Origin of the sequence: Photorhabdus africana (genome assembly GCF_035181445.1) — a bacterium.
Lineage (GTDB): Bacteria > Pseudomonadota > Gammaproteobacteria > Enterobacterales > Enterobacteriaceae > Photorhabdus > Photorhabdus laumondii.
This window is the reverse complement of record NZ_JAXBVE010000008.1, coordinates 115,343-160,005: the sequence shown is the minus strand read 5'-3', so window position 1 is coordinate 160,005 and position 44,663 is coordinate 115,343. Positions and strand designations below refer to the sequence as shown.

General features: G+C 42.1%; 45 protein-coding genes and 2 tRNA genes. 24 read left to right on the top strand and 23 right to left on the bottom strand.

The genetic code is table 11. From position 1 onward, the window contains the following. The coding region (locus tag SLS51_RS07145; RefSeq protein WP_323836830.1) for a Hok/Gef family protein at positions 1-120 on the bottom strand (120 nt) is incomplete at its 3' end. Positions 121-1,004: 884 nt separating this feature from the next. Between SLS51_RS07145 and sufA the strand changes: the two genes are divergently transcribed. The 7 genes from sufA (at position 1,005) to SLS51_RS07110 (ending at position 7,982) form a co-directional block, all read left to right on the top strand. Then, positions 1,005-1,373 carry a Fe-S cluster assembly scaffold SufA gene (gene sufA / locus SLS51_RS07140; RefSeq protein WP_011146844.1) on the top strand — a complete coding sequence of 123 codons (369 nt, stop codon included), beginning with the start codon at positions 1,005-1,007 and terminating at the stop codon, positions 1,371-1,373. A gap of 12 nt (positions 1,374-1,385) precedes the next feature. Further along, entirely contained in the window at positions 1,386-2,882 is a 1,497-nt protein-coding gene (gene sufB / locus SLS51_RS07135; protein ID WP_323836821.1) for a Fe-S cluster assembly protein SufB, read from the top strand. 56 nt (positions 2,883-2,938) lie between these two features. Next, positions 2,939-3,685, top strand: a complete 747-nt coding sequence (sufC, locus tag SLS51_RS07130) for a Fe-S cluster assembly ATPase SufC (protein WP_323836819.1) — start codon at positions 2,939-2,941, stop codon at positions 3,683-3,685. Beyond that, the gene (gene sufD / locus SLS51_RS07125; RefSeq protein ID WP_323836817.1) at positions 3,660-4,973 is read left to right on the top strand and encodes a Fe-S cluster assembly protein SufD; all 1,314 of its coding nucleotides are present in this window, start codon (positions 3,660-3,662) and stop codon (positions 4,971-4,973) included. Before sufC ends, sufD begins: the two co-directional genes overlap by 26 nt. Next, entirely contained in the window at positions 4,970-6,208 is a 1,239-nt protein-coding gene (gene sufS, locus SLS51_RS07120; RefSeq protein WP_323836815.1) for a cysteine desulfurase SufS, read from the top strand. The genes sufD and sufS overlap by 4 nt, the downstream gene beginning before the upstream one ends. Before the next feature lie 35 nt (positions 6,209-6,243). Beyond that, positions 6,244-6,660 (top strand): cysteine desulfuration protein SufE, encoded by a 417-nt coding sequence (gene sufE, locus SLS51_RS07115; RefSeq protein WP_323836813.1) that lies wholly within the window; start codon positions 6,244-6,246, stop codon positions 6,658-6,660. Between the two features lie 239 nt (positions 6,661-6,899). Next, on the top strand, positions 6,900-7,982 hold the full coding sequence (locus SLS51_RS07110) for a L,D-transpeptidase family protein (RefSeq protein WP_323836811.1): 1,083 nt from the start codon (positions 6,900-6,902) through the stop codon (positions 7,980-7,982). A 110-nt stretch (positions 7,983-8,092) separates the two neighbouring features. On the opposite strand, the gene SLS51_RS07105 is transcribed toward SLS51_RS07110, so the two are convergent. Next, positions 8,093-8,329 (bottom strand): major outer membrane lipoprotein, encoded by a 237-nt coding sequence (locus tag SLS51_RS07105; protein ID WP_036805405.1) that lies wholly within the window; start codon positions 8,327-8,329, stop codon positions 8,093-8,095. 441 nt (positions 8,330-8,770) lie between these two features. On the opposite strand from SLS51_RS07105, the gene SLS51_RS07100 reads away from it, so the two are divergent. Together SLS51_RS07100 and SLS51_RS07095 are read left to right on the top strand one after the other, a co-directional pair. After that, positions 8,771-9,622, top strand: coding sequence for an enoyl-CoA hydratase-related protein (locus SLS51_RS07100; RefSeq protein WP_323836808.1), 852 nt, complete (start codon positions 8,771-8,773; stop codon positions 9,620-9,622). A 250-nt stretch (positions 9,623-9,872) separates the two neighbouring features. Then, entirely contained in the window at positions 9,873-10,010 is a 138-nt protein-coding gene (locus tag SLS51_RS07095) for a hypothetical protein (RefSeq protein WP_323836806.1), read from the top strand. Between the two features lie 9 nt (positions 10,011-10,019). Here the strand turns inward: SLS51_RS07095 and pykF are convergent, their stop codons facing one another. From pykF to SLS51_RS07075, 4 genes are all read right to left on the bottom strand, one after another. Next, the gene (gene pykF, locus SLS51_RS07090) at positions 10,020-11,429 is read right to left on the bottom strand and encodes a pyruvate kinase PykF (RefSeq protein WP_323836804.1); all 1,410 of its coding nucleotides are present in this window, start codon (positions 11,427-11,429) and stop codon (positions 10,020-10,022) included. A 403-nt stretch (positions 11,430-11,832) separates the two neighbouring features. Beyond that, positions 11,833-11,909, bottom strand: a tRNA-Val gene (locus tag SLS51_RS07085). A gap of 48 nt (positions 11,910-11,957) precedes the next feature. Beyond that, positions 11,958-12,034: transfer RNA gene (locus SLS51_RS07080), tRNA-Val, on the bottom strand. A 170-nt stretch (positions 12,035-12,204) separates the two neighbouring features. Further along, positions 12,205-13,578, bottom strand: coding sequence for an MATE family efflux transporter (locus SLS51_RS07075; RefSeq protein WP_323836802.1), 1,374 nt, complete (start codon positions 13,576-13,578; stop codon positions 12,205-12,207). 226 nt (positions 13,579-13,804) lie between these two features. Between SLS51_RS07075 and SLS51_RS07070 the strand changes: the two genes are divergently transcribed. Continuing rightward, positions 13,805-14,482 (top strand): riboflavin synthase subunit alpha, encoded by a 678-nt coding sequence (locus SLS51_RS07070; RefSeq protein WP_323836800.1) that lies wholly within the window; start codon positions 13,805-13,807, stop codon positions 14,480-14,482. Positions 14,483-14,960: 478 nt separating this feature from the next. On the opposite strand, the gene cfa is transcribed toward SLS51_RS07070, so the two are convergent. Both cfa and punC read right to left on the bottom strand, forming a co-directional pair. Beyond that, positions 14,961-16,112 carry a cyclopropane fatty acyl phospholipid synthase gene (gene cfa / locus SLS51_RS07065; RefSeq protein ID WP_323836798.1) on the bottom strand — a complete coding sequence of 384 codons (1,152 nt, stop codon included), beginning with the start codon at positions 16,110-16,112 and terminating at the stop codon, positions 14,961-14,963. A gap of 421 nt (positions 16,113-16,533) precedes the next feature. Next, on the bottom strand, positions 16,534-17,730 hold the full coding sequence (punC, locus tag SLS51_RS07060) for a purine nucleoside transporter PunC (protein ID WP_323836796.1): 1,197 nt from the start codon (positions 17,728-17,730) through the stop codon (positions 16,534-16,536). Positions 17,731-18,002: 272 nt separating this feature from the next. On the opposite strand from punC, the gene punR reads away from it, so the two are divergent. Beyond that, positions 18,003-18,911 (top strand): DNA-binding transcriptional activator PunR, encoded by a 909-nt coding sequence (punR, locus tag SLS51_RS07055; RefSeq protein WP_323836794.1) that lies wholly within the window; start codon positions 18,003-18,005, stop codon positions 18,909-18,911. A gap of 6 nt (positions 18,912-18,917) precedes the next feature. On the opposite strand, the gene purR is transcribed toward punR, so the two are convergent. Continuing rightward, positions 18,918-19,943 (bottom strand): HTH-type transcriptional repressor PurR, encoded by a 1,026-nt coding sequence (purR, locus tag SLS51_RS07050; RefSeq protein WP_323836792.1) that lies wholly within the window; start codon positions 19,941-19,943, stop codon positions 18,918-18,920. A gap of 282 nt (positions 19,944-20,225) precedes the next feature. After that, positions 20,226-20,381, bottom strand: a complete 156-nt coding sequence (locus SLS51_RS07045) for a hypothetical protein (RefSeq protein ID WP_323836790.1) — start codon at positions 20,379-20,381, stop codon at positions 20,226-20,228. A gap of 155 nt (positions 20,382-20,536) precedes the next feature. Between SLS51_RS07045 and SLS51_RS07040 the strand changes: the two genes are divergently transcribed. Next, positions 20,537-20,884 carry a Grx4 family monothiol glutaredoxin gene (locus tag SLS51_RS07040; protein WP_323836788.1) on the top strand — a complete coding sequence of 116 codons (348 nt, stop codon included), beginning with the start codon at positions 20,537-20,539 and terminating at the stop codon, positions 20,882-20,884. A 226-nt stretch (positions 20,885-21,110) separates the two neighbouring features. On the opposite strand, the gene rnt is transcribed toward SLS51_RS07040, so the two are convergent. Both rnt and gloA read right to left on the bottom strand, forming a co-directional pair. Beyond that, positions 21,111-21,764 carry a ribonuclease T gene (gene rnt / locus SLS51_RS07035; protein WP_323836787.1) on the bottom strand — a complete coding sequence of 218 codons (654 nt, stop codon included), beginning with the start codon at positions 21,762-21,764 and terminating at the stop codon, positions 21,111-21,113. Continuing rightward, positions 21,764-22,177 carry a lactoylglutathione lyase gene (gene gloA, locus SLS51_RS07030; protein WP_323836785.1) on the bottom strand — a complete coding sequence of 138 codons (414 nt, stop codon included), beginning with the start codon at positions 22,175-22,177 and terminating at the stop codon, positions 21,764-21,766. Before gloA ends, rnt begins: the two co-directional genes overlap by 1 nt. A 172-nt stretch (positions 22,178-22,349) precedes the next feature. On the opposite strand from gloA, the gene SLS51_RS07025 reads away from it, so the two are divergent. Next, entirely contained in the window at positions 22,350-22,589 is a 240-nt protein-coding gene (locus SLS51_RS07025) for a DUF1289 domain-containing protein (protein WP_113025448.1), read from the top strand. A gap of 560 nt (positions 22,590-23,149) precedes the next feature. Further along, entirely contained in the window at positions 23,150-23,581 is a 432-nt protein-coding gene (gene slyA / locus SLS51_RS07020; RefSeq protein ID WP_112875782.1) for a transcriptional regulator SlyA, read from the top strand. An 84-nt stretch (positions 23,582-23,665) separates the two neighbouring features. On the opposite strand, the gene SLS51_RS07015 is transcribed toward slyA, so the two are convergent. Then, positions 23,666-24,136, bottom strand: a complete 471-nt coding sequence (locus tag SLS51_RS07015) for an outer membrane lipoprotein (RefSeq protein ID WP_011146821.1) — start codon at positions 24,134-24,136, stop codon at positions 23,666-23,668. A gap of 347 nt (positions 24,137-24,483) precedes the next feature. Between SLS51_RS07015 and anmK the strand changes: the two genes are divergently transcribed. From anmK to pdxY, 4 genes are all read left to right on the top strand, one after another. Continuing rightward, positions 24,484-25,596 carry an anhydro-N-acetylmuramic acid kinase gene (gene anmK, locus SLS51_RS07010; protein WP_323836828.1) on the top strand — a complete coding sequence of 371 codons (1,113 nt, stop codon included), beginning with the start codon at positions 24,484-24,486 and terminating at the stop codon, positions 25,594-25,596. A gap of 49 nt (positions 25,597-25,645) precedes the next feature. Further along, positions 25,646-26,299: a pyridoxamine 5'-phosphate oxidase gene (gene pdxH, locus SLS51_RS07005; protein ID WP_323836781.1), complete on the top strand. Its 654-nt coding sequence runs from the start codon at positions 25,646-25,648 to the stop codon at positions 26,297-26,299. Positions 26,300-26,419: 120 nt separating this feature from the next. Continuing rightward, positions 26,420-27,694: a tyrosine--tRNA ligase gene (gene tyrS / locus SLS51_RS07000; RefSeq protein WP_112875785.1), complete on the top strand. Its 1,275-nt coding sequence runs from the start codon at positions 26,420-26,422 to the stop codon at positions 27,692-27,694. Positions 27,695-27,892: 198 nt separating this feature from the next. Continuing rightward, entirely contained in the window at positions 27,893-28,756 is an 864-nt protein-coding gene (gene pdxY, locus SLS51_RS06995; protein ID WP_323836779.1) for a pyridoxal kinase PdxY, read from the top strand. Positions 28,757-28,808: 52 nt separating this feature from the next. On the opposite strand, the gene gstA is transcribed toward pdxY, so the two are convergent. The 10 genes from gstA to pspF all read right to left on the bottom strand — a co-directional run bounded on the left by gstA (position 28,809) and on the right by pspF (position 38,650). Further along, a complete protein-coding gene (gene gstA, locus SLS51_RS06990; RefSeq protein ID WP_323836777.1) occupies positions 28,809-29,414 on the bottom strand; it encodes a glutathione transferase GstA in 606 nt (201 codons plus the stop codon). Between the two features lie 502 nt (positions 29,415-29,916). Continuing rightward, on the bottom strand, positions 29,917-30,675 hold the full coding sequence (locus SLS51_RS06985) for a hypothetical protein (protein WP_323836775.1): 759 nt from the start codon (positions 30,673-30,675) through the stop codon (positions 29,917-29,919). A gap of 444 nt (positions 30,676-31,119) precedes the next feature. Then, positions 31,120-31,908, bottom strand: a complete 789-nt coding sequence (gene fabI / locus SLS51_RS06980) for an enoyl-ACP reductase FabI (RefSeq protein ID WP_323836773.1) — start codon at positions 31,906-31,908, stop codon at positions 31,120-31,122. Positions 31,909-32,082: 174 nt separating this feature from the next. After that, positions 32,083-32,892, bottom strand: a complete 810-nt coding sequence (gene sapF / locus SLS51_RS06975) for a putrescine export ABC transporter ATP-binding protein SapF (protein ID WP_323836771.1) — start codon at positions 32,890-32,892, stop codon at positions 32,083-32,085. Further along, the gene (gene sapD / locus SLS51_RS06970) at positions 32,893-33,885 is read right to left on the bottom strand and encodes a putrescine export ABC transporter ATP-binding protein SapD (RefSeq protein ID WP_323836769.1); all 993 of its coding nucleotides are present in this window, start codon (positions 33,883-33,885) and stop codon (positions 32,893-32,895) included. It lies immediately after the preceding gene. Then, positions 33,885-34,775 carry a putrescine export ABC transporter permease SapC gene (gene sapC, locus SLS51_RS06965; RefSeq protein ID WP_112875792.1) on the bottom strand — a complete coding sequence of 297 codons (891 nt, stop codon included), beginning with the start codon at positions 34,773-34,775 and terminating at the stop codon, positions 33,885-33,887. The genes sapD and sapC overlap by 1 nt, the downstream gene beginning before the upstream one ends. Then, positions 34,762-35,727, bottom strand: a complete 966-nt coding sequence (sapB, locus tag SLS51_RS06960; protein ID WP_323836766.1) for a putrescine export ABC transporter permease SapB — start codon at positions 35,725-35,727, stop codon at positions 34,762-34,764. The genes sapC and sapB overlap by 14 nt, the downstream gene beginning before the upstream one ends. After that, positions 35,724-37,388: an ABC transporter substrate-binding protein SapA gene (gene sapA, locus SLS51_RS06955; protein ID WP_323836764.1), complete on the bottom strand. Its 1,665-nt coding sequence runs from the start codon at positions 37,386-37,388 to the stop codon at positions 35,724-35,726. Before sapA ends, sapB begins: the two co-directional genes overlap by 4 nt. Positions 37,389-37,496: 108 nt before the next feature. Beyond that, positions 37,497-37,649: a hypothetical protein gene (locus SLS51_RS06950; RefSeq protein ID WP_323836762.1), complete on the bottom strand. Its 153-nt coding sequence runs from the start codon at positions 37,647-37,649 to the stop codon at positions 37,497-37,499. Then, complete coding sequence (gene pspF / locus SLS51_RS06945; protein ID WP_323836761.1) at positions 37,646-38,650, bottom strand: phage shock protein operon transcriptional activator; 1,005 nt, start codon at positions 38,648-38,650, stop codon at positions 37,646-37,648. The genes SLS51_RS06950 and pspF overlap by 4 nt, the downstream gene beginning before the upstream one ends. A 181-nt stretch (positions 38,651-38,831) precedes the next feature. Here pspF and pspA point away from each other — a divergent pair, with 181 nt between their 5' ends. The 6 genes from pspA (at position 38,832) to tyrR (ending at position 44,618) form a co-directional block, all read left to right on the top strand. Continuing rightward, positions 38,832-39,506: a phage shock protein PspA gene (pspA, locus tag SLS51_RS06940; RefSeq protein WP_323836759.1), complete on the top strand. Its 675-nt coding sequence runs from the start codon at positions 38,832-38,834 to the stop codon at positions 39,504-39,506. A gap of 50 nt (positions 39,507-39,556) precedes the next feature. Beyond that, positions 39,557-39,775 carry an envelope stress response membrane protein PspB gene (pspB, locus tag SLS51_RS06935; protein WP_011146806.1) on the top strand — a complete coding sequence of 73 codons (219 nt, stop codon included), beginning with the start codon at positions 39,557-39,559 and terminating at the stop codon, positions 39,773-39,775. After that, positions 39,775-40,128, top strand: a complete 354-nt coding sequence (pspC, locus tag SLS51_RS06930; RefSeq protein WP_323836756.1) for an envelope stress response membrane protein PspC — start codon at positions 39,775-39,777, stop codon at positions 40,126-40,128. Before pspB ends, pspC begins: the two co-directional genes overlap by 1 nt. A gap of 66 nt (positions 40,129-40,194) precedes the next feature. Beyond that, positions 40,195-41,592, top strand: coding sequence for a YcjX family GTP-binding protein (locus tag SLS51_RS06925; protein ID WP_323836754.1), 1,398 nt, complete (start codon positions 40,195-40,197; stop codon positions 41,590-41,592). Then, positions 41,589-42,653, top strand: coding sequence for a YcjF family protein (locus SLS51_RS06920; RefSeq protein ID WP_323836752.1), 1,065 nt, complete (start codon positions 41,589-41,591; stop codon positions 42,651-42,653). The genes SLS51_RS06925 and SLS51_RS06920 overlap by 4 nt, the downstream gene beginning before the upstream one ends. Positions 42,654-43,034: 381 nt before the next feature. After that, positions 43,035-44,618 carry a transcriptional regulator TyrR gene (gene tyrR / locus SLS51_RS06915; protein WP_323836750.1) on the top strand — a complete coding sequence of 528 codons (1,584 nt, stop codon included), beginning with the start codon at positions 43,035-43,037 and terminating at the stop codon, positions 44,616-44,618. Positions 44,619-44,663 lie beyond the last annotated feature (45 nt).

Below are 44,663 nucleotides of genomic sequence, written 5' to 3'. Positions count from 1 at the left end.
CTCTGTATTACCTCGTTTGATATGGAGTTTACAGATTGAACCCCTTGTTATCCACGTGAATATGAGTAATGTCACACAAATAATGATCAAACTAAATATTGCGATTTTTTGCGGCTTCATAGCCTTCTCTCCTTGCTTTTTATCAGGTAAGAGGCTAGCCTTACGTTGCTAGGCATAGGGGTAGCCTCATTTCGATTTATAGTCGGATGGGGCTTTTCTCTTTCTGCCTGGAACATAATGCTCAAGACAGAAAGTCTCAAGCACCCGGAGGCAGTATACGTTTATTCATATGAGATGCAAGATCTTGAAAACATTTATTATTGTCATGTAATACCTTCGAATTAAATTAACCAGCTAATAAAGCTATTAATAAAGAAAGGAAGGCGTGTTGAAAATGGAATATACCCGTCATCTTTCAAGCTGCCTCTTTGTTGGCTGTACTCACTCACCCCGGTCACATCGTTATCTATGCTTCCGGGGATTCGTTCCCTTGTCGTCGCGATGCAACTTGAAATCCATAGGGTATATATAGATAAAATAGTTTCTGAATGTGTTTAATTAATTGTCTCGATTAAATAGAAATGCTATTTCTATATATTATGATCATAATGACAATCTCTATTTTGCATCTTCGGCTAACTATGTCAATTTTATCTGGTTGGCTGCTATTTTCATACTGGGAAAGGAACTATTCTCCCGTATATCTGAAAGTTCACATCAAATAGTGTTTCTGATGAACTTTTTGTGCTTTTATTTTACGCTAATAAGTAAAATATAGCACAATTGATCAAACTAATAATTTATAGATAAAACAATAAATTAAAGATATACCTTCATGTGAAATGAACATAAATCATCGTATTTGTATAAAATTTGGGCTGATCAAGGTATATCCTCTTAAAACAAATGGTTGAAGTGATAAAGGTTATCATTACCATTATACGGGAGGAGAGCACTCCGATAACGGCGGCAAGAATAGCTATAGAATAAATGTGAGGTCAACTATGACAAACAGTGTTGAAACCTTTTCTCTGAATGAAACCGCATGGCAAGGAATCACCATCACCGCGAGAGCCGCAGCGCAGATCTTAAAGTTGATGCAGCAAAACCCACAAAGCAAAGGGTTATATCTGGGGGTTAAGCAGTCAGGATGTGCCGGCTTTGGCTATGTGTTTGAGATGGTTAACGATCCCGCGCCTGATGATCTGAGGTATGAAAATGAAGGTGCGTGTCTATATGTTCCTCTGAAGGCAATGCCATTTATTGATGGGACTGAAGTGGATTTTGTTCGTGAAGGTTTAAATCAGATATTTAAATTCAATAATCCAAAAGCACAACATGCCTGTGGGTGTGGTGAAAGCTTTGGTATATAAGTGTACCAATATATGTCTCAGAGCAATGTAGAAATCAGTGATGATGTGCAGACTTGGCTCAGCGATCATCGCTATAAAGAAGGTTTCTTTACTCAGGTAGCGACGGATGAACTAGCTAAAGGTTTGAGTGAAGATGTTGTGCGAGCCATTTCCGCAAAACGCAATGAGCCCGAATGGATGCTTGAATTTCGGCTAGAGGCTTATCGCCATTGGCTAGGAATGGAAGAACCCCATTGGTTGAAAGCGAATTATCCTAATCTTGATTACCAGGACTACAGTTACTATTCAGCACCTTCATGCGGTGCTTGTGGTGATAGTTGCAATTCACAATCTAGTGCTGTCCAAGGGACAGGGGCGGAGCAAGCTGATAGCTATTTAACCGCGGAAATTGAAGAAGCATTTGATAAGTTGGGTGTTCCTGTACGGGAAGGTAAAGCTGTTGCGGTAGATGCTATTTTTGACTCCGTTTCTGTTTCAACAACCTATCGGGATAAGTTAGCGAAAGAAGGGATTATTTTCTGCTCATTTAGTGAAGCAATACAGGAATATCCCGGATTGGTCCGTAAATACCTCGGCAGTGTGGTTGCAAGCCACGATAACTTTTTTGCCGCGTTGAATGCCGCAGTGGCTTCTGATGGTACTTTTGTTTATGTGCCAAAAGGTGTTCGATGCCCAATGGAACTGTCCACCTATTTCCGTATCAACGCGGCGAAAACGGGCCAATTTGAGCGTACTATCCTGATTGCTGATGAAGGCAGTTATGTCAGCTACATAGAAGGGTGCTCTGCACCGGTGCGTGATAGCTATCAGCTTCATGCTGCTGTTGTCGAAGTGATTATCCATAAAGATGCCGAAGTGAAATATTCCACTGTCCAGAACTGGTTTTCCGGTGGTGACAGTGCTGGGGGAATTCTCAACTTTGTCACTAAAAGGGCATTATGTGAAGGCGAAAATGCCAAAATGTCTTGGACTCAATCGGAAACCGGTTCCGCAATTACTTGGAAATATCCCAGTGTGATCTTGAAAGGAGATAACTCGATTGGCGAGTTTTTCTCCGTGGCTCTGACTAACGGTACTCAACAGGCAGATACCGGTACCAAGATGATCCACATTGGCCGTAATACTAAATCGACCATCATTTCAAAAGGCATTTCTGCTGGCCGTAGTCAGAACAGTTATCGTGGGTTGGTTAAAATATTGCCGGGAGCGGAAAACGCCCGTAACTATACCCAATGTGATTCCATGTTGATTGGTACCGAATGTGGCGCGCATACATTCCCTTATGTCGAAGTACAGAACAATACGGCGCAATTGGAGCATGAAGCGACAACCTCCCGCATTGGTGAAGATCAATTGTTCTATTGTTTGCAACGAGGCATTAGTGAAGATGATGCGATTTCTATGATTGTTAATGGGTTTTGTAAGGATGTGTTCTCTGAACTTCCCCTTGAATTTGCTGTTGAGGCACAGAAATTGCTGGCGATCAGCCTTGAACACAGTGTCGGATGAGTTTTCCCTGTTTCCCTTTTTATGACAAAACGTTAAGTCGTTCGAAGGCATGTAATATGTTAAGTATTAAAAACTTACGAGTCAGTGTTGAAGGTAATGAAATCCTGAAAGGATTAAATATTGAAGTTAAACCGGGTGAAATTCATGCCATTATGGGGCCGAATGGTTCCGGTAAAAGTACATTATCAGCAACGTTAGCTGGTCGTGAAGAGTATGAGATTGATGATGGTGAAATCACCTTTAAAGGAAAAAATTTACTTGGATTTGAGCCAGAAGAGCGAGCCGGCGAGGGGATTTTCCTGGCGTTTCAATATCCGGTAGAAATTCCGGGTGTCAGTAATCAATTTTTTCTGCAAACCGCGGTGAACGCGGTCCGCCAGTATCGCCATCAGGAGCCGCTGGATCGCTTTGATTTTGCCGATTTTATCGAAGAAAAAATTGAATTATTGGATATGCCACCGGATTTGCTGACACGTTCAGTTAATGTTGGTTTTTCCGGTGGTGAGAAAAAACGTAACGATATTCTGCAAATGGCCGCGCTGGAGCCGACACTTTGTATTCTGGATGAAACAGATTCAGGGCTGGATATTGATGCATTGAAAATTGTGGCTAATGGGGTGAATTCTCTACGTGATCCAAATCGTTCATTCATTATTGTGACTCATTACCAACGTATTTTGGATTATGTGAAACCTGATTTTGTGCATGTGCTTTATCAGGGAAGAATCATTAAATCCGGTGATTTCAGTCTGGCGAAAAAGTTGGAGGAGCAAGGTTATGGCTGGCTTATTGACCAACAGTGAAAGAACTGAAAAGGTGCGGCAAGTTGCAGAACGTAACCAGCAAGCATTAGCACGTTTTGCTGATTTGTATCATTGCCGTCATGGTGAGGATTCATCTCATGCCAGTTTACATTGGCAGAAAGCCATTAAAACCGGTTTTCCTCAATTCAGACATGAAGATTGGCGTTATACGCCGCTGGATAAATTATTAAATCGGCAATACAGCAGCAAAACTTGGGAATTAACAGTAGCACAATGCGAACAACTGGCGATTTCGATGGATTGTTGGCGTGTCGTTATGGTGGATGGTTGTTTTTCACCTTTACTGAGTTCTTGTGAATTTGGGCCATATCAGCTCAGTTTACTGGATAACAAAAGTGGGCTTCCGGCACCGATACAGGGTGAGATTTTTCTGCATTTGACAGAGAGTTTGGCCCAACAGCCTTTGGTTATTACGTTAAAGGCTGGGCAAGTGGCAGAAAAGCCCCTTTACCTGCTGAATATAACCAGTGGTCACTGTAGTGAAGCGTTGAATAGCAGTCATTACCGCTACCACATTGCCGTAGGCACGAATGCGAGTGCCAGCGTGATTGAACATTTCGTCAGTATTGATGGACAGCAACCTCATATGACAGGAGGCCGATTAACTGCGGAAGTGGGGGATAATGCTCATTTCACCCATATAAAACTGGGGGTTGAGAACAGTGCAAGCTATCACTTGGCTCATAACGATATTGTGATGGGTCGTGATGCTCAAGTAAAAAGCACCAGCTTTTTATTAGGTTCAGGGCTTGGCCGACACAATACCAGTATTAAGTTGAATGGCGAAGGGGCAAATCTGTTGTTGAACAGCTTACTATTGCCACAAGGAAAAGAGGTCGCTGATACGCGTACTTATTTGGAACATAATAAGGGTCATTGTGAAAGCCGCCAGTTGCACAAAACCATTGTGATGGATCAGAGCAAAGCGGTATTTAACGGCATGATTAAAGTGGCGCCTCATGCATTGAAAACTGACGGACAAATGACCAATAACAATTTGTTGTTAGGCAAACAGGCAGAAGTGGATACCAAACCCCAACTGGAAATTTACGCTGATGATGTGAAATGCAGTCATGGTGCGACCGTTGGTCGGATAGATGAAGAACAACTGTTTTATCTGCAATCACGTGGTATCAGCCGACGTGATGCAGAGCATATGATGGTATGTGCTTTTGCTGCTGAGCTGACTGAATCTATTGAAGATGAATTCTTGAAGACTGTGGTTATGAAACACATTAAGCACCGTTTAGCGAGAGTGGAAAGATGATTTTTTCTGTAAAAAAGGTGCGGCAAGATTTCCCGGTATTAACTCAACAGGTTAATGGGTATCCACTGGTTTATCTTGATAGTGCTGCTAGTGCTCAGAAGCCGGTTTCGGTTATTGAACGAGAAAGTGAATTTTGTTTGCACCAGTATGCGGCAGTTCACCGGGGAATTCATACCCTGAGCTCTGCGGCTACTCGAATGGTTGAAAATGTGCGCCATCAGATGGCGCAATTTATTCATGCTCAAAGTCATGAAGAGATTGTCTTCGTCAAAGGTACGACGGAAGGGATTAACCTGATTGCTAACAGTTATGGCCGCAATTTTATCAAGAATGGCGATAATATTGTTATTACTGAAATGGAACATCATGCCAATATTGTTCCGTGGTATATGCTGGCAGAACAGATTGGGTTTGAAATTAGAGTATGGCCATTGAATAAGAATGGCGAATTGGATCAAGTAGTCTTAGCCTCTTTGATTGATTCACGGACTAAATTACTCTCTTTTACTCATCTCTCTAATGTGCTTGGCACCGTGAATCCTGTACGTCAAATCATAAAACAGGCAAGAAAACTGGCTCATGAGCAGGGGAGTCGGTTACATATTCTAGTCGATGGTGCTCAGGCCATTATGCATAAGCAAGTTGATGTGCAGGATCTGGACTGCGATTTCTATGTTTTTTCCAGTCACAAATTATATGGCCCAACAGGCATTGGTGTGCTTTATGGGCGCAAATCCCTGCTGGATGCTATGCCACCTTGGGAAGGGGGTGGCGCGATGATAAAACAGGTCAGCCTGCAAAAGGGGATAACCTATGCGGAACCACCGTGGCGATTTGAGGCGGGAACCCCAAATATTACGGGAATTATTGGGCTTGGTGCTGCTGTCGATTATGTTACTTCACTTGGGCTGGACAAAATTCAGCAGCATGAACAGGTACTGATGGATTATGCAATGGCACGGCTGAAAGAGGTCAGCACCCTAAAATTGTATGGCCCTGAGCAACGTCAGGGGGTTATTGCTTTCAACCTTGGCCGACATCATGCTTATGATGTGGGAAGTTTCCTTGATCAATATGGAATAGCGATCCGTACCGGACATCATTGTGCCCTTCCTGTGATGGAACATTATCATGTTTCCAGTATGTGTAGGGCATCATTGGCGATTTATACTACGCAAGAAGATATTGATGCACTTGTTGTTGCATTGCAGCGAATAGAAAAGTTACTGGGTTGAGCTGGTATAGATTAAAAGAGTGTAAGGAAAAAGTCATGGCAAGTTTGCCCGACACAAATAAGTTATTACGTAATTTTTCCCGTTGTCAGAATTGGGAAGAAAGATATCTCTATATGATTGAACTGGGGGCGAAGTTGCCTCCTCTTACTGACGAACAACGCGAACCTGAGAACTTAATTGCAGGTTGCCAGAGCCAAGTGTGGATATTGCTGAGAATGGATCACCAAAACAAAGTGGAATTTATTGGTGACAGTGATGCTGCTATTGTTAAAGGCTTGGTTGCGATTGTCTTTATTCTGTTTCAAGATAAAACACCCCAGGAAATTCTGGATTTGGATGTGACTGAATATTTTGGAAAATTGTCTTTGGAGCAACATTTGACACCTTCACGCACGCAGGGGCTACATGCGATGATATGTGCCATCCGAAATAGGGCAAGTAAAATGGTTTGAATACCAGTCTTACGCGTTTCTTCAGCTACTGATAATATGTACGGCCAATAAGGCTTCAACTTTTTACACTTATACCCTATGGATTTCAAGATGGATCGCGGCGGCAAGGGAGCGAATCCCCGGGAGCATAGATAACTATGTGACCGGGGTGAGAGAGTGCAGCCAACAAAGAGGCAACTTGAAAGATGACGGGTATAAATTTATTCAATAACATTCAGAAGTCATTCCAGGAAGCAAGCATGAAACGAGTTTTAACGTTTATTGGCGTGTTATTGTTCAGTGGGCTAACTAACACAGTCAGTGCCACAGAATATACTTTGCCAGCGGCCAATAGTCGTTTAATTGGCGAAAATACGACATTGGTTGTACCCGATGATGGACGTTCTTTAGAGGCCATTGCTGCCGAATATAAAATTGGTTTACTGGCGATGCTGGAAGCTAATCCAGGTACCGACCCTTATTTGCCTGCTCAGGGTTCTGAACTGATTATTCCATCACAAATGTTGTTGCCTGATACACCGAGGCAGGGGATTGTGATTAACCTTGCAGAACTCAGACTCTACTATTTTCCTAAAGGAAAAAACAACGTCATCGTTTATCCCATTGGTATTGGGCAACTTGGTCGTAATACACCAGTGATGACAACATCTGTGAGTCAGCTAATTAAAGATCCAACTTGGACGCCGACTAAGAATATCCGTCAACATTATGCTGAACAGGGGGTTATCTTACCTGCGGTTGTTCCTGCTGGCCCGGAAAATCCAATGGGCGCATTTGCGTTGCGCTTAGCTGCCGGGCGTGGAGAATACTTGATCCACGGTACGAATGCTGATTTTGGTATCGGTATGCGGGTGAGTTCCGGTTGTATCCGTTTACGTCCTGATGATATTGAAGTGTTATTCAACGCCGTTCCCCGTGGAACACGAGTACAAATTATCAATGAGGCGGTTAAGTATTCGGTAGAACCAAATGGTAAGCGTTATATGGAAGTACATCAGCCATTGTCTAAAAAAGAGGATGATGATCCACAGACATTACCTATTGTCCGCTCAGCCGATTTGAACAAATTCATTGATAATAGCAAGACAGATAGGAATATTGTTGAACAAGCGATGGTACGTCGTTCTGGTATGCCGGTGCTGGTAAGTAAAGGCATAGAACCTGAAACACAACAGGACTTACCAGAAGAGAATCCAGAAGAGAATATAGTGCGGATGGAAGACGATGTTAAAGGTGCGGAACAGGCAGTGAATAATGATGTATCTGAATCGTTTAAATTACCGCCGTTATATCAGCCTGGGCCAATCTATCGGGAAAATTAATATTTTATTTGCGGACAAGGACGTCCGCTAATATTTATCGGCAGAATCTGGTGATAAAAAAATGGCGCACAGATGGACTGTGCGCCATTTTTGTACATAATTACAAAAAATTATTTTTTGTAGGAACGAACTTGATTATCCAGACGCTGATTCGCACGAGCTGCATCGTCTTTAGCGGCTTGAATGTCAGTACGTACTGCGTTCACGTCATTGCTCAGTTGATCAACTTTTGCATTCAGAGTCTGAATATCAGAAGTCAGTTGGTCAACCTTAGCAGTGCTTGAACAACCAGCCAACAGAGTAGAAGCTAGAACTACTGCACCCAGTACAATTTTAGTACGATTCATTATAATACCCTCTAGATTTAAGTTAATCTCCAAGTAGCCATGTAAGTATTACACAAAGTTTTTTAGAAAGAGAATAAATTTTTATCATGAAAACCAATTATTTCAATTTTTCTCTTTAGTGAGCGGATAATTTTCATCTAAATGTAAAAAAACAAAACCGTTGAGTAACATTTTAATCAAAAAAAGCCTATTCCATGAGGGAATGATATTCTTCGAAATAATTTTAGTTAAAAATTCTTATAAATAAAAAATACAACATCCAGGTCATCTTGCATCTATTGAACCATCGGGACATCTCTTTTAATGAAGCCATTTTTTATACATAAATTTAGGGTTTCTCTTAAAACAAATTTGTTAACTGAATCTTATTGTAGATGAATAACTTGACAATGTTCAGGTTGAATTCTAGGCTCAAATTCAAACTGGTAAGAGGAGTTTGTTATGTTAGCTGATCAATCTAACGAATATTTTAACATCAGCATTGACAACGGAGTTGCTCATTTACAACTCAGTCGTCCCGAAAAAGCAAATAGTTTGGCGCTTGGGTTTTGGAAACGGTTTCCTGAAACAGTAGAGCAACTCAGTCGTTCAGGTGAAGTGCGGGCAATGGTGATTTCTGCACAGGGAAACACATTTTGTGGTGGGCTTGACTTGCAAATCTTTTCCTCTAGCAAAGAGGCTAATACGGCTAATCCTAATGAACGGGAATCGATGCAGTTCAGCTTATTGCAAATGCAGGAGGCGATAAGTGTATTGGAACGTGCACGATTCCCTGTTATTGCCGCAGTACAAGGCGCTTGTCTTGGTGCGGGTTTTGACTTAATTGCTGCATGCGATTTTTGTTTTGCTGCTGAAAATGCGAAGTTTCGTATAGAAGAAACCAATATTGGTATGATGGCTGACTTAGGTATTCTTCAACGTTTGCGACATTTGATCCCTGGTGGTATGGCTCGCTATCTTGCTCTGACTGGGGATATGTTGAGTGCGGTTCAGGCTCATGATTTGGGGCTGGTGGTAAAGGTGTTCCCTTCTACGGAAACACTAATTGAAGGCGCTCTCGCGACTGCCCGGCGTATTGCGGATCGGCCACCAATTGCTATTAACGGGGTTAAACGGGCCATGCTTTACAGCCGTGATCATGGTGTCTACGAATCATTGCAACAAATAGCCCTGTTGCAAGCTTCGATTTTTAGCCGTCAAGATATCCTGTGCTCGATTCAAGCGAAAGCGACCGGAACAAAAAGTGAGTTCCAAAATTTAAGTGAAGTCGGTAAAGCTTTCGATGAGCCATGATTAAGATAAAGATGTTGATGAGATGTAAAGAGGGTTCTCCACAAATGATGTAGTGCTGGAAAATGTTATCATTGTTGAGAGTTAAGCCATTTTCTGACCGCGAGAAAACAGAGAATGGCATGATTATTAATATTAACTAGTATATACCCTGTGGATTTCGAGATGCATCGCGACGGCAAGGGAGTGAATCCCCGGGAGCATAGATAACGATGTGATCGGGGTGAGCGAGTGTCGCCAATAAAGAGGCAACTTGAAAGATAACGGAAAAGAAATCTGCGAGTATGATGATTGGGAAAATAATTTGGTATTACTGAATATGGGCGGAGAAAACCAGATATTCAATATCCTGAAACACCGCCATATTTGCGATGTTTCAGAAGTAAAATGACCTATTAAATTACAGTACGTGAACAGACGACGTGTTGGTTGTGCCGCTTGGAACTAGGGCGCCAGATACCATAACCACGATTTCACCTTTCTTCGCCAGGCCACTTGCTAACGCTGCTTCTTTACCAATGCGGTAGAAATCGTCGGTAGAGGCGATTTCTTTAACAATTTGGGTAGAAACACCCTTAACAAGCAGTAATTGGCGGGCAGTCACTTCATTAGTCGTTAATGCCAGAATGGGGGCGCCAGGGAAATACTTACGAATGGACTTGGCAGACTTACCGCCATAGGTTGCGACTACAATCAGAGGGGCTTCCAGTTTTTCTGCTGTTTCAACGGCACCACGACATACCGCTTCGGTCACGCGCAGGTTACGGCAATTGGCGGCTTCGATACGGCTTGGCATAACGCGGTCTGTACGCTCACAAATCGTTGCCATGATAGTCACTGCTTCTATTGGATATTTGCCTTTTGCACTTTCACCAGAAAGCATAACTGCATCAGTACCATCCAAAATAGCGTTAGCGACGTCACCGGCTTCTGCACGGGTAGGGCGCGGGTTTTTAATCATGGAATCGAGCATTTGAGTTGCAGTGATAACAACTTTGCGAGCGATATTACATTTTTGAATCATCATCTTCTGGGCGAAAATCACTTCTTCAACCGGAATTTCAACGCCAAGGTCACCACGAGCAACCATGATCCCGTCAGAAACTTCCAGAATTTCATCAAAATTGTTCAAACCTTCCTGATTTTCAATCTTAGAGATGATTTGAATATTTTCACCGCCATGCGCTTTCAGATGTTCACGGATTTCCAGAACATCGGAGCGTTTGCGAATAAAAGAAGCGGCGACGAAATCAACACCTTGTTGGCAGCCAAAGATCAAATCTTGCTTATCTTTTTCAGCCAAGGCAGGCAGGCTGATGGAAATACCCGGCAGGTTAACACCTTTATTTTCTCCCAAGTCACCGTTATTCAAAACTTGGCAAATGACCTCTGACTTAGTGACCTCTTTAACTATCATGCCGATCAAGCCGTCATCAACTAGCACGGTATTACCGGGAGCCAGATCCTCGGGGAAACCACGGTAAGTGACAGCAACACGGTTTTTATTACCGATAACGGAAGTGTCAGTAGTAAAAGTGAAGGTCTGACCTGCGGTTAGAGAGACATCATTACCACCTTCCAGCTTCATAGTTCGAATTTCAGGGCCTTTAGTATCCAGCAAAATAGCGGCTTGTTTACCTGTCTTAGTCATAACTGAACGGATATTTTGAATACGCTGGCCGTGCTCTTCATAGTCCCCGTGTGAAAAGTTGAGGCGCATAACATTCATGCCGACATTCAACAGTTCGGCTAGTTTTTCTTCGGATTCTGTTTTTGGTCCGATAGTACAAACAATTTTGGTTTTTTTCATGACAATCTATCTACAGGTTTTAATTGGATAAAATAGTGAATCGCCAACTTTATGGTTTGCGCAGATACCATGTGGTGTTGAACGTTGCGCAACATCATTAAGGACAAGTGGCGGGGAAGACATGCGGTGCTTTTTCAGTGTTCGGAAAATCAATAAGCTGAAACCATTCAACTCTAAATTTCGCCGTATTATAGAGACTTATTTCTGTGAAATGAATCGAAAAATGATTATATGAATTAATTATAACGGTAAACTGGAAAAATGATGCAGATCTTAACAGAGAAGAGTTATGGCTCATCGGGCAAACTGTTTGTAAACAAACAACAGTCTATTTTGACGTGGAAATAAGTTAAGCACAACCAAGATAAGAGATAATAAGAACAAGAAGAGCCACTTGTAGACTTGGTGCGTCCGAGTGGACTCGAACCACCGACCCCCACCATGTCAAGGTGGTGCTCTAACCAACTGAGCTACGGACGCACTGTAAACGGGTGTAATCATTATAGACCGGTGTAATCACTATGCAATTGGTGCGTCCGAGTGGACTCGAACCACCGACCCCCACCATGTCAAGGTGGTGCTCTAACCAACTGAGCTACGGACGCAATCTAATTGCATTGGTGACAACGGGGACGAATATTAACGGTGAGTTAGCCTTCTGGCAAGGGGAATAATACAAATTATGGTTCAACTGTTCGTATTTACATCTGTCACAGTAAATTTGTCGTTTATTCCACCAGTTAAGTATTCATCCCCGGCTTTAGGGTAAAGTAAATTAGTGGGTTGAATGTTGTAAAATTACCTCATCTGGTTGTTTTTGTGTCCATGAAATACGGGCAAAGATCATCACTGCTGATGCAGTCAGGCCAATAATAAAGCCGATCCAGAACCCTTGTGGCCCCATTGCGGGTACAATATAGTCGGTTAATCCCAGGATATAACCGCTTGGTAGCCCCAGAATCCAGAAAGCGATAAAAGTGATATAAAAGATAGAACGCGTATCTTTATATCCACGTAAAACACCAGCCCCTACCACTTGTATGGCATCAGATAATTGGTAAAGCGCCGCAAATAGCATCAGATGTGATGCCATGGTGATAACTTCAGGATTGTCGTTATACATCAAGGCGATCGGCTCTCGTAGAATAATAGAAAAGGTTGCGGTTAAACAAGCAAATACCAAACCAACCATAATGCCGGTATAGGTTGATATCCGGGCATTCTCGATAGATTTTTTCCCTAAATTATAGCCAACACGAATAGTGGTTGCTGCGGCCAAAGATATTGGGAACATAAACATTAATGAACTAAAATTTTGGGCAATTTGGTGCCCTGCAACAGCAGTAACGCCTAAAGGAGAGATCAGTAATGCTACTATGGCAAATAACGTAATTTCGAAAAATACCGCCATCGCAATAGGCAAGCCGAGGGCTGAAATGCGTTTCAAAATATGCCATTCTGGTGCGGCAAAGCGATGTTTAGGGCGGATATCCCTTTGTGATGATGCACGTTTCACATACCAACGCATTAGCAGGAACATGACCCAGTAAACGCTGGCGGTAGCAACACCACAGCCGACACCACCTAAAGCGGGCGCGCCAAATTTACCATAAATGAATATGTAGTTAATCGGAATATTAATCAATAATCCTAAAAAACTAATCACCATGCCTGGTTTGGTTTTCGATAAACCTTCACATTGATTACGCAGTACCTGATAAAACAGATAGCCCGGCGCACCCCACATTATTGCGTGGATAAATCCAACGGCTTTTTCTGCCAAAAGTGGATCTATATTGTGTTGCCTGTCAATCAGGAACTTGCTGTTGTATAGAATAGCAATAATGATAATGGAGAGAAAAATCGCCAGCCAGAACCCTTGCTGAGTTTGGCTGGCAATGAGATTCCTGCGACCAGAACCGTTCATTTGCGCAATAATGGGGGTTAAAGCTAATAGTAAGCCGTAACCAAATAAGATAACTGGCAGCCAGATCGAGGTGCCAACAGCAACCGCGGACATATCTGTTGCACTGACGCTACCCGCCATAACGGTGTCCACAACCCCCATTGCAGTTTGTGAAAATTGAGCAATAATGACGGGAATCCCCAGAGCGAGCAAACTACGCGCTTCTTTTAAATACTTCTGCACGCATTACACCTTTTTTATTGAAAGTCGAAAATATTAAGAAAGATATCTGTATATAAGAAACGATTTTTGAAAAATCAACCGCTTACTAACCGGAGTATTGTATCTATTTAATACCATATTACAACAATAATGCTGAGTTTATATTCAAATGATCAGGTGGTATTTATCAATGACAACTTGATATAAACTAATTAATAATTATACACAATCATTAAGAGGTTCTTCTATGTTCACAGGCATTGTTCAGGGAAAAGCACCCTTGGTTGCTATTGATGAAAAAAGTAATTTTCGGACTCATGTCGTTAAATTCCCGGCTGAATTATTGCCAGGTATTGAAACAGGGGCGTCAATTGCCAATAACGGTTGTTGTCTGACGGTAACCAAAATAGAAGGCGATGAGATTAGTTTCGACTTGATGAAAGAGACTCTACGTCTGACTAATCTTGGTGATTTACAGCCAGGGGATTATGTAAACCTGGAGCGGGCGGCTAAATTTGGGGATGAAATTGGTGGACATTTGATGTCCGGTCATATCATCACAGTTGCTGAGATAGCTAAAATTTTCACTTCAGAAAATAATCATCAAATATGGTTCCGTATCCATGATAAGCAATTAATGAAATATATCTTGCATAAAGGATTTATCGGCATCGACGGAATCAGTCTGACAATTGGCGATGTTGTTAATAATCGTTTTTGCGTTCACCTTATTCCTGAAACACTGGAACGGACGACATTAGGTAAAAAACGTCTTGGTCAGAGGGTTAATATCGAGATTGATTCACAAACTCAAGCGATTGTTGATACTGTGGAGCGTGTTCTTGCTCAGAAAGAGCGGGAACGGGTTGCCTCTCAGCAACCGGAGACATTCATGGAAGAATGCGCAGTAAATGAGGAGCGATAGGCGGACTTCGCTTGTCGCTTTCGAACAGAATTAACCGTGTACTAAAAGGGAGCACTGAACCCATCAATGCTCCTTTTTGTGATTTATATTGCAGTGTCTTGCATATCATGTTAACTAATATAATTAATATTGTTATTGTTGTGTTAATGCGTTTTCTCGTAAAGCGCAGGTTAATCCCCATGATGATATTTTTAGAGGCTACTTTTTTATGGAAAACCCGATTGAGTTAGATGAATGGCTTGAAGAACCTACACACGATGATGCTGTTGAAATGATGAATGCACAAGCTGTCGTACCTTTTGGTACCGCACTTTGGCCTTAACGGTTTTTTATAATTAAGGTTCTTTATACCCAATGGATTTCAAGATGCATCGCGGCGGCAAGGGAGCGAATCCCCGGGAGCATAGATAACTATGTGACCGGGGTGAGTGAGTGCAGCCAACAAAGAGGTAACTTGAAAGATGACGGGTATAGTTAATTATCTGGCTACTCGTAACCCGCCTTCAATACCTTTTAGACTGAATATGATTTGCCACAATTGGATATCGCGAGCACGAAATGCACCTGCACAGGCATTCAGATAATAGCTAAACATGCGTTTAAATGTTGGACTATAGTTATCTTGTATTTCAGGCCAGCAGGTAATAAATTTTTCATGCCAGGCCATCAATGTGCGGTCATAATCTGCGCCAAAGTTATGCCAATCTTCCATAACAAAACGGCTTTTGCTGGTGTGGGCTATTTGCTCAATAGAAGGCAGGCAGCCATTAGGAAAAATATATTTGCTGATCCACGGCTCAGCGCTGGCTTTAGCTTTGTTGGAACCAGCGGTATGTAGCAGGAATAAGCCATCAGGTGCCAAGTTTCGTTGAACAACGTCGAAGTAAGTTGCATAATTTTTAGGTCCAACGTGTTCAAACATACCGACAGAAACAATTCTGTCGAACTGTTCATGTAAATCCCGATAATCTTTCAGAATGATTTTTACATCCAGATTTGTACATTGTTTCTGTGCATATTTCTGTTGTTCGGATGAAATAGTTATACCTGTGACGGAAACACCATAATTTTTAGCAGCATAAGCCGATAGTCCACCCCAACCACAGCCAATATCCAGCAGGGTCATACCTGGAGAAAGTTCCAATTTCTCGCAGATGAGTTTCAACTTATCAAGCTGAGCCTGTTCCAGTGTTTTAGCTTGTTTCCAGTATCCGCAGGAATATTGCATATAAGGGTCGAGCATACGGGTAAAAAGATCATTTCCTAAATCATAATGTTGATGACCGACAATCCATGACCGTTTTGGCGTTTGCAGATTACGTAAGCGGGTTATTACGATTCTCACTATATCTTTGAGATTGTTGGGCATTTTATTTTCTAATCCAGCGCGTAAAACGCGATAAAAGAAAATATCTAACCGCTCACAATCCCACCAGCCATCCATATAACTTTCACCTAATCCCATCGAACCTTGTTGTAAAACTCTTTTATAGAAATGAGAGTTTTTTATCTGGATATCATAAGGATTGTGACCATTAATTTGAATACCTGCTTCTTCTAGCATCTCATTGGTCATTCTCTGCCAGGAGTTAATGGCTGTTTTCGGGTTTTTAATACAGGATGGACTCATATACTCTCCAACGTTAGGGGGATGGAATATTGAGGAGCTCGTTTTAGCTAGCAAAGCAGGATGCTAAGACGCAAAATGCAAAAAATAACAAAGAATCAAAGTAAAAAACCTTAAAGATGACTAATCCATGAGTTTAATGGGGGCAGTCATTGCTCCTGAAAACCTCAAATTCCAGGTTATACCTTATAGATTTCAAGATGCATCGCGACGGCAAGGGAGCGAATCCCCGGGAGCATAGCAAACTATGTGACCGGGGTGAGTGAGTGCAGCCAACAAAGAGGCAACTTGAAAGATGACGGGTATATTTATAATAGGGAATGTATTGAGTATAAAAGCGTAAAATTGTTTTATCAATTAATAAATAAAGGCTGCGATTAATTGATAATTAGCAGCCTTTATTGAGATAATAATCTGATTAATATCAGGAATTTTGTTCAACTGTTTGAATGCAGCGATCAGCGTTTTTTTTCCACTGTATAAAATATCCTAATGCCATCGGAACAACGGTAGAAACCATGACAGTGGTTGTGGATATAAGGGGATTGTTGATAAATGCTGATACAATCAGGCTGGCAATAAAACAGAGTCCTAATTGAAGCGTGTTTTGTAATGCAGTGGCTTTTCCACTGTCTTGTGGATAAGCGGATAAAGCGTTTGCTACTGCAATTGGGTATAACGCACCATTCATCGCAGCCATAAAGCAAAAAGGTACCAGAATGGTGAATAGAGTTGGTTCGCTAAATTTTGCAATTAAATAGAGCACAATCATACTGACAGCATAGCCAATTAACAGATAAGGGAAAATAATCTCACTTTTTATTTTGGCTAAAATACTGCGGCATCCATAACCTCCAACGATAAAGGCCAGCGTTTGAGGGATATAACTCAGACCAATGTCGTCCGGGGTATATCCCATCTCACCGAGAATTGAAGGTGAGCCGGTTAACCAGGCAAAAAAGCCAGCGCTGCATGATGCAAATATCAGAACATTACCACTGAATAGCGGTGATTTTAATAGCGCAAGGAAAGAGACATTATTTGTTTGCGCTTGAGTTTCACGGTTTTTGCGATTTTCTTGCAAGAACAGAGTAAAAAGCAACAGTAATAATGTAATCGTCAGTAAGACTAGGAAAATCATGCGCCAGCCGCCATGTTGTAACAGCCAAGCTCCCATCAAAGGCGCCAGGGCAGGGGAGAGCGCAACCAGAGGCATAATCGTTGCAAAAACACGTTTGGTACGATTGGCCTCATAACGATCAATAACTAGTGCTTGCCATGAGACGGCGGCTGAACAAACACCTACGGCTTGGATAAAACGCAAAACTAAAAGTTGGGTGGCGTCTGTTACCCACATCATACCCAGACAGCCAATAGAAAACAGGGATAGCCCGGTGATGATAATCGGCTTTCTGCCAAAGCGATCTGAAAGAGGTCCCCATAAAAGTTGAGCGAAGGCGAAACCTGCAAGAAAGATGCTTAGGCTGGCACTGATTGCTTCTGCCGATGTCGCTAATTCTTGTTGCATAGTGCCGAATGCTGGCAGATACATATCAATGGCCAGATAACCTAGCATACTCAAGCCTGCAAGGTAGAACATGAACTGACTTGAGTTTTTCATTTGATTGCTCTCTTTGAATATCATGATTGAAATAATTTGCAGTGATATACCCGTTATCTTTCAAGTTGCCTCTTTGTTGGCTGCACTCGCTCACCCCGGCCACATAGTTTGCTATGCTCCCGGGGATTTGCTCCCTTGCCGTCGCGATGCACCTTGAAATCCATAGGGTATAGGTAGATAACAATATTGACACATATTCTATATGTCGTGATTTTTACTTGTAAAATGGTAATATTTGCATAGTGCTGTGAAAAAAATTGAAAGGTAAAATTATGTGGTCGGAATATTCACTTGAAGTTGTGGATGCGGTTGCCAGAACAGGCAGTTTTAGTGCCGCTGCATCGGAGCTTCATCGTGTCCCTTCTGCGATCAGTTATACCGTAAGACAACTGGAAGAGTGGCTTGCTGTTTCGTTGTTTGAGCGTCGTCATCGGGATGTAGAATTAACTGAAGCAGGTGCTATTTTTATCAAAGAAGCTCGCTCTGTTATCAAAAAAATGATTGATACTCGTCACCAGTGTCAACAAGTTGCAAACGGCTGGAGAGGGCAATTTAGTATTGCTATTGATCTCGTTGTCAAACCAGAACGTAGTCGCCAGCTTATTCTTGATTTTTACCACCATTTTCCTGATATAGAACTTTTTATTCATCAGGAAGTGTTTAATGGTGTGTGGGACGCGCTGGTGAATAGTCGAGTTGATGTTGCAATTGGTGCAACCCGGGTAGTTCCAGTCGGGGAAAGGTATAGTTTCCGAGATATGGGGTTTATGCCTTGGCTATGTGTGGTTAGCGCTGACCATGCGCTGACTCAGTTGCCGGGTCCGTTATCTGATGACCAAATACGGCCTTATCCCAGTTTGTGCCTTGAAGATACATCCCGTAATTTACCGAAGCGTGACACCTGGAATCTGGATAATCAGCGCCGGTTGGTGGCTCCTGATTGGGAATCCGGTTTGTCTTGTCTAAACGAAGGGTTATGTGTGGGAATGGTGCCTAAACATAGGGCAATGCCGCTTATTCGGCAGAATAAACTCGCCGTGCTGGAATTGGAACAGCCTTTACCAGACAGTCCATGTTGTTTGGCATGGGTTCAAAACAGCCATTCTCCAGCATTAAGTTGGCTGCTTGACTATCTTGGCGATAGTGAAACTCTTAATGCTGAATGGCTTCAAGATGAATAAAACGGATTAACGACGATAGTCGATAAATGGACCATCCACGACAGAACGTCGCTCAACCAAGCGTGGATGTACTTCAATAGTTTGTGCATCTTCACGTTTATTGATTATTCTGTCCAGTAACATGGAAAACGCCATCTGCCCTAGTCGTTCTTTTGGCTGATGAATGGTGGTCAATGCCGGAGAGAAATAACGCGCGTTGCGTATATTGTCATAACCGATGACAGAAATATCCTGTGGGACGCGTAATCCTAATTCATCAGCAGCACAAATCGCCCCCATAGCCATAACATCTCCGCCGCAGAAAACCGCAGTCGGGCGCTGTTTTTGATTCAAGATTTGATGCATGGCTTTATAGCCCGATTCTGGTTCAAAATCCCCCTGAATAACCCACTCTTCTCTGATCGGAATGTTGGCTTCTTTTAACGCCTTTAAGAATCCTTGATGACGGCCACCGCCGGTATTTCGTGCCAGAGGGCCGGGGATCGCACCAATATCACGATGACCACGTTCGATGAGATAACGACCAGCCAGATAACCGCCGTGGAATGCATTATCAATAATCGTATCGGTGAAATCACTTCTGGCCTGTCCCCAATCCATGACGACCATTGGAATATTGCGATAATCTTCCAACATTCCCAACAACTGTTCCGGGTATTCTGAACACATAATTAGCAGCCCATCTACACGTTTTTGTGCCAGCATGGCGAGATAGGCTTTCTGTTTATTAATGTTATTGTGTGAGTTACATAAAATCAGCGTATAGCCTTTGCTATAACAACTGTTTTCAACAGTCTCAATGACCTCAGCAAAATAGGGTGCTTCACTGGACGTTGCCAGTAATCCGATCGATTTTGTGTGGTTAACTTTCAGACTGCGAGCAACGGCACTGGGTGAATAATTCAGTGCTTTAATAGCAGCCCAAACAGCAGCTTTAGTATCTTCAGCGACGAAGCGGGTTTTATTAATAACATGGGATACGGTGGTGGTTGAGACGCTAGCGTGCTTAGCCACATCTTTGATCGTTGCCATGAGGTGAAAGACTCCTGACCTTTTTGGTCTAAATTTAAAACGCTTTGTTAATCGCTTGCTCGTCCTTTACATAGACGGGCTAGCAATAAGTTAGCGATAAATCCTGAATTTTGTCTGATCTAGCTCAAAAGTGAAAGCAATAATCAGTGTTATAAAATGAGTGGTAATCGCTATTTATGTTTTTCCTTATGTAAGGGCAATTAACTATCTCAATAGACTGGTTTTGTCGTTATAAACTTTTTATTCTGAGGAGGCTCTATGAATACCGATTTGAAGCTTGGTTTATTTACTGCTGTCAGCACGTTGGTGATGATTGCCATTTTTGCCGCTCTTTGCTTGATCTTTGCTTGATGTTTTGGACTGATTAGATGATTTAAAAATTGGGCAGATAGTCTCTTTATCTGCTCTTTGTCTTTCTGCCGCCGCTGTGTCTGTCATCTTAACAACCTCTGAGATAAATAACCGTGAAAATGATGTCATCTGTGTCAGGATACGAAGAGATCAGGATACATATTAGTGAGAGAAAATGGTATTCTCCGCAATATTGTGACGATGTTGGTTATCAACAGACTGTTGGTTTAAAGGAAATAAAAATGACGACTATTGAGAAGATTGAGCGCCAAATTAAAGAAAACCCGATTTTATTGTATATGAAAGGTTCTCCTAAATTGCCAAATTGTGGCTTTTCTGCGCAGGCGGTTCAGGCTTTATCCGCGTGTGGTGAACGTTTTGCTTACGTAGATATTTTGCAAAATCCAGATATTCGTGCAGAGTTGCCAAAATATGCTAATTGGCCAACTTTTCCTCAGCTTTGGGTGGACGGTGAGTTGGTAGGTGGATGCGATATTATCATTGAAATGTATCAGCGTGGTGAGTTACAAACATTAATCAAAGAAACTGCTGATAAATATCGTTCTCAGGACGAAAACGCGACAGAGTAATTTTTTAACTACTTACAGATTATACCCAATGGATTTCAAGATGCATCGCGACGGCAAGGGAGAGAATCCCCGGGAGCATAGCAAACTATGTGACCGGGGTGAGCGAGCGCAGCCAACAAAGAGGCAACTTGAAGGATAACGGGTATATTATGCTATCCCCCCATATGTTGATATATGGGGGGATTATTGTTTAGATTTGGTTATATTAATCTAGCTGTTCAGCTATTTATCCGGTTTTTTCTGCTGTTGCTGCTAAGGGCCAGCCACCAAGTTGTTTCCAACGGTTGACCATTTCACAGAATAATTCAGCGGTACGATCAGTATCATATAAGGCGCTGTGAGCCTGATTATTATCGAATGGGATACCGGCTGTGATGCAGGCTTTTGCTAAGATTGTTTGTCCTAATACCAGACCACCTAAAGTAGCGGTGTCAAAAGTTGCAAACGGGTGAAACGGATTTCGTTTTAGTCCGGTGCGTTCCGCGGCAGCCATAACAAAGCTGTGATCGAAGTTAGCATTGTGAGCAACGATAATTGCCCGATTACAATGATTATTTTTTATCCCTTTACGAACCATTTTAAAAATAGCGTGCAGAGCTTCATATTCGCTCACTGCCCCACGTAGCGGATTTAATGGATCAATGCCGGTGAATTCCAAGGCTGCTGGTTCAAGGTTGGCTCCTTCAAATGGCTCAATATGGAAGTGAAGTGATTCGCCAGGCGTTAGCCAACCTTCACCATCCATCTCCAGTGTAACGGCGGCAATTTCAAGTAATGCATCTGTTTTGGCATTAAAACCGCCAGTTTCAACATCAATAACAACAGGGTAATAACCTCTAAAACGTCCACTAAGGACGTTTGGCTCTTTTTTGTCAGACATCAGATTGAGTTACCCAGAGCGTTGCGGGCATTTTTGTTTTCAATAAGTTCAATTTTGTAGCCATCTGGATCTTCAACGAAAGCGATAATGGTTGTTCCCCCTTTTACAGGACCTGCTTCACGGGTAATGTTACCACCTGCTTTGCGAATAGATTCGCAAGTGGCTGCGACATCATCAACACCTAATGCGATGTGACCAAAGGCATTTCCCATTTCGTAATGGTCAACTCCCCAATTATAGGTCAACTCGATTACTGCTCCTTCGCTTTCATCAGCGTAGCCAACGAAGGCGAGTGAGTATTTATATTCGGTGTTTTCACTGGTGCGCAACAGGCGCATTCCTAACACTTCAGTGTAAAAATTAATGGAGCGTTGTAGATCACCAACACGGATCATGGTATGGAGTAAACGCATAATTACCTCTAATTTAATGGTTTTACCAATATTTTTGTGCGGTAGATCGCACAAAAACCACTAACTATAACGTGTCTTACGGTTACAGTTCAATTTGACCATAATTATAATTTATTCTTATCTAGGTTTATAATTAAATATAGTATGTGAATTGTATAGGAAACGGGATGTGATGGCTGAGCAACTAGAATTTTTTGCTATTCCCAGTCCTTGTCGAGGAATTTGTCAGGCGAATGAGCGGGGGTTTTGTCTGGGGTGTTATCGCAGCCGGGAAGAAAGATTTAATTGGATGAAAATGTCAGATGGGCAAAAGCGTGAAGTATTGCGACTGTGTCGGCAAAGATATTTACGTGTATTGAGAGCACAAAATCAGACAGATGAAGAACCACCTGAACAGCCATCACTGTTTTAATTATCGATTTTTGAGGTTATTGGGATTACCAATTCAATGATTTACTTATATAGGGTTATATTTTTGGCAACATTATAAATGTTCTACTATAATTTCAAGTATTTTGTTTGTTATTTTTTTATTTCTTGATTAACGAAATGGTTAAGTGAGCTTATTTGAATTTCTTTATAACCTTATGTTTTAAATGGAATTTTAAGCTTGATTGTGTGATAAATGTAAAATAAAAACAACATTAATGTAAAAATAGATAGCTTAGCATTTAGATGACAGCTATTCTTATAGTACTTTGAATAAAGTATTGAATGATATTTATTGGTTTCTGTTTGCTTGTATTCATAGTTATGATAGTTTTTATGTTAAAAATATTGTATGTTAATTGTTTTGTTCTGAGTTTAAATTAAGTTTAGTTGTTCTTGGTTATAGTTACCTGAATTAGTTAGTTACTAAGAATTTACTGTGATTATACAGAAGTTATATATACTTTTTTAAGGCTAGTTTTAGCCTGATTTAGAAAAATTTGGCTGTTATGTTTAGTAGGCTAGTTATTTAAGGAGGGACAATTGGAATCTACATTGGGATCAGATCTGGCACGGTTAGTTCGTATTTGGCGTGCTTTAATTGACTACCGTTTAAAGCCGTTAGAATTAACTCAGACTCATTGGGTAACGTTATACAATATTAGCCGGTTACCTCAGGAGCAATCTCAGATACAGTTGGCGAAAGCTATCGGTATCGAGCAACCATCTTTAGTCAGGACATTAGATCAGCTTGAGGAAAAAAAGCTTATCACCCGGCATACTTGTGCCAATGATCGTCGTGCAAAGAGAATCAAGCTAACTGAAGATTCTGCATCGGTTATTAGGGAGTTAGATGGTGTTATTGAATCCACAAGAAATGAGATTCTGGGGGGTATTTCACGCGAGGAACTTGCTTTTCTTTCCACTTTAGTTCAGAAGTTAGAGCAAAATATTATCCAATTACAAAATAGATAGTAATTACGATATCCATGAAATGCTAACCAGATGAAAGAAGACCGCGACTTACTAGAATGAAGTCACGGTTTTCTTATCTATATCTTATTGTCGAGGTGAAACAGTAATATTACTACCTTGGCCTGCGATTCTTACACGTTGGCCTTTATGAAAGGCTGTTTTGCCTTGTTTTTGAACAACAATGATGCTTTCACCACTGTCACGACGAATTTCGAGTTCTACACCTTTAGTTGTATTAAGAGCTCCCTGAACATTTTGGCCCGCGACACCACCGGCAATCGCACCCGCGGCAGTTGCTAATGTGTTGCCACTGCCGCCACCAATAGTATTACCAACAAGGCCTCCTAGAACTGCACCACCAATCGCGCCTAATACATTCTCATTGCTGCCCGCCTGAATATTGATAGGACGAACAGAAACAACTGTGCCGTAAGAGACAGTTTGGACCTGCTTAGCTTGTCCAGCAGTGTAGGTATCACCAGAAAGAGAATCGGTGTTGACACAGCCTGATAATGAAGCAACGGCAACCGCGCTAACTAAAAAGTGTTTAAACATAGTAACTCCTAATTTCGATGCCTGACTGCAGAAATCTGATAGCTCACTGGGCAATCAGGCTAACAACCGGCATTGGCAATAAGTAATAAAAAGTTTATTCAAATAGAATGTCAGTACATTAGCAATCTAGTGCTAAACATATATTAAACGTCAATAGAGATTTTTAAAAGAAATAGCTATTAATGAAAAATTCCGCATTTTTTGTGAAGTTGTTTCCAAAACTCAGGTTTTATTCCTTCGTTTGTCTATTAGTCATATACAGCCAAAACCACTGCGCTTTATAGTTATTGGCATGGTTTCTGATTTTATCGAGACAGATTCTAAGCAGGAAGGCAAATTAAATGGTTATGAAGTCAGGTCGTTATATTGGTGTAATGTCGGGTACAAGTCTGGATGGCGTTGATGTAGTGCTTGCCGCAATCAATGATAAAGTTGTTGCTCAGCAAGCCAGTTATTCGCATCCATTCCCATACGAATTAAAACAGAAAATTCTCGCAGTTTGTCAAGGGCAGCAAACGACATTATCGGCAATCGGTCGGTTGGATTATGAACTTGGTTCTTTATTCGCTGAAGCTGTACAAGGCTTACTGATTAAAACCGGGTTGACCGCAAGTGACATTACTGCTGTGGGATGTCATGGACAAACCGTTTGGCATGAGCCAGATAGTCATACGCCTTTCACTATGCAACTTGGCGACAATAACCGTATTGCAGCTTTGACTGGGATAACTGTGGTTGGCGATTTTCGTCGGAGGGATATGGCCTATGGTGGGCAGGGAGCGCCATTAGTTCCCGCTTTTCATTTCGCCGTATTAGGCCATCTGACAGAACGAAGGATAATTCTCAATATCGGTGGTATTGCCAATATAACGACGCTATTACCTGGATCACCTGTCAAAGGGTATGACACAGGTCCGGGTAATATGCTGATGGATAGTTGGGTATGGCGTCATCAGAAAAAACCTTATGATAAAGATGGGCAATGGGCACGAGAAGGTGTTGTTAATAACAAATTGCTCGGACAAATGCTTTCTGATCACTATTTTTCACGACCAGCCCCTAAAAGCACAGGCCGCGAGTATTTCAATATGAGTTGGTTAGAGGCGCAATTAGTTAACTTTCCTGACATATCAGCTGTGGATGTTCAGGCAACGCTGGCCGAGCTGACAGCAGCGTCTGTATCACAGCAAATTATGCTGAGTGGTGGGTGTGAACGTCTGTTGGTTTGTGGTGGTGGCGCACGTAACCCGCAGATAATGAGTCGGCTTTCTGCCTTATTACCGGGGACGGAGGTTTGCCCGACAGATAAATATGGCTTAAGTGGTGATGATATGGAAGCACTGGCATTTGCTTGGTTAGCATTCCGTACAATGTCAGGTGCGCCAGGGAATTTACCCTCTGTTACTGGTGCGAGTACTGAAACTATTTTAGGGGCGATTTATCCTGTTATTAATCAATAACAATGATAAGCTGTCCGGCATTTAGTGAGTCATAAACAGAGCTACGTTAATGTCAGAACATAATGAATTTGATGTTGCAGAATTACGCCGTGAATATATTCGTGGTGGGTTAAGGCGTAAAGATTTGACTGAAGAACCTATTGAACTTTTTGAGCGTTGGCTCAATCAAGCATGTGACGCTAAGTTGAGTGATCCAACGGCAATGTCTATAGCGACGGTCGATGAGAATGGTCAACCGTATCAACGTATTGTGTTATTGAAGCATTTTGATTCAAATAGTCTGATTTTTTATACAAATTTAGGCAGCCGGAAAGCAAAACATTTGGCGCACAATAACAAAATCAGTCTCCATTTCCCTTGGTATCCTCTGGAAAGGCAAGTCTCTTTCCTTGGTAGAGCTGAACGTCTTTCTCCTATTGAAGTGGTGAAATATTTCCATAGTCGTCCTAGAGATAGCCAGATTGCTGCATGGGCATCACAACAATCTTCCCGTATTTCTGCACGCGGTGTTTTAGAAGGGAAGTTTCTTGAATTGAAACAGAAATTCTTAAATGGTGAGGTGCCTTTACCTAGCTTTTGGGGAGGATTCAAAGTGATCTTTGATTCTGTTGAATTTTGGCAAGGTGGTGCAAACCGGCTCCATGATCGGTTTATTTATCAACGGCAAGGCGATAGCTGGCATGTTGACAGGCTTGCACCATAAATCGTGGATTATCATTTTTAATACTGGCACTTAGAGTATTGGCGTTTTATCCTATGCCGCACTCTTTTATAAGTAGCGACTTATACAACAGACAAAATACACAAATTGATGGAGTCATTAATGTCTAGCAATAACCTGATAAAACAACTGCAAGAGCGGGGCCTCATTGCCCAGGTGACGGATGAGAATGCGTTAGCAGAGAGACTGGCGCAGGGCCCTGTCTCCCTCTATTGTGGTTTCGATCCGACCGCTGATAGCTTGCATTTGGGGCATCTGGTTCCCTTGCTGTGTTTAAAACGATTCCAACTGGCTGGGCATAAACCCGTAGCGTTAGTTGGTGGAGCTACGGGGTTAATTGGTGATCCAAGTTTCAAAGCCACTGAACGTAAACTGAATACTGAAGCTACCGTCAAAGAGTGGGTGGAGAAAATTCGTAGACAGGTTTCACCTTTCCTCGATTTTGATTGTGGCGAAAATAGCGCTAAAACAGCCAATAATTATGATTGGTTTGGTAACATGGATGTTCTGACTTTCCTGCGTGATATTGGCAAACATTTCTCAGTTAATCAAATGATTAACAAAGAGGCGGTTAAACAGCGTTTGAACCGTGATGATGTGGGTATCTCTTTCACTGAGTTTTCTTATAACCTACTGCAATCCTATGACTTTGCTCGCCTGAATGAAGTACATGGTGTTGAGTTACAGATTGGTGGTTCTGACCAGTGGGGGAATATTACTTCTGGTATTGATCTAACTCGTCGTATCAACCAGAAACAAGTATTTGGCATGACCGTTCCACTGATCACGAAATCTGATGGCACTAAATTTGGTAAAACAGAAGGTGGCGCTGTTTGGTTAGATCCGAAGAAAACCAGTCCATACAAATTCTATCAATTCTGGATTAACACTGCGGATGCTGATGTTTATCGCTTCCTGAAATTCTTTACCTTTATGAATCTTGAAGATATTGATGCTTTGGAAGAAGAAGATAAAAATAGCGGTAAAGCTCCTCGTGCTCAGTACGTGTTGGCGGAACAAGTCACCGGTATGGTGCATGGAGAAGAGGGGTTAGCAGCCGCTAAACGGATTACAGAAAGTTTATTCTCTGGAGCTGCTGCTGATTTGACCGAAGCGGATTTTGCTCAATTGGCACAGGATGGTATGCCGGTAATTGAGTTGGAAAAAGGTGCAGATTTGCAACAAGCTTTGGTTAATGCCGGGTTGGTACCTTCTCGTGGTCAGGCGCGTACGATGATCAGTTCCAACGCTGTCGCAATTAATGGTGAAAAACAATCTGAACCTGAATATCTGTTTACTGACAGTAACCGTCTGTTTGATCGTTACACCCTGCTGCGTCGTGGTAAAAAACACGATTGTTTGATCTGCTGGAAATAACTAAGGTTGCATATATACCCTATGGATTTCAAGATGCATCGCGACAGCAAGGGCGTGGATCCAATAAAGAGGCAACTTGAAAGATAACGGGTATGATGGGGCAACAATAATGTTGCCCATTTTCTTACTACTCTTACTATCCTTACTATGACTTTAATCTTATAAACAGAAACCAGAATAAAAATATAGGCCGTCATTGTGAAAAATATTCTTTCAATTCAATCTCATGTTGTTTTTGGTCACGCTGGTAACAGCGCTGCGGAATTCCCTATGCGTCGGATGGGGGTAAACGTATGGCCGTTGAATACAGTACAGTTTTCAAATCACACCCAATATGCTCAATGGAAAGGGTGTGTTATGCCGGCTAACCATCTTACTGAAATCGTTCAGGGCATTGAAGAAATTGAACAGCTCAAATCTTGTCATGCGGTACTGAGTGGATATATCGGTTCAGCGGAGCAAGGGGGTCATATTATCGATATAGTAAAACGAGTAAAAGCGGTGAATCCTGATGCTTGGTATTTCTGCGATCCCGTTATGGGGCACCCAGAAAAAGGGTGTATTGTTGTGCCTGGGGTGGCTGAATTTTTGTGTGAAGAAGCGCTTCCTGTAAGTGATATTATTGCGCCAAATTTGCTGGAGCTTGAAACTCTGAGTATGCAGAAAGTGACTAATGTAGAACAGGCTGTTGTGGCTGCTCGAACTCTGTGTGAGAGAGGGCCGGATATTGTACTGGTTAAACACCTTAATCGTGCCGGTTATCGGACTGATCGTTTTGAAATGCTATTAGTGACTAAAGAGCATAGCTGGCATGTGAGTCGGCCTTTGGTGGACTTTGGCGAACGCCAGCCGGTGGGTGTTGGTGATTTAACCAGCGGCTTGTTATTGGTTAATCTATTAAAAGGCGAGTCTTTACAAACTGCCCTCGAACATGTCGCTGCTGCGGTTTATGAAGTGATGGTAACAACCAAAGAGATGGGCGAATACGAATTACAAATTGTGGCTGCTCAGGACAGAATGGTGGCGCCTAATCATAAATTTTGTGCGACACAATTGGATTAAGATATTTAACCGTTCCACTGATATTGTGTGGAACGGTTCTTTTATCTGTAAATCAAATTAACCCTTCGGCTTTCAGTGCATCACGAACATTTGGACGTTCTGCAATCCTCTCTTGATAAGCTTTAAGATGAACTCGATCAGATAGATCCAATTGCACTAAAGGTGCCCAATTACTGAGAGTGAATAAGTAAGCATCAGCAACAGTAAAATGCTCCCCGGCAATGTATGGCTGTTTTGCTAATACTTCATCTATATACTTGAATCTTCTCAGTAGATTATTAATAGCAACAGGCCGATAATTTTCTGGTGTTCCTGGAAAAAACAGAGGTGAAAATCCTTTATGAATTTCACTGGAAATATGGCTAAGCCATTCAAGTTGATGATATCGTTCCATCGTTCCGGCTGGTGCAATTAATTTTTTGTCCGGTTTCTGGTCGGCAATATATTGGACAATAACAGAGCCTTCGGTGAGGATCTCATTGTTATCTAACAGAAGAGTGGGTATCTGGCCTTTTGGATTGATTGCGAAGAAATCGTCGCCGTTCTCCGTTTTTTTAGTTTTCAGATCAACTTTAATCACGCTGAAATCAAGCCCTGCTTCACGGAGTATGATGTGAGGTGAGAGAGAACAAGCTCCAGGTTGGTAATAAAGTTTCATGTATGGCTCCTTAAAAATTTTCGATATATTCGATATAATAGAACAAAGGAACTCAGTAAGGCATTGCTATAGCCTTGATATATACTACCACGACAGATGGAAATAAATGAATGATTAAATAGATATAAGGTGGTGTGATTGTATCGTGAATAATCCTTTTCTATACTCTGTTGTAGAAGTGATTTCTTGGTTTTTTTATCATTATTTTCAAATAGATTGGTTGCATTAATCTAGAAATTTAAGGAGAGTTTTGGATGGAATTACTTATCCAAAACTTCCCCGTATTTTGTGTTATATACCCTATGGATTTCAAGATGCATCGCGACGGCAAGGGAACGAATCCCCGGGAGCATAGATAACTATGTGACCGGGGTGAGTGAGTGCAGCCAACAAAGAAGCAACTTGAAAGATGACGGGTATATAGCATATTTTACAACTGGTTATATTATATGGAATAAATAATGGCGATTATTGATAGTTGCAAAAATTCATCTTATATTGATTATAAGATAATTAATATATTATTTTTGTTAAATGATTTGTAATCATAGGAAAATAAATTGAATTTATTTGTAAAATCATTAAAATAGACCATGCATTGTCTATAGTTTCTTGTAAAAATATCTTTTTTATTCTCTTCATTAAAGTTTTCGATTAACTCATTGTAAATATTATTAATTGCGTTGATTTGTCCATTAAGTTTATTGATTGAATTGTTTATATTTCTAAGGCTAAATGAAACATCTGATATGTTTAAAGTGATTTCTTCCATCAATAAAGAGAGCTTATATATTTGTTTTTTATCTTCTCCATCTGGCATATTCTTTAATAATTGTTGTATTTTTATATGTGTTTTTTCTGCGAAGTTTTTCTTGCTTTCAAAATAAATTTGAGATATTTCAAATGGTTGTGGTAATTTTGAGATAAAATCGTCTAGCTTACTAAAGTCTGATTTAATTTCTTTCAATGCATGATTGACTCTGGCAATATAGCCATGACCTAAATATCCACTGCTCAGTGAACCTAAATAAGTTGTTGCTTTGTGTATATTTTTAATAATTCTATCAATATCTTGTTCATCGGAATTATATGCATATTCATAATCTTCTAATGCTGATGGCCAGCGATATAATGATCCACAAAATTCATTCCAAGAAGCTGCAATTTCTTGGGACAGATCATGATTTTTCAGGCATTCTGGCAATTTTATATTAGTCATTGATTTAAACATATTGGATATAATTAAAAAATCATTTTTCATTTTATGCACCTTGCTAAAATAATAAATATCACTTGGATTCATATAATATTTAAACTAAAAGATTAAAATGATAATAAAAATAAAATATTGAACTAAAAATATTGTACTGATAATCGATTTTATGAAATTAAGTTGTTGATTATATTAAAGGACATATTATTGATTAGTGCAAGGAAACAAGATGATATTTTTTATTTCGGTAAAATAATTATAAGGTAATGTCATTTAACCATTTAACCATTTAACCATTTAACCATTTAACCATAAAGGTTTTAATAGTTCTCTCTAATCGTTTTTTATATTTTGATTTAAAATTAATTTTTACCTATTAGTGATGATTTAATAAAGTGATTAATCTATTATTTTGTTGGTAATAAAAGGCCCGAAAAACTCGTTTTTCGGGCCTTTGCCTTATGAATTAAAAGTTACTGATTATTAATCAGATTATTTCAATTCTAGTTCATTCATTGCGACAATGCTGAAACCACCGTCAACATGCAGGATTTCACCGGTAATACCGCCGGACAGATCCGAGCACAAGAATGCCGCAGCGTTACCAACATCTTCAGTTGTTACAGTGCGGCGAATTGGGTTAACGGATTCACAGTGAGCCAGCATCTTACGGAAATCTTTGATGCCAGACGCAGCCAAAGTACGGATAGGTCCGGCGGAGATACCGTTAACACGAATACCTTCAGCGCCCATGGCGTTAGCCATATAACGAACGTTAGCTTCCAGAGATGCCTTTGCCAGACCCATTACATTATAGTTAGGGATTGAGCGCTCTGCTCCCAAATAGGTCAGTGTCAACAAAGCAGAATTTGGGTTCAGCATTTCACGGCAAGTTTTTGCCATAGCAACAAAGCTGTAAGAGCTGATGTCGTGCGCGATTCTGAAACCTTCGCGGGTAACGGAACTGACATAGTTACCATCCAGTTGATCAGCAGGTGCAAAGCCAATGGAGTGAACAAAACCATCGAATTTTGGCCAGACCTTACCCAATTCAGTGAACAGGGCTTCGATGCTTTCGTCTTCGATTACATCGCATGGCAGAACGATAGTAGAGTTCAGGGAAGCAGCAAATTCTTCAACACGAGGTTTCAACTTGTCATTTTGATAAGTGAAAGCCAGCTCAGCTCCCTGGTCATGCATTGCTTTTGCAACACCATAAGCGATGGAGAGTTTACTGGCGACGCCAGTGATCAGAATGCGCTTGCCGGTCATAAAACCCATAACAGTATCCTTGTGTGATAACGCCGGTAATGATATTCATGGATTAAAATTGTTCACAGAGACAATATCAATATGACGTTTTATTGTTAATAAACCCAGTAATTCTATCACGCTAGAGCGAAATATGCTGTATTTTGCGTTCTGCTCCGAGCAGTGATTATCGTTTTTTATATGCTAAGGAATATCCTGCCGCCAGGCATCAGCAGTGAGTGCTTCACCAAAATGGCTAGCGATCAGACGGCGGGTCATATCATGGAGAGGCGAAGCCAGCACTTCTGCTGTATTTCCCCGCTCAACAACTTCTCCTTGATGCATGACCAGCACCTGATCGCTGATATGTTTCATCATGCCAAGATGCTGGGTGACATAGAGGTAAGAAATACCCTGTTTTTCCTGTAATTCCAACATCAGATTAATGATTTGAGATCGCATAGACATATCCAGTGATGCTAATGCCTCATCAGCAATAATAATCTGAGGTTGTAATATCAATGCACGCGCCAGTGCTACCCGCTGTTTCTGGCCTGAGGCTAACATATGTGGATAATAATTGGCATGGTCTGGTAACAGGCCAACTTGTCGCAATGTCTGGTTGATCCGTTTTTCCCGCTTCGCTGTATTGAGTTCGGTATTAAGCAGAAGGGGAATATCAAGAATTTGTCCAATACGCTGCCGAGGATTTAGCGACGTACTTGGGTCCTGAAATATCATGCGAATGCGTTGGCTGCGATAACTGTAATCACCGTAAGTGAGTTTATGGCCTTCGATCATGATTTCACCGGCAGTTGGCTCGATGACGCCTGAAAGCATTTTTGCCAGTGTTGATTTTCCAGAACCGTTTTCACCAATAATCGCCAGTGTCTGTTTAGCTTTTAAGGTAAAGCTAACGGGTTTTACTGCATCGAGATGTTGCCGATGAAAAAAACCCGTTCGATAGCGAAAAATTTTAGCCAAATTCCTAACTTCCAGCAGAGTATTAACCAATTACTGTTCCTCCAGATTCAGTGGAAAGTGGCAGGCAAAAGCGTGGTTTTTAATCACCCGCAATCGTGGTGTTTCAATGCACGTTTTTTGCGCGTAAGGGCAACGCGGGCCTAAACGGCAGCCGATGGGTAAGTGCTCAAGGGATGGAATCGCGCCTGATAAGGTGTTTAACCTGCTTTTATGGGGCAAAGAGCTACCAAAATCAGGGATAGCGCGGCTTAACGCTTGTGTGTAAGGGTGGTGTGGTGTTACCAGCAATTCATCGGAAACGGCGCTTTCGACCGTTTGACCACAATACAGAACGTTAATGCGATCCACCAATTTGCTCATGACTTGCAAGTCATGACTTATCAGTAAAATAGTGGTGTTGTTGTTCTGATTCAATCGTGCTAACAGACGGAAAATCTGGGCTTGTGTGGTCGGTTCCATCGCATTGGTTGGTTCATCTGCAATCAGCAGCCGCGGTTGGTTCGCCAATGCGATAGCAATCATGACCTTCTGGCACTCTCCCTCCGTTAACTCGCAAGGGAAGCTACTCATAATGTCTTTATGATCTTTAATTCCCACACGGTGGAGTAATTCAATAGCCCGGCGTTTTCGCCATTTGAAACGTTGCCACCAACGGCCTTTGTAAGTCCAGCCGGGGATAGCTTGAATGAGTTGCCGCCCAATATTTTCGGAAGGATCAAGACAGGATTGTGGCTCCTGAAAAATCATTGAGATATTGTGGCCGATCACTTTTCGGCGCTGACGGGGAGTCAGACGGAGCAGGTCGATATCATCGAAGCGAAAACGGTCAGCCGTCACTTTGAGATTATCTTTAGTGACTCCGCTTATTGCTTTGGCAATCAAGCTTTTACCTGAGCCAGATTCACCAACCAGACCGCGTATTTCGCCTTCTATCAGTGACATACTGACGCGATCAACCGCTTTAACTGGCCCTTTGGCAGTCATAAATTCAATAGTGAGATTGCGAATATCGAGTAATGGCATTATTCCACCCCGGAATTAATTGCTCGGTGTAATCCATCACCTAATAAATTGACTAACAAGACACAGAACATAATTGCCGCGCCGGGCAACATAACGGTCCAAGGCGCAACATAGATTAGCTCCAGTGAATCGCCCAACATGGCTCCCCATTCGGGTGAAGGAAGTTGGGCGCCAAGATCAAGAAAACCTAGTGAAGCGATATCAAGTATGGCGATAGAAAGGGCGCGTGTTAGCTCGTTGACCAAGGCGGCGGTAATGTTGGGTAATACGGCGTACCATAGAATATGGTAATTAGAGGCGCCATCCAGGCGGGCGGCAATAACATATTCTTTGTCTAGCTCATCGTGAACGGCGCTGTAAACTGTGCGAACGATACGTGGCAATAGCGCCAACCAAATAGCGATTATTGCATGCTGCAAACTGGCGCCCACAAAGGCGACAACAATAATTGCCAGCAATAGTGATGGAATAGAGAGCAATGTATCGAGAATATGATTGAGCACTGCGGATTTCAGTCCTCGTGTCATGCCTGCCAGACAGCCGATAATCAGACCACATAAAGCGGCTGCTAAAGTGACTAACAGCGCTGAACCGAATGTAGAGGCGGTACCTATTAGTAATCGGCTGAGAATGTCGCGTCCAAGATCGTCGGTACCTAGAAAAAATGCGATATTACCGTGATATGACCATGAAGGTGGCAGCAACTGATGACCAAGAAATTGTTGATCGAGCTTATAGGGGGCCAGATAGCTACCAAACAGACTTAAGGCGATCAGAATCAGCACCCCATAAAACCCCATCATTGCCAACATGTCAGAATAGAAAAAGCGCCAGATGACCTTTATCGGTGACGGCATTTTCTTTTCACGATAAAAATTATCTAAGGGCATACCATTCCTTATGCTTCAGAGGGTTAGCCATTGCGCCAATAATATCAGACAGAACATTGACAGAAATCACCAGTGTGCCAATCACCATAACACCGGCAGAAATGGCGGAATAATCTTGCTGACGAATGGCACTGACTAACCAATGGCCAAGTCCCGGCCAGTTAAATACGAGTTCTGTTATCATTGCCAGTGTCAGCATGGTGGAAAATTGTAATCCTAGTTTCGGAATGATAGGAGGTAACGCATTGTGTAATACATGACGACGGATAATTGTCAGCCTTGATAAACCACGGGTTGCGGCGGCTTTGATATAGTTTTCACCAAAAACTTCTTCTGTGCTGTTCCTCATCAACCGGATAACTTCGGTTGTCGGTGCAACGGCGAGTGTAATAACGGGTAGCAGCAAGTGTTGCATGGCACTAATGATCATCTCATTACGATAGGGTGATTTTGATAACCAGGCATCAATTAATGAGAAACCTGTTACAGGTTCAATCTGATATAGCAGATTAAAGCGCCCGGAGACGGGTAGCCAGCCGAGATAAAGAGAGAAAAATAGCGTGAGTAGTAATGCTAGCCAAAAAATCGGGATGGAAAATCCGACTAAAGCAATGGAGATGATAACAGTATCCGCTGGTTTGTTACGCCATACTCCGGCAATAATCCCGAGTGGAATGCCGACGAGTAAGGCGCTAGAGAAAGCCAGAATACAGAGTTCCATTGTGGCGGGGAACACTTCCCGTAATTGTTCGCTGATAAGTTCACCATTAATGCTGGATACGCCAAAATCCCATAGTAATAAGCTATTGAAATAGAATGTATAAGCGTCAAATAGGGATGCCCCGCTGAGTGGCGCATTGGGGGTAAAATAACTCAGGCTAAAGCTTATCAGTGACAGGAAAAACAGGGTAATAATCAGCAATAGCAGACGACGGAGAGTGTAAATAGTCATTTGCTACCCTTTTGAGTCATTTGGTTAGTCTCTTTTTCCCGATAAACGCCAGCGAAAGAGGTATTACCAAATGGGCTGAGTACTAGCCCTTTAATATCATAACGGTAAGCCTGTAAATGCAGAGAATAGGCTAATGGTAATATAGGTAATTGCTGCTCAAGGACTTGTTGAGCAGCATGATAATACGTAATTCTGGATAATAATTGCTGGTTAATCAAAGCTTCTCGCAAAATTTTATCAAACGTTGGCTCACACCAATGGCTGAAATTTGTCTGTGAAGCGATAGCAGCACAACTTAATAGTGGCCGGAAAAAACTGTCTGGGTCATTACTGTCAGTTGACCAGCCTGATAATGTCATATCGTGAGATTTATCCATCAATTTGGTTTCCTGAAAGCGGCCCTCAACAGGTTTGATGCTCATGGTAATACCAACTTGTGCTAAATCGGCCTGAATCAGTTCTGCCATTTTGAGTGGACTTGGATTATATGATTGAGAGGCGGAAGGTACCCATAAGCTCAATTGCAAGCCATTTAATCCGAGATCATTAAGCATTTTACGGGATTTTTCTGGGTTATATTCCGTAATTTCAGTTTGATTATCATAAGCCCATGACGCTCGTGGTAAAATTGATGAGGCTGTTTCCGCCGTACCATAATAGATGGATTGCATCAGCCGTTGGTTATTAATAGCGTAAGCAATGGCTTGCCGAACCTGTAGCTTATCAAGTGGTGGCTTGCTGGTATTGAAAGCCAGATAAGCGATATTCATTCCTGGGCGTAAAGTCAGACGCAGGCGAGGATCATCTCGTAAAACGGTAAGTTGACTGGCAGCGGGATACGCTAATACATCACATTCACCGGTTAAAAGTTTAGACATCCTGCCAGTACCGCCAGCGCCGACGTCAATAACTATCTGGCGCATTTGTGGTTTGCCTTTCCAGTATTTATCATGACGAACCAGACGGATAAATTGTCTGGTCCGATGATCTTCCAACATAAACGGGCCTGTGCCGACAGGTTTCCAGTCAATTTGTTCATGGCGATTCATTTGATGCAATTGTTGCCCATATTCTTGTGAAAGTATTGGGGCATAGTGGGTTGCCAAATGCCAAAGAAAAGAAGCATCTGGTTCGTGCAAGCGAAACTCCACCGTATATTCATTAAGTTTACGGATACTTTGAATAGAATCGGCCAGTTGGAGGCTGTCAAAATAGGGGTAATGCCCGCCATTGACGTTGTGGTAATAGTGTTGTTTATCAAACAGACGTTTAAAGCTGAAAATGACGTCATCAGCATTCATGTTACGGGTTGGAGTAAACCAGTCTGTTGATTGAAATGAGACATTATGGCGCAAATAAAAACGGTAGGTAGCGCCGTTATCCAGTATTTCCCAATGGGCGGCTAATTCAGGGAGTAAACGATAAGTATAAGGGTCAACATCTAGTAAGCGCTCATAGAGTTGTGCTGCCAGTGTATCGACAGTTAAGCCGCTGCTAGCCAGTTGGGGATTAAAGGTATTCAGGTTGCCATTAACGCAATAAATAAACCCTTGTTGCAGAATGTCAGTCGGAACGTGGTGATTTTTTTCAGGCGTAGCTATTGTTTCTGCAATAGCCGGTGCTGAAAGGGATAATATGATCCAATAAATCAAACTGCGCATATAAGGCATCTGTTATTAATTAGAATTGACCCATTGTATCTCAATTCGCGCTTGAGCCCAAAAAAACACTGTGGAGATGATAATGAGAAAAATTCTCAACAAAGTGCTTTACAAAACGTATTGATAACCATTATCATCTGTATCGCTCTTCCGGGAAACAGCTTTTGTTACCTCAGGAAAAGCACGACATTGCTCACATTGCTTCCAGTGTTTTTTAGCCAGCTCGGGTGCTGGCTTTTTTTTATCTGTAATCCAGATCATTTATCGCCGACGTTGATATCATATTTTTTCATTAAGCCTCGTAATTGATAATAGGTCAGCCGGAGTTTCTCTGCCGCTTTTCTTTGGTTAAACCTGCTCTCTTTTAATGATAACGCTATTAATTGTCGTTCGCTGTCATGTTGCCACTGTTTCAAATTAACAGGCAGTGAAGGCAGAAGTTGTGGAGATAAATCATGACTATCATCAACATTGGCTATAAAATGCGGTGTGGAGGCGAATGGGTTAATAATAATATTATCAAGTTGAGCAGAATTTTCGCCGTGACGATAAACCGATCGTTCCACAACATTTTTCAGTTCACGGATATTACCGGGCCAAGTGTAATCTTGTAACTGTTGTTTTGCCTGGTCAGTGAAACCGGGAAATAATGGCAAATCAAGTTCCCGGCACATTTGAATAGCAAAATGTTGCGCTAGCAACATGATATCCTGCTGCCGTTGCCGCAATGGTGGGATATTAACTACATCGAAAGCCAGCCTATCGAGCAAATCAGCGCGGAATTGCCCCTTAGCTGCCATTGCGGGCAGATTCTCATTGGTTGCGCATATCAGTCGAGCGTCAACTTGTAATGATTGGCTGCCGCCAACGCGTTCAAGATGCCCATATTCAATGACACGCAATAGCTTTTCCTGAACTTGCATTGGTGCGGTTGCCAATTCATCAAGAAATAGCGTTCCTCCATCAGCACGTTCAAATCTTCCTTGGTGCCTCTTTTGTGCACCGGTAAATGCGCCAGCTTCATGACCAAATAACTCTGAATCCAATAAATTTTCATTCAGAGCCGCGCAGTTTAGGGAAATAAATGGGCCTTGCCAGCGCGGGGATAAATAATGCAAACGGCGGGCAATCAGCTCTTTGCCGGTTCCGCGTTCCCCAATAACGATAACGGGTTTGTTTAATTTTGCCAGCGCGGATACCTGCTCCAGAATTTCAATAAAGCGGTTTGCTTCACCCAATAGGTTTTCCGTGGTGTCATTCATGGTTATTTTCACCGATAATTGGTTATTTTAGCCACTTTATTACGTTGTGATAAAAAGTTAAATAAAAAAATTTCTTTATATTTCATAAAAATAGAGTAAATAAAAAGTTGGCACGATTCTTGATGGGATAGAAGTGACATGAATAGTATTAACCAACCTTAACCAAAGAGGATAATTTGCTATGGGTATTTTCTCTCGTTTTGCTGATATCGTGAATGCCAATATCTCTTCATTACTGGATAAAGCGGAAGATCCGCAGAAAATGATTCGTCTAATGATTCAGGAAATGGAAGACACTTTAGTTGAAATTCGCTCAACTTCCGCCCGTGCTTTGGCAGAGAAAAAGCAGTTATCTCGCCGCATTACCGCAGGTGAACAACAAATGCACGACTGGCAGGAAAAAGCGGAACTGGCGTTGAATAAAGAGAGAGAGGATTTGGCGCGGGCAGCTCTGCTTGAAAAACAGAAAGTGGCTGCTTTAGTGGATACATTGAAACATGAATTGACCATATTGGAAGAGACACTTGAGCGAATGAAAGGGGAGATTGTTGAGCTTGAAAACAAACTTAACGAAACCCGAGTAAGACAACAAGCGTTGGCTTTGCGTCATCAGGCGGCCAACTCTTCTCGACAGGTTCGTCATCAGCTAGACAGCGGTAAAATTGATCAGGCAATGGCTCGCTTTGAACAATTTGAACGCCGTATCGATCACATGGAAGCGGAAACAGAAGCCGTGGGCATGGGAAAACAAAAATCGCTGGATCAACAGTTTGCTGAATTAAAGGCAGACGATGAAATCAGTGCGCAGTTGGCGGCAATGAAGGCTAAAATAAATGCTAATAAAGAACAATATTAAAAGAACAACATTAAATGTTGGTGCACTCAACTAACCATTAAGGAAAAGTGATGGGCTCTATATTTCTTGGCATTCCACTGACTATTTTTGTACTTTTTGTGTTACCCATCTGGTTGTGGTTGCATTATAACAGCCGGAATTCAAACCAAAGTCAGTTGGATCAGAATGAAATTCAGCGTCTGGCAGAGCGTGTACAACATATGCAGGCACGAATCAAAACATTGGAAGATATTCTGGATGCGGAACACCCTGATTGGAGGCAATCATAATGTCGAATAGTAACCGTCGGAAACTGTATCGAATACCAGAGAAGGGCAAAATTAAAGGTGTTTGTGCTGGGTTGGCCGATTATTTTGATGTACCAGTGCGCTTGATTCGTGTCATCGCGGTATTGTCACTCTTTTTTGGCCTGTTTGGTTTTGTGGTTGTTGCTTATATTGTACTGGTTTTCGTCCTTGACCCGGCACCGCCGGGTTATACTCAAGAGGCGCATTTTTCAGCACAAAACTTGCTGCATGAAATCGATTATCAATTGAAATCAGGAGAGATTCGTCTGCGCCAAATGGAACGTTATGTCACTTCAGAAACGTTCAGCGTTCGCAGCCGTTTCAGGCAGCTTTGATAGCAAAAATTACCTATGGCTCGGCTGATACAAAAAAATTGTTGTAATACTTCTCACAGGAGAGACATGAAACGGCTACAAAATGAATTAACTGCGCTGGTTAATCGCGGGATGGATCGCCATTTACGGTTAGCTGTAACAGGATTAAGTCGTAGTGGTAAAACAGCGTTTATCACATCTTTGGTTAATCAGTTACTTAACCTCCATAGCGGTGCCCGGTTGCCGCTATTTTCTGCTGTGCGTGACGGTCGCTTGTTGGGTGTAAAACGGGTTCCTCAACGTGATTTGGGCGTTCCTCGTTTTACTTATGATGAAGGGTTGACCGCCCTTTACAGCACACCGCCAGCCTGGCCAACCCCGACGCGAGGTGTCAGTGAAATCCGTCTGGCACTTCGTTACCGTTCTGGCGATTCTCTGCTGCGCCATTTTAAAGAAACTGCCACGTTATATCTGGAAATTGTGGATTATCCCGGCGAATGGCTGTTGGATCTACCGATGTTGGCGCAAAGCTATTTAACATGGTCACATCAGATGAATAGCTTATTGCAGGGACAAAGAGCTGAATGGGCAAAACCTTGGCTGGGACTTTGTAAACAGTGCGATCCACTGGCACCCGCAGATGAGAATCTGTTGGCTGCTATTGCTCAGGCCTATACGGAATATTTGGTTAAATGCAAAGAGCAAGGTTTACATTTTATCCAGCCGGGGAGATTTGTTCTGCCCGGTGATATGATGGGCGCTCCGGCTTTACAATTTTTCCCGTGGCCGGATATCAACCATATCACTGAGTCACAATTTGCTCAGGCAGATAGACACACGAATATCGGTATGCTGCGTCAGCGCTTTGAATATTACTGCCAGTCGGTGGTGAAAGGGTTTTATAAAACACATTTTTTACGTTTTGATCGGCAGATTGTGTTGATAGATTGTTTACAGCCATTGAACCGTGGACCACAAGCATTTAATGATATGCGTTTGGCGCTGACACAATTAATGCAGAGTTTTCATTATGGTAAACGAACGCTCTTCCGCCGCCTGTTTTCCCCTTGCATTGATAAATTAATGTTCGCTGCCAGTAAGGCCGATCACGTTACCGCAGATCAGCATGCTAATTTGGTTTCTTTACTCCAGCAATTGGTTCAGGAAGCCAGACAAAATGCGGTTTTTGAAGGTATCAGCATGGATTGTGTTGGCTTGGCATCGGTACGGGCGACAGAAAGTGGCATGATTGAACACCATGGTGAAAGTATTCCGGCATTGAAAGGATATCGGCTTACAGATGGTAAACCGCTGACATTTTTTCCCGGAGAGGTGCCACGGCGTTTACCTGAGGATAACTTCTGGCAAAAACAGGGTTTCTCTTTCGAGGAGTTTAGCCCCTGTCCGGTAAATGTTGATACACCATTGCCTCATATCCGGTTGGATACCGTGCTGGAATTTTTAGTGGGAGATAAAGTGAAATGACGGAGCCCTTGAAGCCAAGAATTGACTTTGCAGAATCCTTATCGGGACCACAAGAGCCGGTTTTAAAGCCTGCTCAGATCTTTAATGAAAAAGACACAGCGAATTTTTGTCCTGCTTCCCCAGAACTTGAGGCGGAAGAACGCGAAGGTCAGGTCGAAGGGATAGTTAATGCGGCACTGAAACCTAAGCGTAGTTGTTGGCGTAAAATGGTATATGGTTCTCTGATGTTATTGGGGGTGAGTGCGGTTGCTCAGTTTGTGCAGTGGATTTATCAATCATGGCAGCAACAGGATTGGAGCGCATTAGGTGTAGCGGCAGCCGGGGGCATGATGGTCTTTGCGGGAATAGGTTCTCTTGTCAGTGAGTGGCATCGTCTTTATCGGCTAAGAATGCGGTCTGAGGAACGCGATACTGCGAGAGCGTTATTGCAGCATCATGGCGTGGGTAAAGGGCGGGAATTTTGTGAGAAGTTGGCAAGTCAGGCAGGTATCGAACAGCATAACCCGGCGTTACAGCGCTGGCGGGCTGCTTTACATGATACACATAACGATCGTGAAGTGGTGGTGTTGTACAGTAAATGGGTTCAACCTGTTTTGGACTCTCAAGTCAGGGCTGAAATCAGCCGCTGTGCTGCGGAATCGGCATTAATGATAGCAGTTAGCCCGTTGGCTATTGTCGATATGGCATTTATTGCCTGGCGTAATATCCGGCTAATTAATCGTATTGCAGCTCTATATGGTATTGAACTGGGATATTTCAGTCGTATTCGGCTCTTCCGCCTTGTTCTGCTGAATATTGTTTTTTCTGGTGCTTCAGAAGTGGTGCGGGAAGTGGGTATGGATTGGTTATCGCAGGATATCGCTGCGCGTCTTTCTGTCAGAGCCGCTCAAGGGATCGGTGTAGGTTTACTGACTGCCCGGTTGGGTATTAAAGCGATGGAATTATGTAGGCCATTACCTTGGATAGAAGGTGATAAACCTAAATTAGGAGATTTCCGTCGTCAGCTAATCACTCAACTTAAGAATATCCTGCCAAATAAGTCTAAGAATATAGTTAATTAAATGATATATACTTTAATTATATATGAACGCACAAAATATCCAGATAACGACGATCTTTTACGTTATTTTATTAATTTGTTTTATAATCAATCTTACAATTTGTTTATTTTAGTGAAAGTTTCGAATGCTGTGTTATTTGCGACATTAAAAAACCGGAGTCTGGTCAATTTTTACTGACAGAATGCTTCATATGAATAATTGTAAAGAGTAGTATTTTAAAAAATTATATGCATTAATGCATACCCTATGGATTTCAAGATGCATCGCGACGGCAAGGGAGTGAATCCCCGGGAGCATAGCAAACTATGCGACCGGGGTGAGCGAGTGCAGCCAACAAAGAAGCAACTTGAAAGATAACGGGTATAAATAAGGTCAAAACAGATGCGCTTAGAAGTTGTTTGCCATGATCGAATTGGGCTGACCCGTGAACTGCTCGATCTACTGGTATTAGAGAATATTGATTTAAAGGGGATAGAAATATCTCAAATCGGCCGGATTTACCTTAATTTTTCACCAGTTGATTTCAATGTATTTCGTAAATTGATGGCAGAAATTCGCCGTATTAATGGCGTTATTGATGTTCGTACCGTCTCTTTTATGCCTTCAGAAAGAGAACACAAAGCGATGTGTGCACTGTTGGAATCCTTGCCTGAGCCTGTTTTTTCAGTTGATCTGAAAGGGAATATTGAGCTCGCTAACTCCGCGGTGTTTAAGTTGTTTGGTGTCAGTGAGGAACAAACTTATCAAAAACCTATCGGGCAGTTTATCAGCGGTTATAACTTTTCGCGCTGGTTTGAAAATAAAAATATTCAGCAACGGGTGGAAAGGATAACGCTCAAAGGTCTGGACTACCTGATGGATATTACGCCTATTCAGCTGATGGATGAAAAGCAGAAAATGCAATGTGTTGGCACAGTGATTATGCTCAAATCTGCTGCTCGAATAGGGAATCAACTGAAAAAACTGACTATCAATGATGGTAGTGAGTTTAAGGCGATTATCGCTGTTAGCCCAAAAATGACTCAGATTATTGAGCAGGCCCGTAAAATGGCGATGCTGGATGCGCCACTGTTGCTGATTGGCGAGACAGGCACTGGCAAAGATATTCTGGCAAAAGCCTGTCATTTGCACAGTTTACGCGGAAAACAGCCCTTTTTGGGATTGAACTGCGCCTCGATGCCGGATGATGTAGTAGAAAGTGAACTGTTTGGCTACGCTGCCGGCGCGTATCCTAATGCGATTGAAGGAAAGAAAGGTTTCTTTGAGCAGGCTAATGGTGGCACAGTTTTACTGGATGAAATTGGTGAAATGTCGCCACAGATGCAAATTAAGCTGCTGCGTTTTCTTAATGACGGTACTTTCCGCCGAGTAGGGGAAGAAAATGAAGTCAAAGTGAACGTCAGAGTTATCTGTGCCACACAAAAAAATCTGGTTGAATTAGTGCAACGAGGGGAATTTCGCGAAGATCTCTATTATCGCCTTAATGTGTTGGCGATTACACTCCCGCCGTTGCGTGATCGTAAAGCAGATATTATACCGCTGGTGGAGTATTTTATTGAGCGTTTTTCTGAAGAACAGGGAGTACTGAAACCGAAATTGTCCCCTGAACTTCCTCACTTTCTGACGAGTTACAGTTGGCCCGGTAACGTAAGGCAGTTACAAAATGCCATCTATCGGGCGCTGACCCAGCTCGAAAATATGGAACTGACGCCGCGAGATATACAACTGCCAGAGTTTGAAATAGAGGTTTCTTTTAGTGAAGATGTGTTCAATGGTTCTCTGGATGAAATCAGTAAACGTTTTGAACGTTCGGTGTTAACGCGTCTTTATCGGCACTATCCCAGCACGCGTAAACTGGCTAAACGTCTTGGGGTATCGCATACTGCGATTGCCAATAAATTGAGAGAATATGGTCTGAGTAGCAGGAAGCATGTTATTGAATATGAACCGGATGATGAAGAATAAAATAATGCCCACCGTGAAGTGGGCATTATATCCCGTCATCTTTCA

Bases quoted from the DNA above. Each gene is read 5' to 3' on its own strand.
- SLS51_RS07100 (WP_323836808.1), top strand. From the start codon at position 8,771: ATGTTAGCTGATCAATCTAACGAATATTTTAACATCAGCATTGACAAC.
- gloA (WP_323836785.1), bottom strand. From the start codon at position 22,177: ATGCGTTTACTCCATACCATGATCCGTGTTGGTGATCTACAACGCTCC.
- sapD (WP_323836769.1), bottom strand. From the start codon at position 33,885: ATGCCATTACTCGATATTCGCAATCTCACTATTGAATTTATGACTGCC.
- SLS51_RS07105 (WP_036805405.1), bottom strand. From the start codon at position 8,329: ATGAATCGTACTAAAATTGTACTGGGTGCAGTAGTTCTAGCTTCTACT.
- sufD (WP_323836817.1), top strand. From the start codon at position 3,660: ATGGCTGGCTTATTGACCAACAGTGAAAGAACTGAAAAGGTGCGGCAA.
- SLS51_RS07025 (WP_113025448.1), top strand. From the start codon at position 22,350: ATGGCTGAGCAACTAGAATTTTTTGCTATTCCCAGTCCTTGTCGAGGA.
- SLS51_RS07040 (WP_323836788.1), top strand. From the start codon at position 20,537: ATGACGACTATTGAGAAGATTGAGCGCCAAATTAAAGAAAACCCGATT.
- sufC (WP_323836819.1), top strand. From the start codon at position 2,939: ATGTTAAGTATTAAAAACTTACGAGTCAGTGTTGAAGGTAATGAAATC.
- SLS51_RS07110 (WP_323836811.1), top strand. From the start codon at position 6,900: ATGAAACGAGTTTTAACGTTTATTGGCGTGTTATTGTTCAGTGGGCTA.
- SLS51_RS07015 (WP_011146821.1), bottom strand. From the start codon at position 24,136: ATGTTTAAACACTTTTTAGTTAGCGCGGTTGCCGTTGCTTCATTATCA.
- pspF (WP_323836761.1), bottom strand. From the start codon at position 38,650: ATGAATGACACCACGGAAAACCTATTGGGTGAAGCAAACCGCTTTATT.
- sufB (WP_323836821.1), top strand. From the start codon at position 1,386: ATGTCTCAGAGCAATGTAGAAATCAGTGATGATGTGCAGACTTGGCTC.
- SLS51_RS07070 (WP_323836800.1), top strand. From the start codon at position 13,805: ATGTTCACAGGCATTGTTCAGGGAAAAGCACCCTTGGTTGCTATTGAT.
- SLS51_RS07045 (WP_323836790.1), bottom strand. From the start codon at position 20,381: ATGACAGACACAGCGGCGGCAGAAAGACAAAGAGCAGATAAAGAGACT.
- SLS51_RS06950 (WP_323836762.1), bottom strand. From the start codon at position 37,649: ATGATCTGGATTACAGATAAAAAAAAGCCAGCACCCGAGCTGGCTAAA.
- pspB (WP_011146806.1), top strand. From the start codon at position 39,557: ATGGGCTCTATATTTCTTGGCATTCCACTGACTATTTTTGTACTTTTT.
- pdxH (WP_323836781.1), top strand. From the start codon at position 25,646: ATGTCAGAACATAATGAATTTGATGTTGCAGAATTACGCCGTGAATAT.
- tyrS (WP_112875785.1), top strand. From the start codon at position 26,420: ATGTCTAGCAATAACCTGATAAAACAACTGCAAGAGCGGGGCCTCATT.
- SLS51_RS06985 (WP_323836775.1), bottom strand. From the start codon at position 30,675: ATGAAAAATGATTTTTTAATTATATCCAATATGTTTAAATCAATGACT.
- rnt (WP_323836787.1), bottom strand. From the start codon at position 21,764: ATGTCTGACAAAAAAGAGCCAAACGTCCTTAGTGGACGTTTTAGAGGT.
- sufE (WP_323836813.1), top strand. From the start codon at position 6,244: ATGGCAAGTTTGCCCGACACAAATAAGTTATTACGTAATTTTTCCCGT.
- punC (WP_323836796.1), bottom strand. From the start codon at position 17,730: ATGAAAAACTCAAGTCAGTTCATGTTCTACCTTGCAGGCTTGAGTATG.
- sapC (WP_112875792.1), bottom strand. From the start codon at position 34,775: ATGCCCTTAGATAATTTTTATCGTGAAAAGAAAATGCCGTCACCGATA.
- sapB (WP_323836766.1), bottom strand. From the start codon at position 35,727: ATGACTATTTACACTCTCCGTCGTCTGCTATTGCTGATTATTACCCTG.
- fabI (WP_323836773.1), bottom strand. From the start codon at position 31,908: ATGGGTTTTATGACCGGCAAGCGCATTCTGATCACTGGCGTCGCCAGT.
- pykF (WP_323836804.1), bottom strand. From the start codon at position 11,429: ATGAAAAAAACCAAAATTGTTTGTACTATCGGACCAAAAACAGAATCC.
- sufA (WP_011146844.1), top strand. From the start codon at position 1,005: ATGACAAACAGTGTTGAAACCTTTTCTCTGAATGAAACCGCATGGCAA.
- SLS51_RS06925 (WP_323836754.1), top strand. From the start codon at position 40,195: ATGAAACGGCTACAAAATGAATTAACTGCGCTGGTTAATCGCGGGATG.
- tyrR (WP_323836750.1), top strand. From the start codon at position 43,035: ATGCGCTTAGAAGTTGTTTGCCATGATCGAATTGGGCTGACCCGTGAA.
- gstA (WP_323836777.1), bottom strand. From the start codon at position 29,414: ATGAAACTTTATTACCAACCTGGAGCTTGTTCTCTCTCACCTCACATC.
- SLS51_RS06920 (WP_323836752.1), top strand. From the start codon at position 41,589: ATGACGGAGCCCTTGAAGCCAAGAATTGACTTTGCAGAATCCTTATCG.
- sapA (WP_323836764.1), bottom strand. From the start codon at position 37,388: ATGCGCAGTTTGATTTATTGGATCATATTATCCCTTTCAGCACCGGCT.
- anmK (WP_323836828.1), top strand. From the start codon at position 24,484: ATGAAGTCAGGTCGTTATATTGGTGTAATGTCGGGTACAAGTCTGGAT.
- pspC (WP_323836756.1), top strand. From the start codon at position 39,775: ATGTCGAATAGTAACCGTCGGAAACTGTATCGAATACCAGAGAAGGGC.
- sufS (WP_323836815.1), top strand. From the start codon at position 4,970: ATGATTTTTTCTGTAAAAAAGGTGCGGCAAGATTTCCCGGTATTAACT.
- punR (WP_323836794.1), top strand. From the start codon at position 18,003: ATGTGGTCGGAATATTCACTTGAAGTTGTGGATGCGGTTGCCAGAACA.
- purR (WP_323836792.1), bottom strand. From the start codon at position 19,943: ATGGCAACGATCAAAGATGTGGCTAAGCACGCTAGCGTCTCAACCACC.
- pspA (WP_323836759.1), top strand. From the start codon at position 38,832: ATGGGTATTTTCTCTCGTTTTGCTGATATCGTGAATGCCAATATCTCT.
- cfa (WP_323836798.1), bottom strand. From the start codon at position 16,112: ATGAGTCCATCCTGTATTAAAAACCCGAAAACAGCCATTAACTCCTGG.